Below are 54,878 nucleotides of genomic sequence, written 5' to 3'. Positions count from 1 at the left end.
AGCGTCATGCTGTTCATCGCCTGCGTGGTGATCACGGTGATCTACCGCCGCTTGCTGTTTTCGAGGGAGGTCGACTGATGGCCGAGATGAGCGTGGATCGCAAACGCCGCCGGCGCCCGGAAATCTCGATCTTCCAGTGGCTGACGCTGGCGCTGGTTGCCGCCTTCATCATCGTGCCGTTCTACACGACGATATTGGGCGGTTTCAAATCCATCGGCGAATTGCGCACCAATCCCTTCGGCCTGCCGGCCAGCTGGGACCCGGCCAATTTCACCGGCATCATCTTCGGCACGGCCCTGTTCCGCTCGCTGTGGAATTCCCTGTTCATCGCCTGCTCCACGGTGGCCCTGTCGGTACTGGTTTCGTCCATGGCGGCCTTTGCGCTGGCCCATATCCGCTTTTTCGGCAGCAAGTTCCTCATGAGCTTCTTCATGCTCGGCCTGCTGTTCCCGGCCTCGACCGCCATCCTGCCGCTGTTCATCAAGCTGCGCGACCTCGGCCTGCTCGACAAGCATCTGGGCATCATCATCGCCCAGGTGGCATTCAGCCTGGCCTTTTCGATCGTGCTGTTTCACAGCTTCTTCAAGCGCCTGCCGGGCGAGCTGATTGACGCGGCGCGCATGGACAATTGCGGCTACCTCAGGATTTACTGGTACATCACCCTGCCGCTGAGCCTGCCCATCATCGCCACGGTCGGCGTGTTCAATTTCGTCGGCAGCTGGAACAGTTTCCTGCTGCCGCTGATCGTGCTCAACACCGACACCAATTACACCTGGCCGCTCGGCATCATGCAGTTCCAGGGGCAATATGGCTCGGACTGGCCGAAAATCCTGGCCTATCTGACGCTGACCATCATCCCGGCGATTGGATTTTTCCTGCTGGCGCAGCGCTACATCATTTCGGGGCTGACGGGTGGAGCGGTGAAGGGCTGAGGAGCCTCTCCCAATCACCGGCCCCCCACACACAAGGGGGAGAGAGGCCGAATTGGGGTTGCTGAAAATCTAAGGCACGCCATCGGGGGCGAGCGCACAGCTTGGCCCTGCATCGCCCCAGACGATTTCCACCGTGGAATGGGTGATGCCATAGTCGGCGCTGAGCGCCGCCTTGACGCTTCGTGTTACCGCCCCGGCATTGGCGCCGGGCGCCAGGGCGATCTCCAGCGTCGCCACTGGCCGGCCCGAGGTGATCGACCATACATGGACGTGGCGAACGGCAGCGAGGCCGGGCACCTTGGCGACCAGTGCCTTGCTCAAATCCTCGATCACCACATTGCCCGGCGTGCCTTCCATCAGGATATGCAGCGAGCTGCGGAACAGCTTCCAGGCGCTGCGCAGCACCAGCAGGCTGACCACTACCGACAAGATGGGGTCGATCGGCATCCAGCCGGTCAGCCAGATGGTGATGGCGGCCACGATGGCGGCGACCGAGCCGAGCAGGTCGCCCAGCACATGCACCATGGCGCCGCGAATATTGACATGCTCCTTGTCGCCGCGCGACAGCACCAGGAACACCACGACATTGATGAGCAGCCCGAGCACCGCCACCATGAGCATCGGCCCGGCCAGCACCTCATGCGGCTGCATAAAGCGCTGGATCGCCTCGTAGACGATCCAGGCGACGAGGGCGAACAGGGTGACGGCATTGATGAGGCCAGCCACCACTTCAAGCCGCATATAGCCGAAGGTGCGCTTTCCGTCCGAGGCCCGCCGGCCGAAGCGGAAGGCGGCCCAGGCCAGCAGCAAAGCCACGGCATCGGTCAGCATGTGCCCGGCATCGGCGATCAGCGCCAGCGAGCCCGACAGCAGGCCCGCCACGACTTCGGCGACCATGAAGCCTGCAGTGAGCAGGAAGCCGATCAGCACCACACGTTCATTGCCGGCGCTCACCGCCGGCGCATGGCTGTGGCCTTCGTGGTCGTGGTCCGAATGATCGTGTCCGGCATGGTCATGACCGTGATGGTCATGCTCTGCCTGATCGGGATCGGCATGCTCATGACCGGCATGGCCATGCCCATGGGCCATCGGACCCTGTTCCTTGCTGCCGTCAGCCATCGTCTGCTCCTCAAATCCTTTCATATGAATACATGTTCATATGTTTGGATCAAGTCAATTGCGGCAGCGGGCCTGCGGTCAGGTGTCGCTGTCCTCGCCGTGGTCCTCCATCGCGTGTTCGATCATGTCGGCCAGCATGTGGGCGATATGCTCGTCCGCCGTGTCGTAGAACACCTGGCGGTTGCGCCGCGTCCCCCGCACCAGCCGCGCCGCCCGCAACAGGCGCAGATGATGGCTGACCAGCGAAGGCGAGGCGTTGACCGCCTTGGCAATGTCGCCCACGGCGATGGGCTCGGAGAGACATGCCAGCAATACGCGCAGCCGCGTCGGATCGCCCAACAGGCGATAGGTTTCGGCAATCACGGATATATGGGCGTCGCTGGGTGTGCTCAAGACGGTGACTCGATGGGCTTGCTGCATCAAGAGGTAAGGCGCTTCGGCGCATGGCGCCAGAGGGTGGCTCCATTCGGCCGCTCGTGCCAAGCTGGCGAAAAACCAGGAGTCGATCATGAGTTTCCGCGCACTGCTGACTGACCGCGACGCCGAGGGCAAAGTGTCCTCGTCGGTGCAGATGCTCGATGACAGCAGGCTGCCAGAGGGCAATGTGACGGTCGATATCGATTGGGCGGGGCTCAACTACAAGGATGGGCTGTGCCTCACCGGCGGCGGCGGGTTGGTGCGGACCTATCCGCATGTCGGCGGCATCGACTTTGCCGGCAGTGTGCGCGACAGCGACGATACCCGCCATAAGGCGGGCGACAAGGTGGTGCTGACCGGCTGGCGCGTCGGCGAAACGCATTGGGGCGGTTATGCCCAGCGGGCGCGGGTCAATGCCGACTGGCTGGTGCCGCTGCCGCAGGGACTGACGACGCGCGACGCCATGATCGTCGGCACGGCCGGGCTGACCGCCATGCTGGCCATCGACAGGCTGGAAGCGGCGGGGCTCAGGCCCGAGGCTGGCGAAGTGCTGGTGACCGGCGCGGCCGGCGGTGTCGGCACGATTGCCACATCCATGCTGGCAAAGCTCGGCTATCAGGTCGCGGCGCTGTCGGGACGCGCTCAGCATGCCGACGCGCTCAAGGCGCTGGGTGCGGCCAGCGTGGTCGACCGCGATGAATTTCTGGCCCAGCCCGACAAGCCACTGGAATCGGCGCGCTGGGCGGCGGTGATCGACAATGTTGGCGGCAAGGTTCTGAGCAAGGGTCTCAAGCAGGTGAAATATGGCGGTTCTGTTGCCAGTATCGGCAATGCGGGGGGCATTGCGCTTGAGACCAATGTATTGCCGTTCATCCTGCGGGGGATAAGTTTGTTCGGCATCGACAGTGTGATGCAGCCATTCGAGACACGGGTGGCGGCGTGGCGGCGGATTGCCGGGACGTTCGATCTCGGCGCCTATGCCGGGCTGGTGCGCGAGGTGGGGCTGGAGGAATTGCCCGGGGCGGCGCGGGAGATTATCGCGGGCGAGGTGAAGGGGCGGGTGCTGGTGAAGGTGGGGTAGGTCCGCTCTCCCTTCTCCCCTCGTGGGAGAAGGTGCCCGAAGGGCGGATGAGGGGGCGCTGCGCTATCCGCGAGCATTGAAGCATGGGATGACGCAGCGCCCCTCACCCGGCAATTTCTTCTGAACGAGGAAATTGCCACCCTCTCCCACACTCCTGGAGCTCCTTCGAGGCTCACCGATACCCCGCCGCCTGCAGCTCGAACAGTTCCGCATATCGCCCGCGCAAAGCCACCAGCTCCGCGTGTGAGCCCGATTCCAGGATCGTGCCATTTTCCAGCACGAGGATGCGGTCGGCCATGCGGACCGTTGAAAAACGGTGCGAGATGATCACCGCGGTCTTGCCTGAAGCCAGGCTCTTGAAGCGGGAAAACACTTCGGATTCCGCCTTGGCGTCGAGCGCGGCGGTGGGTTCGTCGAGGATGATGAGGTCGGCGTCGCGCATATAGGCGCGGGCGATGGCGACCTTCTGCCATTCGCCACCGGAGAGATCGCGGCCCTTCTTGAACAGGCGCCCGAGCTGCTGCTCATAGCCCTCGGGCAGCTTTTCGATCACCGCATCGGCCAGGCTCAGCTCGGCGGCATTCTTGATGCGCGCCATGTCGTCCTGGTCCGCGATGCGGCCCACCCCGATATTCTCGCGGGCCGTGAGGCTGTAGCGGATGAAATCCTGGAAGATCACGCCGATATGGGCGTGGATATCGGCAACGCTGAGATCCTTGAGGTCGATGCCGTCGATGGTGACGCGGCCCTCGTCGGGGTCGTAGAGACGGGTCAGCAGCTTGACGATGGTGGTCTTGCCCGCGCCATTCTCGCCCACCAGCGCCAGGGTTTCCCCGGCCTGCAAGGTGAAGCTCAGGTGGCGGATGGTCCAGCCTTCGGTATCGGGATAGCGGAAGCCGACATTTTCGAAGGTGATGCCATGGCGGATCGGCTGCGGGAAGGGCTTGGGGTTCACCGGTGACAATATCGTCGGTTCGATCTCAAAAAACGAAAAGAGGTCATCGAGATACATCGACTGCCCGGCAATGGCGGTGAAGCCGAGCAGGATCTTCTGGAACAGGCCATTGAGCCGCAGGAACGAGCCCGAGAGGAAGGCGAGGTCGCCGATGGTGAAGTCACCGGTCACCGTGCGCCAGACGATGAAGCCATAGGCGCCGTAATAGGTCAGCGTCGAAATGGAGGAAAACAGCGCGCCCCAGATGGCACGTTGGGTCGAGAGCCGACGGTTTTCGATATAGATGGTATGGGCGAGCTGGCGGAAGCGGGTGATGAGGAAATCGCCCAGACCGAAGAGCTTGAGTTCCTTGGCGGTTTCGGCGCTGGCCCCGATATAGCGGATATATTCGAGCTCGCGCCGCTCGGGCGTGCGCCAGCGGCTCATGAAATAGGCCAGCGTATTGAACCGCGTCTCCCCCCAAATTGCCGGAACGAAGGAGAGCGGCAACAGCAGGATCAGCCAGGGCGCATAGATGAAAAGGCCGGCGCCCAGGGTGACGACGGTCACCATGTCCTGCGCCTGGCCGAACATCTGGCTGAGCAGGGCGTTGCGGCCGGCGGCCTGACGACGGGCGCGTTCCAGCCGGTCCTGATATTCGGCCGATTCGAAATGCATGAGGTCGAGCCTTGCGGCATGCGCCATCAGCTCGACGCTGACCGTGTTGGAATGGAGCTCGGAGAGGACGGAATCCACCAGGCCTGTCGCGCGAGCCAGCAGGTCCGAGGCGACCACCAGTGCCAGTTCGAGCGCCAGCAGCACCGCGATGGTCGATAGCGTGCCATGGCTCCACCATTCGGCAAAGCCGGGGCCGGGCGCGGTTATGCCGGTGAGGCGCACCACCTCGTCGATGATCAGCTTGCCCACATAGAGCATGGCGACGGGTTGCAGCGAGGCCACGAGGCGCAGGCCGATGCTGGCCGCGGTCAGTGGCCGGCTGGTGCGCCAGATTTGCGCGACGAGCCGGCCGAGATGGCGGAGATTCTCGATGCGCTCGCGGAAAGTGGGAGCCTGGTCAGGCGTGGGCGGCGGTCGGCGCCCGGGAAGGTCGGTCATGCGGCAATGATAACCGGGCGGCGGGGGAGGGGGAATAGATTTTGGGGGCTTCTCCCTTCTCCCCTTGAGGGAGAAGGTGCCCCGAAGGGGCGGATGAGGGGTTCTGCGCTATCCAAGAGCGCCGAAGCATGGGATGGCGCAGAACCCCTCACCCTGGCCTCCCGCTGGACGCGTCAGGCCGTCCCTCTCCCTCAAGGGGAGAGGGGAAGAGCAGTCAATACCGATCGAACGGCTTGGGCTTGTTGCCCATGATGGTTTCGATCTTTTCGATCACGTCACCGGTCAGCTTGGCCTTCGACTTGAGCGCCGAGAGGTTGTCGGCGAGCTGGGCCCGCTTCGAGGCGCCGAGGATGACGGTCGATACATGCGGATTGTGGAGGCACCAGAGCAAGGCCAGGTGATGCACCGGCAGGTCGATCTGCCTGGCCAGCTTGGCCAATTCGGCGATCTTCTCGAGCTTGGCCTTGCCGGCTTCGCTGGTCCAGTCCTTCTTGAGCCATTCATAGCCCGGCAGGTTCATGCGGCTGTCGGCGGGGATGCCGTTATTGTATTTGCCGGTGAGGGCGCCCGAGGCCAGCGGCGACCAGATGGTGGTGCCGAGGCCCATCAGGTCATAGAGTGGCAGATAGTCGTGCTCGACCTTTTCGCGGGTGAAGAGGTTATATTGTGGCTGCTCCATCTGCGGGCCGATGAGATGGTTGGCGCGGGCAAAGGCCCAGGCTTCGGTGAGCTGCTGGGCAGTCCATTCCGAGGTGCCCCAATAGAGCACCTTGCCCTGGGTGATGAGATTGTGCATCGCCCACACGGTTTCCTCGATCGGAGTGTCGGTGTCGGGACGATGGCAGAAATAGAGGTCGAGGTAATCGACGCGCAGGCGCTTGAGCGCGGCATGGGCCGCCTCGGTCACATGCTTGCGGGAAAGACCCTTCTGCGTCGGCTTGGTGCCGCCCCAGAACACCTTGGAGGAGACCGCATAGCTGTCGCGGCTCCAGCCCAGCTTGCTGAGGGCAGCGCCCATCAGCGCTTCGGATTCGCCTGCTTCGTAGCCCTCGGCATTGTCGAAGAAATTGACGCCTTCGTCATAGGCCAGCCCCATCAGCGCCAGGGCCTCCTTCTCGTCCACCTGCTTGGAGAAGGTGACCCAGCTGCCGAGCGACAGCTCGCTGACCTTGAGGCCGGATTTGCCCAGGCGACGATATTCCATGACACAGTTCCTGATGGTTTCGCGGCTCCGGGCCGCCCTGATACATCGGCAATCGCCGATGGAGTGGGCGTTAATACTGCCGCAGGTGCTGTCTGTAAAGCGGCGGGCCGAACGTCATTGAACCATGACGCGGGCGACCGCGTTCGAACCCATGCACACAGCGAGGATGTGACCATGCTCAAGGACATCGACTCATCAGCCATCGTAGCGGTCAGGGATATGTCGCGCGCCAGGGACTTTTATCAGAACAAGCTCGGGCTCGAGCTGACCCAGGGCGACGACAACGTGCTCTCCTTCAAGACCGGCAAGACCACACTCAACGTCTATGTCTCCGACTTCGCCGGCACCAGCAAGGCCAATGCCGTTGTCTGGGGTGTCGGTGACCAGCTCGACGCCATTGTCGCCGATCTCACGGCCAAGGGGATAAGTTTCGAGCACTATCCGGATATGGGCCTGGACTATAAGGACGGCATCCACAGCACCAACGGCTTCAAGGCCGTATGGCTCAAGGACCCGGACGGCAATATCCTGCACCTGAACAATATTTAGTCAGGGCATTTTGCGCAGGAAGCGCGCCAGATTGTCGGTGATGTGATGCACATGGGGGCCGGAGGTGCGGCCCAGCTCCCAGGCTTCGACCTGTTCATGCACATAGTTGGCCGATGCCACCACCTGCACCGTCGCCATGCCCACTTCGTGCGGCACGACGAGGTTCTTTTCGAGGTCGTCGAACATCACCGCCCGGGTCGGGTCGATGCCGTGCAGGGCGAAAAAGCCGTCATAGGCCGAGCGGTGCGGCTTGGGCACGAAGGTCATGGCGCGGATATCGTGGACATGCTCGAAAATGTCGGCGCCGCCCAGCCTCGATAGCACAGAGCGGGCATGGCCGGTATCGCCATTGGTGAGGATGAACTTGCGGCCGGGCAAAGCACGGATGGCCGCGATCAGGTCCGGATGCGCGCTGACCGGCGAGTAGTCGATGGCGTGGACCGTGTTGAGGAAATGGTCCGGGTCGATCTCGTGCTTCAGCATCAGCCCGTTAAGCGTGGTGCCGAAATCCCGGTAGTAGCTCTTCTGCAGGGCGCGGGCAGCGGCGAAATCGAGCCTCGTCACCTCCATCACATATTGGGTGATGCGGCTGTCGATCTGCGCGAACAGGTTACATTCGCGCGGATAGAGAGTGTTATCGAGATCGAACACCCAATCGGTGATGTGGTTGAGGCTGCGGCGGGGAGGGGACGTCAGGTCGTTCATGGTCCGCCCAGTATAGAACGCAATATTGAAGATGGGGATAAAGAGTGCGGGAACGACGCCGGAGCGCCGTTCCCGGAGACGGCTATTCAGCCGGCGTATTGGCTTCGACGGCCAGGCCCAAAGCGGTAATGAGGCCGGCAGGATTGGCAGCGGCAGCCATCAGCACCAGCAGCGAGGTGGGCGAAGGCGGCGCCACCTTGACTTCGAGGCTCTGCGGATCGTCGAGGAAGTCCGAGACCGGCGGCACGACGAGATCGTTGAGTGCGGGAATGCCCGATTCGGCCAGCATCGCCGGCAGCATCGACTTGAGGCCCTCAACGAAGCTGGCGCGATCGGCGCCGGACTGGGCGGCGAAGAAGTCGAGCAGCTTGCCGGCCAGCGACGCATCGTCATAGCGGACCGAGGCGGAGACGATATTGACGCCCTGCATCAGCGCCATGCCCTGCATCATCTGCGCCTGTGCCTGCTCCTCGGTCTGCTCGCCGCCCATCGAGGCCTGCATGGCGTAGATCTGGTCGAGCACGGTGGGGGTGAAGCCGGTGAGGTCGAGATTGATATCGAGCGCGCCGACGTCGGCGAAATCAAACGAGAATTCGTTGACCACCACGTGGCCGTCGGCCATCGACCAGTCCATGTCCAGATAGACATCGCCCGAAATGGTGTTGAGGCCGAGCGCTTCGATGGTCGCCCCCGCTGCCGGGTCTTCCTCGGCAACCGAAGTGAGGTCGGCCGAAATGCCATTGATCGAGAAGGTCGAGGTCAGGTCGGTCAGCTCGATCGAGGCGAAAGCCGGATTGAAGGTGGATTCCGAAGTTATGGAATCAAAGGAGACGACTTCTTCGCCGTCACGGGTGATCGAGAGCGGGCCGGTGCTGAACGATTCGAACAGCTGTATCAGCCCGATCGCCGGCACCGGATTGCCTGCCGGCAGGTAGAAGCCCTCGACGAGGATATCGCTGAGGTTCAGGTGGCCGACCGGATCGGTGGCAAAATCGGTATCGATATCGGGAATGCTGACGGAATCGGCGGTGTAGCTGCCATCGGCATTCTCGACCACGCCCGAGAAGGTGACCTCGGTGTCGAAGACCATCGGCTCCAGCTTCGCATCGGGCGACGACACGATGGTCACGGTGCCGCCATCGACGGTGATGGTATCGCCATCGAGCGTGGCAGCGCCAAAGGCGAAATCATAGCCGAGGGGCTTGTAGACTTCGGCGATGCGATCGACGAAAGCCTGGGCGTCGAGCGCCATGGCCTGGCCCATCAGGGCGGCGGTGGCAACGCCGCTCAGCAGCAGCAGGCGGGCGGTCTTTGTGGTCCTCATGTCATCTCCGGCATTATGTTGTGGTTTGATTTGTCGGGTGGGCGCATTGAACAGAAGAACCGGCGCCGTCTCGGGGCAGATGGCTTCTTGTCCGTTGAATTGCAATAGATTCCGGCCAGATATTGGCCGGAGTCTTTTATTGTCGGTTTATTGCAGCATAACGCCGATGACACAGTTGCGACACTCCCGGTTCAGGGGCGGTCGTGATCGAGAAATTGCCGGTAGGCGGGGTTGTCGGTCTCGTCCCAATAGGGGAAGCCGATGGCGTCGATATGAGCGATGAAATCGCTCCGGGTTGCGGGCGGGATCTGCACGCCCACTAGCACGCGGCCATAATCGGCGCCGTGGTTGCGGTAGTGGAACAGCGAAATGTTCCAGACGTCGTTGAGCCCTTCGAGGAATTTCAGCAGGGCTCCCGGCCGCTCGGGAAACTGGAAGCGGTAGACGATCTCGTCGGCGAGATCGCTCACCCGCCCGCCGACCATGTGGCGGACATGCAGCTTGGCCACCTCATTGTCGGTGAGGTCGGTCACCTTGAGGTTGTGACCTTCGAGCAGGGTGATGATCTCGTGCTTTTCCGCATCGCCCCCCACCAGCTTGATGCCGACGAAAATCTTGGCGGTGCGGCCATGGGCGAAGCGATAGTTGAACTCGGTGATCGAGCGCTGCCCGAGCAGGCGGATGAAGGCGCGATAGCTGCCCGGCCGCTCGGGGATTTCGACGCTGAGCAAGGCCTCGGCCCGCTCGCCGATCTCGGCCCGTTCGGCCACGTAGCGCAGGCGGTCGAAATTGACATTGGCGCCCGAATTGATGGCGATCAGTGCCCCGGCGGGCGCTTCACCAAGCTCCACCTGCCGCCGCAGCCCGGCCAAAGCCAGCGCGCCCGCCGGCTCGGCAATGGCGCGCATGTCGTCGAAGATATCCTTGATGGCGGCGCAGATTTCGTCGGCAGTGACGGTGACGATATCGTCGAGCAGTTCGCGGCAGATGCGGAAGGTCTCATTGCCCACCTGGCGCACCGCCACGCCATCGGCGAACAGGCCCACCTGGTCGAGCGCCACCGGATGGCCGGCGGCTATGGCCGCCTTCATGCTGGCCGCCTCCTCGGGCTCGACGCCGATGACCCGGATTTCGGGGCGCAGGAACTTGACGAAGGCGGCAATGCCCGCCGCCAGCCCGCCGCCGCCGACCGGCACATAGATGGCGCCGATCTCGCCTGGATGCTGGCGCAACAGCTCCATGCCGACAGTGCCCTGGCCGGCGATGACATCGGGATCGTCGAACGGATGCACGACGACATAGCCATGCTTTTCGGCGAGCTCCGCGGCATGGGTGCGGGCGGCGTCGAAGCCGTCACCGAACAGCACCACCTCGCCGCCCAGCCGGCGGACAGCGTTGATCTTGATGACAGGCGTGGTGGTGGGCATGACGATGATGGCGCGGATGCCCAGCCGCGTCGCCGATAGGGCAACGCCCTGCGCGTGATTGCCGGCCGAGGCGCAGATGACGCCGCGGGCGCGTTCTTCGGCTGTGAGCTGGGCAATGCGGTTATGCGCGCCGCGAATCTTGAAGGAGAAGACCGGTTGCATGTCCTCGCGCTTGAGCAGCACCTCGGCGCCCAGCCGGGCCGAGAGCAGATTCATCTTTTCGAGCGGGGTTTCCTCGGCAACTTCATAGACCGACGAGGTGAGGATGCGGCGGACATAGTCCTGCATGGCGGGCACTCCAATTGGTGCCGTGGTTGGATGCCCGGCGCGATGTTTTGTCAATCGGGCATGGCAAGGCGCCGCCTGGGATGCGGTTTCATGGATGGGCGGCCCCCGAGACGGCTGACGCCCCTGAGTAAATTTAGTAGTGAGACGTTGACCGCCTCGGGGTGCCGGTTTTTGGAACTGTACGGGGGGTCGCGCACACGCTTCCGCCCGGACTCGGACCTGTGCGAGCAGCGAAGCCGCACCCGGCACCCTCCGCCACTGTTCGCCTGCAGGCCGCCCATGCGGAGGGATGGGAGGATGATACGGGAGGTTTTGGGGACGGGGATAAGATGGATAAGTTTGCGCTTGTGAGTAGCCCTGTTTAGCCCGATCTACCTTGGATCCCGGCTCAAGGCCGGGATGACATCGGGGTGGGGATGGCAAGGTGCCACGTTACCTACGCCGGTCGTCGGATGGAGCGGGCATGGACAAATTCCCCCGCGGATGGGTTGAACTCCCAGGATTGCTACCGATTTTGAATGAGCCAGGGCACACCGAGAGGATTCCAACATGAACGATTTCAACGCGCAGGTCATTGCCGACTTCAAGCAGCATGGCGGCAAGCCCGGGGGCCATTTCAAGAATTCGCCGGTCCTACTGCTCCATGCCATCGGCGCCAAATCGGGGCAGGAGCGGACGCAGCCCCTGATGTATCTGCATGAGGAAGCCGACGGCCCCTGGTACGTTTTCGCCTCCTATGGCGGGGCGCCGAAGAACCCGGCCTGGTTCCACAACCTGGTCGCCCATCCCGATGTCGAGATCGAGGTTGGCGATGGTACCACGATCGAGCGCATCCCGGTGCGGGCGCGGGTGGTCGAAGGGGACGAGCGCGACACCATCTATGCCGAGCAGGCCCGCCGCTTCCCCCAGTTTGCCGGCTACGAGGAAAAGACCACGCGCGACATCATTCCGGTGGTGGAATTGACCCGGCGCTGACAGCCGTGCGTTTGTCGCATTTACCTGCTTGTTGAAAGTTCTGTTTTTGTTCTAGTCTGCCCGGACTGAAGAATCCGGTTCGGGAAGACATTCGAAAATGCGGACGCTGCAATCCTCCGCCGGCCAGGCGCCGGAAGCCAAGCTCAAGACACTGGTGGTGTTGCTGGCCTTCGTCCGCGACGAAGAGGGCGAGCTGCAGCCCGCCTTCGAGGCGCGCGAGGTGCCCTCGGCCGACAAGGCCAGGATGGACGGCCGCCGCATGGCGGCACAGGGCAGCTATGCCGGAGTGATTGCCTGGTCGCGCACGGCAGACCTAGTCAATGGCGAATTCGGCGAGCCCGTCGTGCTGTTCGAGCATGGCGACGTGCCGCAGATGGAGTAATGCTTCCGGACCTGTCCCGCGGAAAACGCATGGCTGCTTTGTATCAATCAAATGATTGATTGATTTTCCGGACAGGCGTATAGCACCTCCCGCCGAGAGGATGCGATGAACCCCGATCAACCCAATAGCAAGCGTGAAAGCGGCGATGACCGCCGGGTCGCCATTGCCCTGGCGGCGCGGCAGATCATTGTCGAAAAGGGGCTCGAAGGCCTGCGCACGCGGGACATAGCGGCTCGCGTCGGCATCAATATCGCGACACTGCATTACCATGTGCCTTCCAAGGAAGCGCTGGTGGCGCTGGTGGCGGAATCCTTGCGCGACGACTTCAAGGCCCAGGCTTTGCGCCACTCGCGCGTGGGCAAAAGCGGGCTCGAACGGCTGCATCTCGAATTTGCGGATTTCCGCGAAACGGTGGCCGATATGCCCGATCTCATCATCATACTGACAGAACTTGTCGAAAGAGCACGGCGTGATGCGACAGTGGCGGAGATCATGCTGCCCATGCGTGATTTCTGGCGAAACCAGTTTGCCGAGATTTTCCGTCTCGGCATGTCCGACGGCTCATTCCGGTCCGACCTCGACCCCGAGGCGGCCGCCCTGATTTCGACCGGCGCCATGTCCGACTGCTGGCGCCAGTCCAACCCATCGCTGTCCATGCTCGAACGGGTGCAGACCGAGCTGGAGCGCAGCTTTATCCGCAAATCCTGACATTCAAGGGAAATACCATGTCCGCTCAACACCACAATCCAGGGGCCGACGCTCCACCCGATCCGCGCCGCTGGCTGGCGCTGTTCGTGCTGCTCATTGCCAATTTCATGAACCTGATCGACGTGACCATCGTCAACGTCGCGCTGCCCTCGATGCGCGACGGGCTCGGCGCTACCGACAGCCAGATCGAATGGGTGATCGCCGCCTATATCCTGGCTTTCGCGCTGGGCCTGCTGCCCTTCGGCCGCCTCGGCGATATCGTGGGCCGTACCACGCTCTTCCTCTGGGGCGTGGCCGGCTTCACCGCGGCTTCGGCCCTGTGCGGGCTGGCGCCCAATATCGAATTCCTCATTGCCGCCCGCGTGATCCAGGGCCTGGCCGGCGCCATGATGACGCCGCAGGTGCTGGCCATCGCCACCGTGACCTTCCCGCCGCATGAGCGCAGCCAAGCCTTTTCGCTGTTCGGTCTTTCGGCCGGTCTCGCCTCGGTCTGCGGCCCCATCCTGGGCGGCGTGCTGATCTCGGCCAATCTGTTCGGCCTCGACTGGCAGCCGATTTTCCTCGTCAATATCCCGATCGGTATTGCCGCGGTGGTCGCCGGCTGGTTCCTCATTCCGCGCCTGCCCGGCCATGCCACCCTCCGGAACGACTATGTCGGCATCGGCCTGTTCGGCCTGGGCATCATGGCTGTGGTGTTCCCGATCGTCGAGGGGCGCGCTTATGGCTGGCCGCTCTGGGCTTTCGCCATGATCGCCGCCGGGGTCATACTGCTGGTCGCCTTCGTACTGTGGACCCGCAACCGCGCCGCCACGGGCGCTTCGCAGCTGCTGAACTTCGACCTGATCACCAACAAGCAGTTCATGTTCGGCGCCTTCGTGGTCACCGTGTTTGCCTCGGGCATTCCGGGCATGTTCATGGTGATCTCGCTGCTGCTGCAGGGCGGCTTCGACTTCACCCCGCTCGAATCGGGCCTCACCAACACCCCCTTCTCGGTGGGTGTGCTGATCGCCTCGGGCATTGCCGCCCGCTTCGGCGCCAATTTCCTGCGCTTCCGTCTGGCGGCTGCGGGGGCCCTCTTGTCATTCGGCATTGCCTGGCTGCATTTCTACATTGCCGGGGTGACCGACAGCATCGATCACTGGGCCTTCCTCCCGCCGCTGCTGATTGCCGGCATCGGCCTGGGCCTGGGCTTCTCCTCGCTGTTCCAGCTCGTGCTGGCAAATGTGCCGCCGCGCGATGCCGGGGCCGGCTCGGGGGCGCTGCAGGCCTTCCAGCAGGTGGGTGGCGCGCTCGGCGTCGCCATTATCGGCCAGATATTCTTCAGCAATCTGGGCGATACCTTTGCCAGCGGTGGCACGCCGCATGCCGCCTTTGCCGGCGCATCGAGCCTGGCGCTCTGGTACGTGGTGGGCAGCTTTGCCCTGGTCCTGCTGCTGTCGCCCTTCTTCAAGGGGCCAGGGCGCGGGCACGGGCAGGGCGCTCCGGTCCAGCCGGTGCTGGTCGAAGCCTAGACATGCAAAGGCCGCCCTCCGGGGCGGCCTTTCGATTCCCTGGATGTCGGGGCTAGAACTTCCAGGCGAGACCGGCGCGGACCACCTGATTGCTCGGCTCGCTGGTGCCGCCGCCGGGCACGTTGTTGACGCCGTAATGCGTCCAGGTCGCGTTGAGACGGGCCATGAGGTTCTGGGTGACCATCATGTCGACGCCCAGGCCAAGCTGGAAACCCCCGGCGGTGAATGCCGTATCGACGCCGCGGCTGGGGGTGAAATCGAAGCGTCCCCACGAATAGCCAACCGTGCCATAGGCCAATACGTTAGGGGCAACCGGATAGCCCAGCGTGGCGCGTACCGCCGCGTCCCACTTGAGCGCGCCGTAGTTGGTGGCGCCGTTGAATTCGAATTGGGTCGCTACATTGTTGACTTCGGCGTCGAGGCCCAGCACCAGCCAGTCGTTGAGCTGGTAGCGGTAACCCGCGAACACGCCGGCGCTGCCGCCAATATCGCCGAGTAGCTGTTCGCCTACCAGAATGCCGGGGGCGATCTCATGGCTCTTCATGCCAATCAGGCTGCCCTGCGCACCGACATAGAAGCCATCCCAGGCCGAATAGCTCGGCTGGTACATGCCGCTGGTGACCACCGGCGCCACCATGGACTGGGCCTGCGCAGCCATCGTCGAACCGAGCACGGCAACAACGGCCACTGCCGCTAACTTCATTTCGCTACGCATCACAAAAAGCCCCCGCAACTGATGGCTAAAATTTGCCACGACTTGTCAGGACCGGGCTAGGGCAGATGCGCCACAGCCCGGTCAAATCGACCGAGCTGTGGCAAATGGTTAGCAAAGCGTCAATGCGGCTGGTTGGCCTACCGTACGATCAGCGTGCCGGCGCCGAATTCGGTGAACAGTTCCACCAGCACCACATGGGGCATCTTGCCGTTGAGGATCACCACGCCCTCGACGCCATTGTCGAGGGCTTCGAGGCACGTTTCGACCTTGGGAATCATGCCACCCGAAATGGTGCCGTCGGCAATCAGCTCCTTGGCCTCGCGCACGGACAGTTCGGGGATCAGCTTGCCGTCGCGATCGAGCACGCCCGGCACGTCGGTCAGGAACAGGAGGCGCTTGGCGCCGAGCGAGCCGGCAATGGCGCCGGCAAAGGTGTCGGCGTTGATATTGTAGGTATTGCCGTCGCGGCCCGGAGCGACCGGGGCGATGACCGGGATCATCTCGGAACGTGCCAGCAGGTCGAGTAGCGTACGATCGACTTCGATAGGCTCGCCGACAAAGCCGAGGTCGAGCACCTTTTCGATATTGGAGGTGGGGTCCTTCATGGTCTTCACGGCCTTCTTGGCGAAGACCATGTTGCCGTCCTTGCCGCACAACCCAATGGCCCACTCGCCTTCGGCATTGATCAGCGCCACGATTTCCTTGTTGATGGAGCCGGCCAGCACCATTTCGACCACTTCCATGGTCCGCGCATCGGTGACGCGCAGCCCGCCCTCGAACTTGGATTCGATTCCCAGATTCTTCAGCATGGAGGCGATCTGCGGCCCGCCGCCATGCACCACGATCGGATTGACCTTGGACTGCTTGAGCAGGGCTATGTCGCGCGCAAAGGCCTGGCCAAGCTTGAGGTCGCCCATGGCATGGCCGCCATATTTCACCACGACGGTCTTGCCCTCGTAGCGCTGCATATAGGGCAGTGCCTGCGCGAGAATCCCCGCATCGTGGCTGAAGCGGTCGGTCGATGAAGTCTGATCAGTCATGGACGGACCCATTCTATTGGCGAAGCGGCGCTAAAAGACCGCAACGGGTCTAGAGCATCAGTGCCCAAAGGAAAAGACGCTTATGCGGCATTTGCGCATTGATCCATTTTAAGCTCTGTTACGTTATCGGACAGGCTGGACGTCCGCACCGGGGAGGTGCGGCCCGGCTCGTTTCGGAGGCAGACCGGTTTCATGTCCACCACTACCCCGTCCCAGGATATTGCTGACCTCATCGCCCGGTGCGCCCTGCGGGATCGGGCTGCGTTCCGTGTGCTCTACGAACGCACCAGCGCGAAACTCTTCGGAGTGACCCTGCGTATCTTGAAGGACCGCTCGGAGGCCGAAGAGGCCATCCAGGAAGTCTATGTGAAGATCTGGCAGCGCGCCGATCGTTATGTGGCCGGCAATACCAGTCCCATCAGCTGGCTGGTGGCCGTTGCCCGCAACCATGCGCTCGACATGCTGCGGGCCCGTCGGCCCGTTGCCGACGATATTGACGTGGCGCTGGAGATTCCCGATGCCGGCCCGAACCCTGAACGCGCTGCAGCGGACAGCGAGGACAGGGGCCGGATCGAGCATTGCCTGGGCACGCTCGAACCCGATCGTGCCGACGCGGTGCGCGGCGCTTACCTCGACGGCTACAGCTACGAGGAACTGGCGACCCGCTTTGCCGTGCCCCTTAATACGATGCGGACCTGGCTGCGCCGGAGCCTCATCAAACTGAAAGACTGCCTGACGACATGAGCACGAGTGATGACATCGGCGGGGATCGCGAGGGGCGCAACGCCCTGGTGGCCGAGTATGTGCTCGGCCTGCTCTCGGCCAGCGAGCACGAGCGTATCGGCCGCCTGATCGAGGCTGACCAGTCCCTGCGCGCCGAGCGCGATTTCTGGGTTTCCCGTTTTGCCGCCCTCAATGCCGAATATGAGGAAACGCCAGTCCCCGCCCATCTCTATGCCGCCATCGAGGCCCGCGCCTTCGGCGACGCCGTTCGGTCGCGCGGCCGGGTATCCTTGTGGGAGAACCTGATGGTCTGGCGCGGCATCGCCGCCGGCGCTCTGGCCGTTGCCGTGGCCGCGGTCGGCTTCAACCTCATGCAGCCGCGCTTCGATGCCGACCGGATGGCGGTGCAGCTTGTGGCCGCATTGCAGGCCCAGGAGGGCAGCGGCGTTGAATTCCTGGCGGTCTATGACCAGACGCAAGGCCAGGTCCGCATCACCTCGCTCAAGGGCGCAGCGGTGCCCGAAAAGGATTTCGAGCTCTGGTACATCAATGGTGACCAGCCGGCCGTATCCATGGGCGTCATCCCGGTCAATCAGCGGTTGGAAATTCCGCTCGATGCGACGGCCAAGGCCAATATCGGCCCTGGCACCGTGCTGGCGGTGACGCTCGAACAGACCGGCGGTTCGCCCACCGGCGTCGCCCAGGGTCCGATCGTAGCCGTTGGCTCGGCTACCCCGATCTGATGCGGGCGCCCGATACGAGATCGGGCGCCGCAAAGTTTCACGTCAAAGCTGAAATATAGGCTGAAACTGCGCGAAACCCGACGCAGGAGCGCTTCGTAACTTCCTCTGTCCCAGCCGAACAATGGGAACGAAACACAGGAAGGAATGAAAACATGAATTTCCGCACTCTTACTCTCGCTGCCATGCTGTCCGTCTCCGCCCTCTCGGGCGCGGCTTTCGCCCAGGACAATCCGATGGTCGGTGGCGCCGCCATGTTTGCCGACAAGAACATTGTTGAAAACGCCGTGAACTCGGCCGATCACACGACGCTGGTTGCCGCCGTCAAGGCTGCGGGCCTCGTCGAGACCCTGTCGGGCGAGGGCCCGTTCACCGTGCTGGCGCCCGTCAATGCCGCCTTCGACGCCCTGCCCGAAGGCACGGTCGAAACGCTGCTGAAGCCGGAAAACAAGGAAATGCTGTCCACTATCCTGGCCTGCCATGTCATCCCGGCCAAGGCGCTGTCGACCGATATTGTCGGCATGGTCGAAGCCGATGGCGGCGAGCATGTGGTCGATACGGTCGGTGGCTGCAAGCTGACCCTCAAGGCTGCCGATGGCAAGGTCACCGTGACCGACGAAAACGGCACCACGGCCAATGTCACCATCCCCGACGTGATCCAGTCCAATGGCGTGATCCACGTCATCGACGCCGTGCTGACACCCAAGTCGGCTATGTAGGCTGGCCCTGTAACCAAAAGAGGCGCCAGTTCGAATGGTGCCCATAGAGAGGCCGCATGCGGCGGCCTCTCACCATAACTTGACGTGTCATTGCCTGGCCCGAGGCTTTACAATGACCGTCGGCTCAGCCCCGCGCCGCGCCCGCATCCCTCCTGCGGTTCCGGGCGCGGGGCGCCTGCTGAAAGGGAACAGAAATGGCCGTCATCGACCGTCGCAACCTGCTGCTGGGCGGCACCGCCATCGCCGCCCTTGCCGCCTTCACCTGGCTGCGCCCCACCGGCGCCACCGTGGCCGCCGAAGGCGACTTTCCCTATAAGCTGACCGAGGCCGAATGGCGCGCCAAGCTCTCGCCCGACGCCTATTACATCCTGCGCGAAGAAGGCACCGAACGCGCCTTCACCTCGCCTTTGCTCGATGAGCATCGCGAGGGTGTTTTCGCCTGCGCCGGCTGCGACCAGCCGCTGTTTGAATCGGCCACCAAGTTCGACAGCGGCACCGGCTGGCCGAGCTTTTACACCTTCATCCCGGGCGCCATCGGCACCAATGTCGACAGCACCTTCGGCATGACCCGCACCGAAGTCCATTGCAGCAATTGCGGCGGTCACCAGGGCCACGTCTTCGAAGACGGCCCCCCGCCCACCGGGTTGCGCTACTGTATCGACGGGCTGGCGCTGCAGTTCATTCCGGCATAGGGGCGCGCCCCGTTGGTCGAGGCACTGAAGCAGCGAACCACGAGGGCGTGGCGCCATGCCAGCCACGCAAGGGGGGATTCCCGCTTCGCGGGAATGACGCTGTGAGGTATACGGCGTAGAATTTCATTTTATCCCCCGTGCCCCCATGAAACTCACCATCATCCAGACCGGCGAAGTTCCCCTGTCGCTGCGCGACCGGTTCGGGCCCTATCGCAAGATGTTCGAGACCATGTTCGATGGCACCGGGCAGGGCTTCAGCTATGACATGGTGGCGGTTTCCGACGGCGCGCCGCTCCCCGATCCGGCCACGCTGGAGGGCATCGTCATCACCGGCTCGGCGGCCGGCGTCTATGACGATTATGCCTGGCTCGACCCGCTGCGCGCCTTCATTCGCGACGCCTATGGCAGGAACACGCCAATGCTCGGCGTCTGCTTTGGCCACCAGATCATGGCCGATGCGCTGGGGGGCGACGTGCGCAAGTCCGAAAAGGGCTGGGGTCTCGGGCGGCACAGCTATGCCGTCACGGCCCGCCCCGGCTTCATGCGCGCCGCGCCCGCTTCGCTGGCTGTGGCCTGCTCGCACCAGGACCAGGTGATTGTCGCGCCCGCCGAGGCCGAGGTGATCCTGGCATCCGATTTCACCCCCAATGCCGGGCTGGCCTATCGCAATGGCGCGGCGCTGAGTTTCCAGCCGCACCCGGAATTTCTCGATGACTACACGCTGGCTCTGGCTGAACTGCGGCGCGGCAAGGCGCCCGACAATGTGGTGGAAACCGCCATATCCTCCATTGCCACGCCGTCCGACAGCGCTGACGTTGCAGGCTATATCGGACAGTTCTTCAAGGGACGTTGACATGGCCGTCGCGGAAAAGCTGTCAGCGGTAGACGCCTATCTCGATGGCCTTGAACACCGCCGCAAGGCCGAGATCGAGACGCTGCGCCGGCTGATCCTCGCTGCCGTGCCCGATCTCGTCGAGACCATCAAATGGAATGCCCCGAGCTTCGGGCCGGGCGAGGATGACCGCATCACCATGCGCCTGCATCCGGGCGACCGGCTGCAACTGATCCTGCATCGTGGCGCCAAGGCCGGGGCCGATGATTTCTTCCGCTTCGAGGACCCGGACCGGCTGCTGTCCTGGGCAGCCCCCGATCGCGGCGTGGTGACGTTCCGGGATGAGCAGGATTTGGCGGCCAAGTCCGCCGCGCTGGGCGAGGTGCTGCGCCGCTGGGTGGCGTGTACGACACGGTAGTCGCATCCCACCGCGCGGGGGGTGGGGGGTGTCCTCAGCTCTCCAGCAGCATGGCGATTTCGGTGCGCAGTTCGCGCAGGCCCTCGCCCTTGAGGCTCGAGGTCAGGACCACATGCGGATGCGCGGCCGGACGCTTTGCTATGGCCGCCTTTGTCGCCGCGATCACTTTGGTCAGTTCACCCGCCGAAGGCTTGTCGGCCTTGGTCAGCACCACCTGGTAGCTCACGGCCGCCTTGTCGAGTTCGTTCATGACCGTGAGGTCATTGTCCTTTGGACCGTGACGCCCGTCCACCAGCACATAGACGCGGCGCAGCGTGGCGCGGCCGGTGAGATATTGGTGGATCAGCTTGGTCCATTGCCGCACCTTGTCCTCGGGCGCCTTGGCATAGCCATAGCCGGGCATGTCGACGATGCGCAGGTTTTCGCTCTGGCTCTCGAAGATGTTGAGCTCCTGCGTGCGGCCCGGCGTATTGGAGGTCCGCGCCAGGCTCGATGTGCCGCACAGCGCGTTGATCAGGCTCGACTTGCCCACATTGGAGCGCCCGGCAAAGGCGATCTCGACCTTGTCCATCGGCGGCAGGTCGGCGATGCGCACGCAGCCCTTGACGAACAGGAACGGCCGCGCGAACAGCAGGCGGCCGCGTTCGATCATGTCGGGCGCGTAATCGATGGTGCTCATGGTGCCATTCTCCTGTTCACGACGTCCGTCCGCAGCCTGACTCAAACCACAAAGTCATTCCCGCGGAAGCGGGAATCTCCCTTGCCGTCCGAAGGGGGATTCCCGCTTCCGCGGGAATGAGGTCGCGGAAAGTCCTGCCGATCAGGACTTGGTCGGTTCGCTCGCCTTGGGCTTGCGCTTGAAGGCATCGAGGATGTTGCCGAGCAGGTTCACCTCGGCGCCGTGGCGCTTCATGATGAAATACTGCTGGGTGACCGACAGCGTATTGTTCCACGCCCAGTAGATCACCAGGCCCGCCGGGAAGGTGCCCAGCATGAAGGTGAAGATCACCGGCATCCAGTTGAAGATCATCGCCTGGGTCGGATCCGGCGGCGGCGGATTGAGCTTCATCTGGACCCACATGGTGATGCCCATGATCACCGGCCAGATGCCCAGATGCAGGAAGCTGCCGATGAAGGGCAGCACGGTCGGATCCCACGGGATCAGGCCGAACAGGGTGAAGATATTGGTCGGATCGGGCGCCGCCAGATCCTGGATCCAGCCGAAGAACGGCGCATGGCGCATGTCGAGGCTGATGAAGATGACGGTATAGAGCGAGAAGAACACCGGAATCTGGATGAGGATCGGCCAGCACCCGCTGAGCGGATTGATCTTTTCCTTGCGGTAAAGCTCCATCATGGCCTGCTGCTGGCCGGGGCGGTCATCCTTGAAGCGTTCCTGGATCGCCTTCATTTCCGGCTGCACGCGGCGCATCGCCGCCATCGAGGCGAACGAGCGGCTGGCCAGCGGGAAGAAGATCGCCTTGACGATGACGGTCACGCATAGCACGGCGACGCCGAAATTGCCGATGATGCCGTAGAGGAAGCTCAGCAGGTAATACATCGGCTTGGTGATGAACGAGAACCAGCCCCAGTCGATCATCAACTCCAGCCGGTCGAAACCATAGTGCGTCTGGTAGGCGGAAATGACGGCTTCTTCCTTGGCGCCGGCAAACAGGTAGCTCTCATGGGTCGCGGTGGCGCCGGCGGCGACGGTGACCGGCGTCGTTTCCACGAAGCTGGTCTGGTAGTCGTCATAGCTGCCGGTATTCTTCCACGAGAACAGCGCGTTGATCGGGGCGTCGGCCTTGGGCAGCACGGCAGTCGCCCAGTATTTGTCCGAGAAGCCGAGCCAGCCGGTGGTGTTGTCGAAGCGCGCCTGCTGTTCCTTCTGCAGGTCGGTATATTTCTTCGAGATCAGGTTGTTGCTGCCCAGCACGCCATGCGGGCCTTCATGCTGGATGAAGAAATTGGCGACCTTGGGCGTGCCATGCCGCGCCACGCGCGCATAGGGGAACAGCGCCACATCGCTCGTGCCGGTATTCTCGATCGATTGGGTGATGGTGAAGAGATAATGCTCGTCCACCGAGAAGGTGCGGTGGAAGATCAGGCCCGCGCCATTGTCCCAGCGCAGGGTGACTGGCGTCGTGGCGGTGAGCGTGGTGGCCCCGCCCTCGACGCTCCAGACGCTCTTGCCGTCGGGCACGGCAATCGTTGCGCCGGCAGCGGGCACCCAGCCCTGTTCGGCGAAATAGGCATTGGGCGCACCGGCCGGGGTCAGCAGGGTGATGATCGGCGATGTCGGATCGACGGTCTCGCGATACTGCTTGAGTTCGAGATCGTCGAGGCGGGCGCCGGTCAGGTTGATCGAGCCGTGCAGGTCTTCGGTATCGATGACGACGCGGCTGGTCGCGGCAATGGCGGCGGCACGGTCGGCATAGACGGCGCTGCCATCGGCGGCCGGGGCCACGGTGCCATCGGCTGAAACGGTGGTGGTGGGCGTTGCCAGCGCTGCTTCGGCCTGGGCCTGTTCGGCGGCAACCTGTGCCTGCTGCTGGGCGCGTTCCATTTGCGGGCCGGCCACGAAGAACTGCCAGCCAAACAGCACGACCATGCTGAGCACGATGGCCAGGATGATGTTGCGATTATTTTCCATTATCTTGGTTTCCGTGGGCCGCGGCCGGAAGATTGGCGCTCGTCGGGCGATCTGGGCTTGTGTACGCGCGCGATCAGCGCGCCCAGATCGTCGACCAGCTTGGTGAAGGGTTCGCCGAGCGCTTCCCGTCGTCCGACCAGCACATAGTCATGGTGATCGATAAAGTCACGCGCGCATGCTGTCACAGCCGCGCGAAGGCGACGTTTTATGCGGTTGCGCTCGGGGGAGTTGCCGGTTTTCTTGGTAACGGTGAAGCCGATGCCGGGTTCGGCACTTTCGGCAGCGATCACCTGCAGCCCAAACGCGGAACGCCCGGCGCGATTGCCCCGGGCGGCCCGTTGAAACTGCGAACGCTTGATCAGCCGGCGCAAAGGCTTGGTCGGCTTGTCCACGGCCGTCATCCGGCCAGGCGGCCTTAGGCCGAGAGCTTCTTGCGGCCGGCGTTGCGGCGGCGATTCAGGATGATGCGACCGTCCTTGGTGGCCATGCGGGCACGGAAACCGTGACGGCGGGCACGCACGAGCTTGGAGGGCTGGTATGTACGCTTCATGACATCAAACCGCGGCAGGCGCGGTTCCTCTTATTGGGCTCTGCTCAAAGCAAGAATTTCGGACACACATCAAGCGCCAGGCGCCAACGGTGCGGGTTGGTGGGGTCTATAGGGAAAACACGGGCACAAGTCAACGCGATCGGCGCGACTTCCTTGCGGCTGTTGACCCGTTGTTTTCGCAGCCGTATCGCCCCATAAAGTTCTCCTTCACGCATTCTGGCCGCTGGCGGTAATGGCAGACACAATCAAACCCGATCTCTGCGTCATCGGCGGCGGCGCCCTCGCCGGCAATCTGGCCGTGCAGGCGAGCCAGGGAGGTCTCCATGTGGTGCTGGTCGATTCTACCGGCACCCGGGCCGTCGATCCGCCGCAGGGACAATTGCGCCACGCCGCCTTTCTGGCCAGCGCCGCCCGCGCCCAGGCCATTCGCACCGCCGGCCAGGTCGGTCTCGACAACGCCGAGCCCAAGCCCAATTTCCGCGCTATCGGCGAGCATGCCGCCGCACTGGCCGCGGCAGCCGCCCCACGCCTTGCCGCGGAGCGACTCGCCGCCTTGGGCATCACGGTGCTTGCTGGCGCGGCGAGCTTTGCCGATCAGCGCAGCCTGAAATGCGGCGACACCACCGTCCGCGCCCGCCAGTTCGTGCTGGCCACCGGCGCCACGCCGGTTATTCCGCCGCTGCCGGGGCTCGACGCGGTGCCCTATTTCACGCCCGACACCATTGCCGACAATATCCGCAAGCTCAGCCACCTCGCGGTCATCGGTGGCACGCCGGAAAGCTTCGAACTGGCACAGGCCTATCGCCGGCTCGGATCGATGGTGACCATCGTGCCCCAGGGTGGCCTGCTGCCCGGCTTCGAGCCCGAGCTGGTGGCGATCCTGCTGCAGGCGCTGCGCGAGGAGGGTGTCGTGGTGCGCGACGATGCCGAGGTCAGCGCCATCGTGCCGCGCAGCCAGGGCACCGGCGTCACGCTGCGCGTCGCCGGGGGCGAGGACAGTCTCGACGTCTCCCATGTGCTGGTCGCCATGGGCCGGGCACCCCTGCTGGATGGCGGGCTGCTCGACAAGCTCAAACTGCGGCGCGACCGCCTCCGGCCCGATCACCTGCTGGTCGGTCCCGACGGGCAGACCTCAAGCGGCCGCATCAGCGCCATTGGGGGCGCGGCGGGCGAATACCAGCCTCATGTGGCCACCCGCCAGGCCGGGCTGCTGGTAGAGCGCCTTCTGGGCCAGGGCAATGGCCGGCTCGATCCGCGTCAAATCGCCCGCTTCATCGCCACCCAGCCGGCCTTGGCGCAGGTGGGCCCTGTGGCCACCGGCAAGCCGCGCGCCGGCCATGGCGTGCTGCGCGCCAATCTGGCCGAGACCGATGCGGCGCGAGCCGGTGGGCAGATGCAGGGCGCCGTCCGGCTGGTCACCGCGCGCGGCGATGCCATTGTCGGCGCCGGGGCCATCGGGCCGGGTGCCGGCGAGATCGTCGCCATGCTGGCGCTTGCCATGGCCCGGGGCCTCACCCTGGGCGATCTGGGGCGCTTGGCCCTGCCGCAGCCCAGCCCGGCAGCGGCGCTGCTCGATCTGGCGGCGCGGCATCTGGCCCAGCAGCCCCGTCCGGGCTGGACCCGACTCCTGTCCGGGCTCGCGCGTTTCCCGCGCTGATCAGATCCCCCTGTCCGGGGGCTTCCGCGCAGGGCGGCTTTCCTTATAATGATTTGAAATGACAGCCGAACGCAGCGTCCTGCCCGGCCGGTTCTCCGGCCTCTCGATCAAGCTCATCGCCACCATCATCGCGGTGATACTTCTGGTTGAGGTCGTCGTGTATCTGCCCTCGCTTGCCAGTTTCCGCGCCAACTGGCTCGACGACCGCCTGCGCGTCGGCGTGGTGGCGGCGCGCGTGCTCGATGCCGTGCCCGATGTCATGGCCCTACCGCGCGAACTGACCGATCGCCTGCTGACCTCGGCCGGCGCCAATGCCATCGTCTATCGCCGCCAGGGGCAGAGCCAACTCATCGAACTGGCGAGCCCCGTGCGGCCGGACCTGGTGGTCACCGCCGACATGCGCCAGGCCGACCTGATGACGCTGATCCTGGGCGCCATCGACGTGCTCTTCGCCACGCCCGACCGCACCCTGCGTATCGTCGGCCAGGGCGATCTCGATGACAGCCTTGTCGAACTGCTGATGTCCGAGCGCCCGCTGCGCCAGGACATGCTGGCCTATTCCCGCCAGATCGGCATCGTCTCGCTGGCCATTGCCGCCGTGACCGCCGTGGCGCTCTACCTGCTCGCCAGCTACCTCTTCATCTATCCGGTGCGCCGGCTGACCCAGAACATGCTGGCCTTCCGCCAGGCGCCGGAAAATGCCAGCCTCATCATCACCCCGTCGCCCCGGCGCGACGAAATCGGCATCGTCGAGCGCGAGCTGGCCGCCATGGAATCCGATCTCTTCTCCATGCTGCGCCAGCGCCGGCACCTGGCCGATCTCGGCCTGGCTGTCGCCAAGATCAATCACGACCTGCGCAACACCCTGACTTCGGCGCAATTGCTCTCCGACCAGGTGGCAACGCTCGACGATCCCAAGGTGCAGCGGCTGGCGCCGCGCCTCGTTACCACGCTGGACAAGGCCATCGGCTTTGCCCAGTCTGTGCTCGACTATGGCCGCGAAACCGCCGCGCCCCCGGTCATGGCGCCGGTGGCCATGGCGGCGCTGGTCGACGATGCCGCATTCGAAGCGCGGCTTGTCGGCCACCCCACCATCACCCTTGCCAACCACACGCCCGAGACGCTGGTGCTCAATGTCGATGCCGCCCAGCTGGGCCGCGTGCTGCTCAACCTGCTCAAGAATGCCCGCGAGGCGCTCGAGGCGGCAAGCGTCGCCGCCCCCGCCGTGTCGGTCACGGTGGCTGAGGATGCCGATACGATCACCCTCTCGGTCAGCGATAATGGCCCCGGCCTGCCGCCGCGCGCCCGCGCCAATCTGTTCGTCGCCTTCGAGGGCTCGGCCCGCGCCGGCGGCACCGGCCTCGGACTCGCCATTGCCCGCGAAATCACCGAGGCCCATGGCGGCCGGCTGTTGCTGGCCGACCAGCCGCAGGGCACCCGCTTCGACCTCATCCTGCCAGCCGCCCTGCGCGTCCAGCCCTGACGCCTGCTCCTGGCGAAAATCTGTCGCCGGCGCGCTTGCCAAGCCCGGATCACCCATGTATGGGTTGCCCCGCTTCAGGCCGAAGAGCTTCTTGCCTCCGCCTGGAACCGCCGGTCAACCCGGCAGTGCGCGCCCTTAGCTCAGCTGGATAGAGCACCAGACTACGAATCTGGGGGTCAGGAGTTCGAATCTCTTAGGGCGCGCCATTTTTTTCAAAGACGACTTAGCTGGATTTCACCGTTTCAACTGACAAGTTGAAACGGTTTTGGACGGTTGGATAGCTCCGCGTGCATTGGAGGGGCGTGGCGAAAGGCCAGCTGGAGGAAGCTCCCTGGGCTTGGCTCGAACCAGCTGACCTCATCCTCGTTCCTGGTGGTCTAGGCGCCATACCAATGGGACCGGCGAGCGTCATTGCTCATAGTGCCTTTTCTTGTGATCGGCGAGGTCATGCCTTGATGTCTAGGTCTCGCCGGTAAGGTCCTGCCTGGATTTGTCCAGCTCCTCGGCATAGCGACGCAACAGGTGAGCTTCCGTCAGCAAGCCGACAACGGCGTGGTTGTCCGCGCTCTGGACGACGGCGAGCTCTTCGCTATGCGATTGCTCGAACCGGGTCGCGGCCTGCTCGGCAGACTGCCCGGGCACTAAAACGAAATCGGTAAACTTGAGCAGACTGTCGATTTGCAGCTCTGCGGCGTCTGGGCTGCCAACGCGCCGCGCATACGCGTCCGCAACCAGCACAATTCCTACATATCGCCCCGCTTGGTCGAGGGCGACCACCCGCTCCGTCGAACCCAGTGGATAAGCCTCTCGGAACGCCTCGATCGTCGTGCCCGCGCGCACTGTCTTCACGTCGGGCCGCATCATGGACCGAACGGTCAGGTTGCGGAGGCGGCCCACGTCATGGGCGCTGCGAATAGACTCGCCACGCAGATGCAGACGCCAGGTCGAAAACGAAAAGCCGAAGGTTTCGCGCACCAAAACGGACGCCGCTATTGAGGCGGCGAGGACAGCGGCGCTGATCGCCAGATCGCCGGTGACCTCAAGGACGAGAAACGTCATGGTCATGGGCCCGCCGACGACGCCCACCGCCATGGATGCCATGCCCACCAACATGGCCAGGTTGGGATCCAAACTGAAAGGCAGGCCTGCCGCCGCAATGGTTAGTGCGACGGCTCTTCCCAGGAGCGCTCCCAGAAATAACGAGGCGAAGAACAGACCGCCGCGAAAGCCTGAGCCGATGGAGATTGCCGAGGCCAGCAGCTTCAGAGCGAACAAAGAGACCATGGTCAGCAAGGCGGTATCGGACGCCATCTGCAGATCAAGCGCACCATGACCCGAGGACAGCGCCTGAGGCGTCAGCAAGGCGATGCCGCCAACCAGCAGTCCACCGATCACCGGACGCACCGCCGATGGTATGCGTGTCCAGGCAAATCCGCGTTCGACAAGCACGACCAGTCGCATCACCGCAATGGCGGCCCCACCACCGAGCAGGCCCAGCAAGACAAACGGGATAGCGTCCCATGCGCCAAGCTGCGGAATAACGCCCAGATGAATGGTCGTCTGCGCTGCGCCCAACGCCGCCGCCGTCAGGCTCGCCGCAAGCGCCGCAACCATAATCGGGCCAAGCAGTGCGATCGAATAGACACCGATGATCAACTCGAAGCCGTAGAAGGCACCGGTCAGCGGCGCCCCAAACGCCGCGGCGATGGCACCGGCCGCACCACAGCCAACCAGGGTGCGAATCTCGTTTCTGCGCAGGCCGGATAGCGTCGCAAGGCGTGACCCGATGCTGGCCGCCAGCTGGGTGTATCCCGCTTCCAGACCGACCGAGGCACCGAAGCCGCTCGAAATCATAGTCTGGCCGGCCACCAGCAGGCTTTCGCGTGTGGACATCCGTCCGCCGTGCAGGGCGTTGGCCTCGATGGGATCGACGGGCGGGCGGGTCCGAAATCGGCGGGACAGCACGACACTCAGCGCCATCAGCACGCCGCCGGCAGCCGGAACGAGCGCCAGCCAGGTTGTCGCCAAGGAGGTCTGCGCACTCAGCCTGCCGCCGTCCGATATGCCGAACAGTAGCATATGCAGGTGCTGGGTTGCCCAGCTCATGGCGGTCACCACTATCCCCGCGGCGATGCCGACAAGCGCGGCAAGCCCCAGAATGATGAGCCCGCGATAGCGACCTGCCATGCCGATGGATCGCAGCGTCGGGGCGGCGACTTTCCCTGTAGCGTCGGTCATGAAAGTGGATTTGGTAGAATTGGCATTTTTGCTCTTTAAGCGAATATCAGAGTCAACGGCATGACAGTTTCAGCCGCGGTCCACCTAGATCCAGCGACGAACCGACGCCAATGACAAGGTAACGCAGTGCCGCTCAGGGTACGGGTAGCCACAGCAGCGCCTCTGCCAAGATGCAGCACACCACGCCGGCCAAGATCCGCAGCGGCAGGGGGTCAATCCCTGACTGACCGTCACCTACGCTTCGGTCAGTCAGCACAATAAATTCCATAAAGCGTTGTCAGCACATGCTTCACCGCGTCGGAGGCGATGCTGTAGTGGACCTGCTGGCCGTCCCGCCGGGTTTTGACGAAGTCCCAGGCCCGCAGCTTGGAGAGGTGCTGCGATAGCGGCGACTGCCCCAGCGCCACCCGCTCGCCCAGTTCGGTAACATTCATCTCGCGCTCCAGCAGGTTGCACAGGATCAGCAACCGCTTGGGATTGGCCATGGCCGTAAGCAGGCGCGTGGCCTGCTCGGCATTGGCCTCCATTTTGTCGATTTCCATCTTGATCATATTAGAATCTTCTTATATAAGATCATGCGTAAAGTCAATATCAGCTGATTTCCCTCAAGCTTCAAGGACATCGTCATGAGAATCAATGTCGGAACACCCGACCGGATTGCCCGCGTCGTCATCGGAGCGGTGCTGGTTCTGCTGCCATTGTTGTCCGGCCTGCCCCTGTTCGCCAATCCCCTTTGGCTCTGGGCCTCCGTCGCCGTCGGCGCAGTGCTGATTGTCACCGCCGTCGTCCGCTTCTGCCCGCTCTACGCCATCCTTGGCCTCTCCACCCGGAAGGTTTCTTAGTTCATGACTGAATTCACCCCTCTCCTGTCGCTGCTTGGCGGCACGTTGATCGGGCTCTCCGCCGTTCTTCTGATGGCCTTCCATGGCCGCATTGCCGGCATGACTGGCATTCTGACCAGCCTTCTGCCACCCGTCTCCAGCGACTGGGCCTGGCGCGCCGCCTTTATCGCCGGCGCCATCCTCGCCCCGATGCTGATCCTGGGCCTGACCAGTCAGGCTATCGACTATTCCAGTCCCGTTCCCGCGCCGTGGATCGTCATCGGCGGCCTGATCGTCGGGGTCGGCGTCTATTTCGGCTCCGGCTGCACCTCCGGTCATGGTGTCTGCGGCATGGCCCGGCTGTCGCCCCGCTCGATCGTGGCCACCGCCATCTTTCTCGGGACTGCGATGATCACGGTCTTCGTCATTCGTCGCCTGCTCGGGGGTGTCTGATGCCGCGCACTCTTCTTGCCGCCAGCATCGGCCTCGTCTTCGGCACCGGCATCGCCTTGTCCGGTATGGCCAATCCGGCCAAGGTGCTCAACTTCTTCGATATCGCCGGCGCCTGGGACCCGTCCCTGGCTTTCGTGATGGGCGGGGCATTGATCGTCACGGCAATCGGCTACCGCTTCGTGCTGCGACGCGACAAGCCGGTCTGCGAAGCAAAGTTTCACCTGCCGACCAACCGCAAGCTTGACGTACAGCTAGTGAACGGCTCCGCCATCTTCGGCATCGGCTGGGGCATCTCCGGTTTCTGCCCCGGCGGCGCCATTCCGGCGCTGGGCCTCGGCGAGATCTCGGCATGGGCCTTCGTCGGCGCTATGCTGGTCGGTATTTTTGCCGCCCGCACGCTTCGCCTCGCGCTGGACCAGCGCGTCACCCAAACCGCCTAAGCTCACAAGGAGCCAAGCCATGCGCACCGTTCCGTTCGACACCGATCTCTCGGTCCACCCCGAGGTCACCGCCTTCTTCGACGCGCCGACCAATACCATCAGCTATGTGGTCAAGGACCCCAACTCGTCGTCCTGCGCCGTGATCGACAGCGTCATGGACATCGACTACGCCGCCGGTCGCATCACCTATGACGGCGCCGACGCCATCATCCGCCATATCGAGGAAAATAACCTCAAGCTCGAATGGCTGATCGAAACCCATGTCCACGCCGACCATTTGTCCGGCGCGCCCTATATCCAGGGCAAGCTCGGCGGCAAGCTGGGGATCGGGGAAAACATTACCATCGTGCAGGACACCTTTGGCAAGGTGTTCAACGAAGGCACCGAGTTCCGGCGCGACGGCAGCCAGTTCGACCGCCTGTTCGGGGATGGCGACAGCTACCAGATCGGCGGGCTCACCGTGCATGTGATGCATACGCCAGGCCACACCCCCGCCTGCATGACCCATGTTGCCGGCGATGCCGCCTTTGTCGGCGACACCCTGTTCATGCCCGACGGCGGCTCGGCCCGCGCCGATTTCCCGGGTGGCGACGCCCGCACGCTCTATCGCTCGATCCAGCGCGTGCTGTCGCTGCCGCGCCAGATGCGTCTCTTCATGTGCCACGACTATGGTCCGAACGGTCGCGACATCGCCTGGGAGACCACGGTGGGCGACGAGATCGACCACAACATCCATGTGGGGCAGGGCACGGACGAGGACAGCTTCGTCGCCATGCGCGAGGCCCGCGACGCCACGCTCGACATGCCCAAGCTCATCATCCCGGCGCTGCAGGTCAACATGCGCGCCGGCCAGCTGCCGCCCAAGGACAGCGACGGCAAGACCTACCTCAAAGTCCCCGTAAACGGCCTCTGAACATGTGGCCCTTCAACAACAAACCCAGGAAAGACCGACCCATGAATATCCGCCAGATCGCTCCCGACTTCTCCGCCACCGGCCAGATCCTGCCCGAGCAGGTGCAGGCCGTCGCCGATGCAGGCTTCAAGTCCATCGTCTGCGCCCGCCCAGACAATGAGGAAAGCGGCCAGCCAAGCTTTGAGGCGGTGGCCAAGGCGGCAGCCGCCGCCGGCATCGGCATCGTCCACATCCCGGTCTCCGGCCCTCTCGGCGAAGGCCAGATCATCCGCTTCCATGACGCCTGGGAAAAGCTCCCCAAACCCATGCTGGGCTATTGCCGCTCCGGCGCCCGCGCCGGCAGCCTCTACGCCACCCTGTCCAAGTAACGGCCGATGAACATCAAGTCCTACTTCCCCATTCTCGATTGGGGCCGGCGCTATAACCGGCAGACGCTGACCAGCGATCTCATCGCGGCGATCATCGTGACCATCATGCTGATCCCGCAATCGCTGGCCTATGCGCTGCTGGCCGGCCTGCCGCCGGAAGTGGGTCTTTATGCCTCCATTCTGCCGCTGATCGCCTATGCGATCTTCGGCACCTCATCGGCGCTCGCGGTGGGTCCCGTGGCCGTCGTCTCGCTGATGACCGCAGCCGCCGTGGGCCGCGTCGCGGCGCAAGGCTCGGTGGATTATGCCAGCGCTGCCATTCTGCTGGCCCTGCTGTCGGGCGTCATGCTGATGCTGATGGGCCTGTTCCGCCTCGGCTTCATCGCCAATTTCCTGTCGCATCCTGTAATATCGGGCTTCATTACCGCTTCGGGCATCATCATCGCCACCAGCCAGGTCGGTGGCCTGCTCGGCATCAAGACCGAAGGCCATGCCATGCCCGACCTGATCTCCTCGATCGTCGAGCATCTTGGCCAGGCCAACGTGTACACCGTTATGGTGGGTGCGATCGCCCTGTCGCTGCTGCTCTGGATACGGCTTGATCTCAAGAACTGGCTCGCCCGGTTCGGCCTGCCCACGGGTGTCGCCACCATCATCGTCCGGGCCGGTCCTGTGCTGGTCGTGTTCCTCACCATGGCCATGTCTGTGCTGTTCGACCTCGGCGCAAAGGGGGTCTCGCTCGTCGGCCAGGTGCCGCAGGGCCTGCCTATGCTGTCGCTGCCCAGTTTCACTACGGATACCATCCAGCAACTGGCCTTGCCGGCGCTGATCATCTCGATCGTCGGGTTTGTCGAATCCATCTCGGTGGCCCAGACCCTGGCCGCCAAGCGCCGCGAGCGCATTTCACCCAACCAGGAACTCATCGGCCTGGGTGCCACCAACATCGCGGCAGCCATTGGTGGCGGTTTCCCGGTCACCGGCGGCTTCGCACGCTCCGTCGTCAACTTCGACGCCGGCGCCGCGACACCTGCTGCCGGCGCCTTCACCGCCATCGGCATTGCCGGCGCCACGCTGCTGCTGACGCCGTTCCTCGCCATTCTCCCCAAAGCCACGCTAGCTGCGACCATCGTCATCGCGGTGCTGACCCTGGTAGATTTCTCCACCCTCAAGCGTGCCTGGGCGTATTCCAAAGCCGATTTCGCGGCTGTGGTGATTACCATGTTCGGTACGCTGCTGCTGGGTGTCGAAGTCGGCATTTCCCTAGGCGTCGGCGCATCGATCCTGGTCTTCCTTTACCGTTCCTCGCAGCCGCATGCCGCAGTTGTAGGCCTGGTCCCCGGCACAGAGCACTATCGCAACATCAAGCGCCACAAGGTCGATACCGTCCCCGGTGTGCTCTCGATCCGCATCGACGAAAGCCTCTACTTTGCCAATGCACGCTACCTCGAAGACCTTGTCATCAACCAGGTGGCGGCCAATCCGGGCCTGACCGACGTCGTTCTGATGTGCTCAGCAGTCAACGTCATCGACATGTCAGCGCTCGAAAGTCTCGAAGCCATCAATGAGCGCCTGAGCGATCTAAACATTCGCCTGCACCTGTCCGAGGTGAAGGGTCCCGTCGCGGATCGGCTCTCGGGCACGGAATTCCTGGCCCATCTGGGCGGTCAGGTCCACCTCAGCCAGCATCAGGCGATGCTCGCCATTGCCGAACGTCGCCTGGCCGCTCCCACCGATGACGGTTGGCCGCTGCTTAAAGTGATCTAGATCAAGAACTCACCACGGGCGGCCCGGTAAGGTGTGACATGGAGGAGCAAATGGCTCACGTCATCGTTCTGGGTGCCGGCCTCGGCGGCACCATCATGGCCTATGAGTTGCGCGATGCCTTGGGCCCTGGTCACCGCGTCTCGGTTGTCAACAAGGGGACCAGGTTCAGCTTCGTCCCGTCTAACCCATGGGTCGCCGTGGGATGGCGCGACCGCAAGGACGTAGAGGTCGACCTCACCGAAGTCTTTGCAAGGCGCCATATCGAATTCTTTCCCCAGGGCGCCGAGCGCGTCCACCCCGACCAAAAGCGGGTGACGCTCTCGGACGGTGCTGACCTCGCCTATGACTACCTCGTCATCGCGACCGGCCCCGAACTCGCTTTCGACGAAATCCCGGGCTTTGGTCCGGAAGCCGCAACGCAGTCGGTCTGCCATATCGATCACGCGCTGGACGCCAAGGACGCGTTCGATCGACTGGTCGCCAACCCGGGACCAGTCATCATCGGCGCCGTCCAGGGCGCATCCTGCTACGGCCCGGCCTATGAGTTTGCCTTCATCCTCGACAAGGCGCTGCGCGACGCTAAGGTGCGCGACCGCGTGCCCATGACCTTCGCAACGGCCGAGCCCTATATCGGCCACCTGGGCCTCGATGGTGTCGGCGACACGAAGGGCCTGCTCGAAAGCGAGATGCGGCAGCGGCACATCCGCTTCATCACCAATGCCCGGGTCGACAAGTTCGAGGACGGAAAGGCGTTCGTCAGCGAAATCGCCGACGATGGCGCCGTGCGGCAGGCTCACGAAATCCCCTTCGTCTACACCATGATGCTGCCCGCCTTCCGCGGCGTGCCGGCGGTCCGAGGTATTGAGGGGCTGACCAATCCTCGTGGCTTTATCCTGGCGGACCAGCATCAGCGCAACCCGACATTCAAGGAGGTGTTCTCCATCGGCGTCTGCGTTGCCATTCCGCCAGTGGGCAAAACTCCGGTACCGGTAGGGGTTCCCAAGACCGGCTTCATGATCGAATCCATGGTCACCGCCACCGCACAAAACATCGCCAGCCTGGTCGCCGGTAGGGAGCCCACAGCGATTCCCACCTGGAATGCGGTCTGCCTTGCCGACTTTGGTGATGGCGGCGTGGCCTTCGTGGCCCAGCCGCAGATCCCGCCCCGGAACGTCAACTGGTCAGGTTCGGGCAAATGGGTGCATGCCGCCAAGATCGGCTTCGAAAAATACTTCCTGCACAAGATCCGCTCTGGTACCGCCGAGCCCTTCTATGAAAAACTGGCGCTTCAGGTGCTGGGCATAGACAAGCTCCGGGCCATCAAGCAGGACAAGACCGGAGCATGACCCACATCGTCTGTTCTCACTGTGGCACGACTAACCGCAATCCGGACGGCCGCGACCTCGCGTCGGGCAAGTGCGGCAAATGCGGACGGCAGCTTTTCGAGGGTCAGCCGGTGGATGTATCCGGCGCTATCCTCGAAAAGCACATCGCCAAATCCGATATTCCCGTTCTGGTAGAGGTCTGGGCGCCTTGGTGCGGGCCATGCAAGGTCATGGGCCCGCAGTTCGAGGCGGCCGCCAAACAGGCCGAGCCTGGGCTTCGCTTCGTCAAGCTCAACTCCGACGACAACCAGGCCTTGTCAACGCGGCTCGGCATCCGCGGCATCCCAACGATGATCATGTTCAAGCATCGCAAGGAGGTTGCCAGGGTCTCCGGGGCCATGAGCAGCAGCGACATTCTCAAATGGGCCAGCGCCCAATAGCAGCCTGATACTCGGGCTTTCACCAATTACTGATTGGCTACGGTCTGCAAACCATCCTACCAGGGCTGACAATGAAACGACTGCTTGTCATCGTCGCTCTGCTCATGGCGTTTGCCAATGTGGTATCGCCTGTGATGGCGGCATCCATTGCCGATAACTTGTCTGCGCCAATCGTTGAGTCTTTGGACGATGGCACCTGTTTGACGCCGACTGCCGGGGTGCACCACAAGGTTGCGTTCAAGCCGTGCAGCCGCAAGGTGAACGGCAAGAGCATACAATGTCACGTTTCCCCGATGCTTTTCCCCGTCGCGGCCGGAATGTGTTTTGGGGACACCCCTCAAGGCTGGGACAGTCGAGACTATCAGTCTGCTCTGTTTGAGGTTTTTGCCGGTCAGTTCCGCCCGCCAAGATCTACGGTCGCCTGAACTCCGTCATCTCGCGAAACCTCACCGGCGGCCAATGACCGCCTGAAAGCATTCAAAATGATCGATACGACCCTTCTGAGGCGTCGCAGCTTTATGCTCGGCGCCACGAGCCTGGCTGGCCTGACTCTGGCCGGATGCGCTACAACCGCACCTGTTCCTAAACCGACGCCACAAGCTACGCCTGCAATTCCGCCCGAATATCTCGCAATGTATGGGCCCATTCCCAGCGAACGGTTCCCTATTCCCGCGGCCCAGATCGAGCTTATCGATCCAATCTACTGGCGGCAGGAAGTCACCAACACCACAGGCGAAGCGCCCGGGACGGTCGTTGTCGACACACCCAATCGGTTCCTATTCTGGACGCTCCAGGACGGTCGCGCCATGCGCTACGGCGTCGGTATCGGTCGGGAGGGCTTCGCCTGGGGCGGACGCGGTCATATTGCCTATGGAAAGGAATGGCCGACATGGACCCCCCCATCGGAAATGATCGACAGGCAGCCCGAACTTGAGCCGTATCGCCACGGTATGGAGCCTGGGCTGGAAAACCCTCTCGGACCTCGGGCCCTCTATATCCACCAAGGCAGCCAGGACACACTTTACCGGCTGCATGGGAACATGGATGCCCGCTCGATAGGGCAAGCCGTATCCAGTGGTTGCGTCCGCCTATTGTTTCAGGATGTCATCGATCTCTATGATCGAGTGACGTGGGGAGCGCCAATCGTCGTCATCCAATAGCAAACAGAGTGGCCCCGCATGGCAAAGTGCGGGGCCACATGGGCCTTGGTCGAACGTTGGCCGGACCACATCTATCCGGGTGCCTGAACCTCACTTCACCGGGCATGTGCCTCGACTGTAAGGTGGAACAGGTCGTGAATATGGGAGAGCCGGGCGTGCCAAACATATCGCTACACCCGCGGACTGGCAGGTAGGCAGCGAGGTGATCATTCCAACTTCGATCGACAACGCTGTTGCGAAAAAGCAGTTTCCGCAAGGATGGAATGAAATTCGCCCCTACCCAAGCCAGATCTCGATATGAGTATAGGCGCGGTTCAAGCTGGTGGTCTTGGTGTCGGAGGCCATTCGAGAGTCGCTTCGAAGCCTTCTGCACGACTCGTTGCAGGAGAGCGCAGGGTCATCGCCCCGCCTGTCTGCTCCATGATGGAGCGAACGATGGACAGACCAAGGCCTGTACCACTGGTTGAAGTGGAACCGCGCTGAAACGGCTGTCCAATCTTGCTCAGGATATCGCCTGGTACGACGGGACCGCCATTCGATACGCTCAGGATATTGGGCCGGTCGACTGATACGACGATCGGCTGGTCATCCACGCCGTGCAGGTCCGCGTTCTGGATCAGATTGGTCACGGCAATGGCAAATGCATCGATATTGATCGGTGCCTCGAGCGTTGCGGATTGCGACAGCACCAGCTGCAGTCGCATGCCGATCCTTGAGTTTGCCTGGAAATCGCGAACGACCAGGCGAAGTGCCGGCATCAGGTCTATGGCACTGTCGGAACGCGCAAAGCCGGCATCGAGCCGCGAAAGCTGCAGCAGCTTCTCGGCCAATTGCGCGAGGTTTTTCAATGCCAGCTCGATTTCCTGAAGCCTTTCGTAGCCCGGCGCCTGGCCTAGTTCCAGGGCAAGTTGCTGCGTCTGTGCCAAGGCACCGGCAATGGGCGTTCGCAGTTCATGAGCGCTGCTAGCCGCGAAGCTGCGCTCTGCATCCATTGCCGATTTGAGGCGCTCAATCAGGCTGGCCACCGCCTGCGCGATGGGGGCCAGCTCAACGGGGTGTCCCTCGATGCTCAGTGGGGCAAGGTTGCGGCCATCCCGACGCTCGATGTCTCGACGCAACCTTTCCACCGGGCGCATCGCCAACCGGATCGCCACCCAGATACCCAGAGCGATCAGGGGAATAAGCCCCAGCAACGGCCAGGCGAGCGCAGCGATGCTCTCGACCAGCGCCTTGTCTCGGTGGTCCGAGCTTTCCAGGATCACGATCCCATAGCCGGACCGCTCGTCGGTAATAGCGAACAGGCGTCTGCCGTCGACTTCGGAAAACCCGTTTTGCAGCGTCACCTCGGCCAGGTCAGGCGGCGCATTGTCACCGCGGACTATGGTGCGGCCGTTTCGATCCCGCACGAAGTATGTGAAGTAGTTCTCGTCGCCAGGCTCATCGAGGCCTGGCACCTGATGGGTTTCATCCTGCTCCAGTTCTTGCACATCGTGAATGGCGAGCGGCAGGAGGCGGTAGGCGCTCTGCTGCAGCGTCTCGTCAAACGCCTCATTGAGCTCGTGGCGCATGACGCTGGCAGAAATTGATGCAGCGCCGACCCAAAGCAGGCCGGTGCCGATGGCCAAGCCGAGCGACAATCGCAGAGCAATGGAAAAGCTGGCCATGCCTATGTTGCAACCTGGTATCCCAGGCCTCGCGCCGTACTGACAAAATCGCGCCCAAGCTTCTTGCGCAGCCGGCTCACATAGACTTCCACGGCATTGCTCTCCACCTCGGCGCCGAAGGCATAGAGGGAGTTTTCGATGTCGCCCTTCGTGACGATAGCGCCACGATGGCTGAGCAATCGTTGCAGTACCACCCATTCGCGGGCGGTCAGAACGACCGACTTGCCGTCCACCATCGCAACCTTGCGCGCAAGATCGAGCGTGATTGGTCCAATGGTGACGACGGGAAGCGGGTTGGCCGACGAACGGCGGGCGACGGCCGCGAGGCGGGCACTCATTTCGCTGAGGTCGAACGGCTTGACCAGATAGTCGTCGGCACCGGAATTGAGGCCCTCGATGCGGATCGCGACTTGGTCCTGTGCTGTCGTAATGATCACCGGCACCGGATTGCGGGCCGCGCGCAGCTCGCGCAGCAGATCGAGCCCCCGACCGTCGGGCAGGTTGAGGTCGAGCAGCACCAGTTCATAGGTCATGGTCGAAAGCGCCAGTCTCGCGTCGTCCAGCCGCTGCATCCAGTCCACGCCATGCCCGTTGGAGGCAATGTGGTCGCGGATGGCGGCGCCCAACACGTGGTCGTCCTCGATCAGCAATACCCGCATGTATGCCCCCTTCTGTCCGACGTCGTTTAGCAGCAGCGGCTGACGCGAAGCTGAAGGCAATAGTGGTCCGATTTCAGGCTGCTGTCAGCTTCCTCATGTCTATGGGCCTCGTCGATAACCCGATTGGGACCACGAATATGAAGAAGATAGCCGCTGCCCTCGTCCTGGCCTCCGCGCTGGCAGTACCAAGCCTCGCTTATGCCAAGGACCTGACCATCGAGGCCAAGATCGCCAGCTACCGTGGCCCCAATGCGTTCTTCGCGATCTATGTGACCAAGCCTGACGGCAGCTATGACTCCACGCTTTGGGTCGCCGGGCAGAACCAGCGTTATTACCGTCACCTGCGCAACTGGGTGCGCGGCATTGCCGCTGCCGGCGGCAATATCGATGGCATCTCGGGTGCCAGCGTGGGAGCCGGCCAGACACTGACCGTCCATGCCAGCGTCGCCGATGCCATGATCGACGCCGGCTACCAGATCCACGTCGACAGTGCCGTCGAGAACGGCGGCGAATATGCCAACGATATCGTCATGCCGCTGGCCCAGGCCAGCTCCGGCGTCGCGGCGACCGGCGCCGGCTATGTGCAAAGCCTCACCGTGACCTTCTAGCGTTCGGAGTTTGTGCCATGCTGCGTCGTATCCACTCCTTTCCCGGCTTGTTGGCGGGTCTGCTGGTGATGTTCATGGCCCTCAGTGGCGCCTTCCTGTCGCTGCAGCCGGCAATCGCCCAGTGGCAGGCGGGTACGGCGGCTGCGCAACTCGACGTCGCCGCCTTGTCCGACGCGGTTGCTCGCCAGTTCCCCACCGTGTCGAGGATCGTCAGGCAGGCTTCGGGCGCCGTCGTCGCCTATTCCGATGGTTCGGGGGGGCAGACCGCGACGCGCATCGATCCCTCGTCGGGCGCCGCCCTGGGGCCGTACGAAACCTCGCCGGTCTTTGCCTTCATGACCGAACTGCATCGCTCGCTTTTCCTTGGTCAAGGCGGACATGTCGTCGCCGGGCTTGCCGCACTTTCCATGCTGGTACTGTCGATCTCGGGTGGATTGCTGCTCGTCACGCGCCTGGGCGGCTGGCCCAAGGTCTTGGGCGTCGCCAAGGGTAGCTTCAAGCAGCGCCTGCATGTCGATATCGGCCGCATCGCGCTGCTCGCGCTGCTGCTCAGCGGTCTCACCGGCGCCTATATGTCGCTTGTCAGCATCGGCCTCGTCTCGACCGGGCAGGACGGCTTCATCCCATTTCCCACGACTGTCGATGGCGGCACCCCCGCACCGGTTTCGACCCTCGCCGCCTTGCAGGCGCTGCCACTGGCACAACTGCGCGAACTGGTCTTCCCGGCGCAGGGCGACCCGACCGATGTGTTCACCATCACCACCAATGCCGGCCAGGGTTTCGTCGATCAGGCGAGCGGCGCCATGCTGGGATTTGTCCCCAACAGCGTCGGCCAGACAGTCTATGAAGCCTTTTATACCCTCCATACCGGTCAGGGCATCGCGTGGCTCGGCCTGATGCTGGGGCTGGCAGCGCTTACCGTGCCGGTAATGAGCGTCAGCGGCGCGCTGATCTGGTGGTCGCGCCGCCGCAACCAGCCGCGGCTCAAGCACAATGTTGCGGGCGGCGCCGCCGACACCATCATCCTGGTCGGCAGCGAAGGCAATTCGACCTGGGGATTTGCCAAGGTTCTGCACGATGCGCTGACCCTGGCCGGGCACCGCGTCCATACCGCGCCGATGAACAGCCTTGCCCGCCACTATGGCAAAGCCCGTCGCATGTTCGTGCTGACCGCGACCTATGGTGATGGTGCAGCACCACAAAGCGCCAGCCGGTTCCTGTCGCGGTTGGAACGGTTCCAGCCAACACCAGATCTGGCCTTTGCCGTCCTGGGCTTTGGCGATCGCAGCTTCCCCCATTTCTGCCAGTTCGCCGACGATGTCGGCGCTGCGCTACTCGCTACGGGGATGGACCAGCTTCAGCCATGGGCCGCGATCGACCGGCAGTCGTCGCAGTCCTTTGCGCAATGGGGCGTCGAAACCGGCATGCGGCTGGGTGCGCCGCTGCATCTGGTTCACACGCCAAGCCTGCCGCGAACGACCAGGCTCGAGCTGGTGGATCGCGACGACTACGGCATCGAAGTCCAGGCACCGACCAGCGTCCTGCGCTTCGCCATGCCAGGGGCAAAGCGCGGCGGCCTGTCCACATGGCGCGGGTTTGGCAGGCGCCTGCCGCGTTTCGAGGTCGGCGATCTTGTCGGCATCCTGCCGCCGGGCAGCGCCATCCCGCGCTACTATTCGCTGGCCAGTGCCAGCCGGGACGGTGTGCTTGAGATCTGTGTGCGCAAGCAGACAGGCGGCCTGTGTTCGGAGTTCCTGCATGCCCTGACGCCGGGCGACAGCATCGAGGTCTTCGTCAGATCCAACCCCGATTTCCGCCCCGGACGCGGCTTCTCGCCCCTCATCATGATCGGCGCCGGCACCGGTATCGCGCCACTGGCCGGCTTCATCCGCCACAATCGGCACCATCGTCCGGTACACCTGTATTGGGGCGGACGGGATCCGCGATCGGACTTCCTCTACGCGGTGGATATGGCCGAGTGCCTGGACGATGCCCGGTTGGCGCGCTTTACGCCCGCCTTCTCCCGGACGGTCGGCGGTCGCTATGTGCAGCAGAGCCTGCGGGACGATGTCGGCGCGATCCGCGACCTCGTGGCCCAGGGCGCCCGCATCATGGTCTGCGGCGGCCAGGACATGGCCGGCGGCGTGCGCACCGCGCTCGACGATATCCTCGCGCCACTCGGACACAGCGCTCAAAGCCTCAAAAGCATGGGAAGGTATCTCGAAGATGTCTACTGAAGTCATGGATAGGTGGACCGCTTCGCCGGTCGTCAGCTGGGCGCCAGCTGACGTGCGCCACGCATTGAATGGGCTGACGATGGGGACGCGGTACTCCGCGGTCTTCGTAGCCCCGGCCGACATCGATCTCTCTCTCGTGCAGCGCGCACTGCAGTCCGCCGCCGATGCAGTCGATCAGCAGATGTCCAACTGGCGGCCTGCGTCCGATGTCTCGCGGTTCAACGCAGCCCCGGCCGTCACCTGGGTTGCCGTTCCCGCAGATCTGCTTGAAGTCGTCGAGACCGGTCTCAAGATCGGGCGCCGCTCCAATGGTGCCTTCGATATCGGCCTGGGCAAGATCGTCAACGCCTGGGGTTTTGGCCCCGAGCGTTCTGCTCCTGATGATGCGGCGATTGCAGCCCTTTCGCATGACCGGCCGGCTTCCGCGGGCGAAGTGCTCGAGCTCGATTGCCGCAACATCCGGATGAGGCGGCATGCGCCTATCGAGCTGGATCTGTGCGGCATCGCCAAGGGTTTTGGCGTTGATCAACTGGCCCGGTGCCTCGAAGCCTCCGGCATCAGAGACTACCTGGTTTCGATCGACGGGGAGCTCCGGGCCAGGGGGCGGCGGCTGGACGGCGCAGCATGGCAGGTGGCTATCGAGCGGCCCGACCGGACCGATCGGGCGCCCATATCGGCAATCTCGCTACAGGATGTCGCCATCGCCACGTCGGGCGACTATCGCCACGCGCTCGATCACCATGGGAGACGCGTCTCGCACACCATGGACCCGCGCACCGGGCAGCCGTTGGACAATTCTCTGGCCGCCGTAAGTGTGCTGGCGGCCAACGCCATGCTGGCCGACGCCTGGGCGACGGCGTTGCTCGTTGCCGGTGAAAACGAGGGGCCCGCACTGGCCCAAGCCAATGGCCTCGATGCCCTGTTTATCCTGCGTCACGGCGATGAGCTGCTCGAACTGCCGATCGGCAGGTTCGAATAGCCTTCAGCTTGGGGTCAGGTTCGGTCTTTAGGACAGAAAGACGTGTTAGGCTGATCGATTGCGGACGTTTTTGTCGCGTGAGCCACGGTGAGGTTTTTGAATGAACGAGCGACACGCCCCCGGCTATTCCACCCTGCAGATTACGCTGCACTGGGTGATTGCAGCACTCGTGGCATTCCAATTGCTGTTCGGCGAAGGCATGACCAATGTCCGAGAAGCAGCCGAGGAAGGCGCCACATCCTCCGGCGTCGATTTCGCAGCGAGCATCGGTCACTACTGGTTCGGCATCGCCATCCTGGCGCTTGTCCTGGTCAGACTGGGCGTGCGGCTCACGCAAGGCGTCCCGCCGCATCCGGTTGCGGCCCCGACCTGGATGGGCTGGGCCGCCAAACTTGTACACTGGGCCTTTTATCTGATGCTGGTGGCCATGCCGGTGCTCGGCCTGCTCACCGTCTACGTCTCGGATGAATTCGGCGACATCCACAAGCTGGGCAAGCCCGTGTTCCTGGCCTTGATTGCCGTGCATGTGCTTGCCGCGCTCTACCACCAGTTCATCAAGAAGGACGGAGCGTTGCGGCGGATTCTCGTGCCCGCGCGTTAGGCCCCCGAAATCCCGATGGGGGCGCCTGCGTCGATTTTGCCTAATCCATGGCCGTGGTATTGATGTCGACGGCGATGCTGGTGGAGAGGCGCGACAGGTCTTCGGAAATGGCTGCGACGGCCGTCTTGAGGATGGGGACGTAGCGGGAGCAGGCTTCCTGTTCGGAATCGAAGGCCGATTTGAAATAGGTGAGGCCCAGGCTCGCCAGCACGCGGCCGTTCTCGCTGATGATCGGCACCGCGATCGTGTTGGAGTTCCGCGGCTCGACCAGTGAGGAGCGCGTGGCGTAGCCGGCATTCCGCACCTGCTCGACGATGCGGCTGAGCTCGCGTGGATGATGGCTGAGGGCATTTTCCGGGTCGTCCGACCGCTTGAGAATATCGATGATGAGGTCGAATTCCTCCGTTTCGAGGAACGCCATATAGGCCAGCCCCAGTCCACGCGTGAGCATGCAGAGGCGCCGGTTCACGGTGCTGTGGAAGGGGGACATCGGGCTGTCGGGAACGGTGCTGAAACGCACCACCATGCCGTCGTGATCCGGCAGGGCGATGGCGATCGGCCATTTGTGCTGGCGGGTGATCGCCACGGCCCAGGCGCGGCCGGCCTCCACCACCAGGGGACCCTTGTGAAAACCCGAGCTGAGCGAGGTCACCAGGGCCGTGACCTGGTAGCCGCCCTGCCGGACGTCATTCTCCACATAGCCCGCCTGCTCCAGCGTCTTGAGGATCCGCACCAGGGTCGGTTTGGGCAGCTTTGTCTTGGCGTGGAGATGGGCAATTGTGTTGAACGGCTGCAGGTTCAGCTCTTCCAGAACGTTCATTGCCCGTTCGATCGCCCGGATGCCCATGGAAAGTCCTTCTCTATCGCGTTGTCTGCGTTCCGAGCAGCGAAACAAGCCGGACTATAGGTTGTTGGATTCGGGAGTCAATCTTAGGCCAAGGCCAAACAGGATGGAGAAGCCACATGCCTTCGGCGGAAGAGTTGAACGAGAACCGGGAACAGGTCAGGGCGCTGATCGCCGGCATAGATGACGCGACAGCCAATCGGCTGCTCAAGGGCGCGCTGGACCTGCATGTCCATTCCGGTCCTTCCACCATGCCGCGGCAACTGGATCATATGGAAGCGGCCGAAGAAGCGGCAGCGGCAGGGATGCGCGGCGTGCTGTTCAAGGACCATCACTATTCGGTGGCGCCGTTCATTCCGATGATGGACCGCCTGCTCGGCAAGCCCGACTTCCACATGTATAGCGGCCTTGTGCTCAACAATTCGACCGGTGGGCTCAATCCCTTCGTCGTTGATGCCCAGCTGAAGATGGGCGCCAAGCTGATCTGGATGCCCACCGCCCAGGCGGCCAATCACATCAGGACCGCGCATGGCAAGGTGCGCCTGGCCTCCAATGTCAAGCTGCGGAGCTCCCCGGGCCTGTCACCGCTCGATGGCTATGGCAATGTCCTCGACGAGGTGAAGCAGATCCTCGACCTGATTGCCGAATTCGACGCTATCCTGTCGTCCGGGCATCTTCATGTCTGGGAAATCTGCAGGCTCTTCGACGAGGCACGCAGCAGGGGCGTCAAGCGCCTGCTGGTCAACCACCCCATGTATGGCCTGCATTTCAGCTACGACGATATCAGGGACCTGGCCCAACAGGGCGCACTGATCGAGCAATCGGCCGGGCTCTATATCGACTCCCGCTTCAACTATTATTCCCCCCAGGAGCTCAAGGAGCATATCGAGGCGGCCGGCGTCGCCCATTCCTCGATCGGGTCCGATCTGGGGCAGGTGAATAGTCCAACCCCGGTCGAGGGCATGCGCCAGGCGATCAAGCTCTGCCTCGCTCTGGGCTTCAGCGAGGCCGATGTCCATACCATGGTGGCCACGAACCCGGCACGGCTGGTCGGGCTGGCGGACTGACGCATCCCATGCAGGCTGTCGAGATCGAAAGGCCCGGCGGCCCCGAAGTGCTGCGGCTGGTCGAGCGGCCATGCCCGGTGCCCGGCGCGGGCGAAGTGCTCATCCGCGTCGTGGCCGCAGGGGTGAACCGGCCCGATGTGCAGCAGCGGCGCGGCCTCTATCCGCCGCCGGCCGGGGCCAGCGATATTCCGGGGCTGGATGTTGCCGGCATCGTGCAGGAAGCCGGGCCCGGCGTTGACGCGGCAATGGTCGGCATGCCTGTCTGCGCCCTCGTCAATGGCGGTGGCTATGCCCAATATTGCGTGGTGCCGGCCGTACAGTGCATGCCTGTCCCAGGCGGCCTGAGCTTTATCGAAGCGGCATCGCTGCCCGAAGTTTTCATGACCGCCTGGAACAACCTGGTCTGGCTGGCGCGGCTCCAGCATGGCGAGACTCTGCTGGTTCACGGCGGCACCAGCGGCGTGGGTCTGGCCGGCATCCAGATTGCCAGCCAGCTTTGCGGCGTGAAGGTCTTCGCCACTGCCGGAACGGAAGAAAAGCGAACCGTCTGCCTGGCGACGGGCGCCACGGCGGCCTTCGACTACAAGGGCGCCTGGGATGATGACATCCGGCAACTGACCGTGGGGCAGGGCGTCGATGTCATCCTCGATGGCCAGGCGGGGCCAGCCACGCAACGGCAACTCGACCTGTTGGATTTCGACGGTCGGCTGGTGCTCATCGCCAGTCATCAGGGCGCGCTGGGAGAGATCGATCTGCGCCAGATCGTGCGCCGGCGGCTGACGCTGACCGGATCGACCCTGCGGCCACGCCCGCCCGCCTACAAGGGCAGGCTGGCGCGTGAACTGGTGGATCGCGCCTGGCCGTTGCTCGCGGATGGCCGCATGACCACCCGCATTCATCAGGCGCTGCCGCTGGCCGAAGTGCGGCAGGCCCATGGAATTCTCGACGAGAACCGGCAGATCGGCAAGGTGGTCCTGATCGTCGATCCGGCACTCGGCGCGGTCGTTCCTTCCGGGACGACGATCGCCTAGCGCTCCGGCATCGGATAGTCGTCGGCGTTGAGCACCCAGCCCGGCTTGGCCGAAAAATCCATGCGCGGCGGCGAGAAGATATCGACCAGTTGGTTCACGTCCGGTCCCTCGGCCGTCGTCGTGTGGATCGAGGGGGGCGGTATGACGCAGATCGAGGGAGAGGCACAAAACAGATGCTCGTCCTCGCGCCACACATTCATATTGGTCGTCCATGGCCAGCGCAGATGATGGGTGAAGGCGCCGCTCAGCGCCAGCGAGCATTGCTCGAAATCGTCATGGTGGTGCGGCGAAACCTTGTCACGGGCGCGCGGGCCGACGCGCGGGGTGAGATAGTTGATCATGAAGGTGGTGCAGCGATAAATCCTGCCGAACCGGTCTGGATCATCAGGCACGTCCAGTGTGTACCACTTTAGGGTCAATCCGCCCGGCGGCTCCGGCCAGGGCTCGAATGGCGGCACATTGGGATGGGTGCCCGCAAAGGCTTCGGCATTGGCGGCGGCGGCGGCCAGATCCCTCGATTTTGGGGTGAACAGGCGGACGATCGTGCCTGTCGTCAACAGCCTGATCGTGCTGTCGCCCGGTGGGATGAAGGCGACGGAATAGCCCGGCACGGTGGTCGTGCCATCGGCTGTGGTGATTTCGACGCTGGTTTCCCGATCCGGAATGATGAGAGCATATTCGTCGGGCTGGGCGACCCGCGCGAAGCTGCCGCCCGCCTCCCCCCTGCTATAGGCGACGATGAAGTTCTGGCCACGGCTGATCCAGGTGTCGCCATTGCTGTCGCTGGCCTGTGGCTCGGTCTCGTAGAACAGGGCAAGCTGGGAGCCGAAAAAGCTATCATGGACCCGGGCGGTGGATTTGGGCTCCTTGGCCAGGGTGGATCGTGGATCGCTCTGCACGTACATGTCTGCCTCCTTGTCGTTGAATTGCGGGCCGGAACCGCCCTGCTTGTTCAGGCCGGGATGGGACCCTGCCGCTTCAGGTTCAGGATTTCGCGCGCCTGGCCGGGCGTCGCGATCGTTCCACCAAGATCCCGGATGATGCGGACGGCCTTCTCGACGAGCGGCGCATTGCCTTCCGCCAGGACATCCTTTTCGAGATAGATATTGTCCTCGAGCCCGACGCGGACATGGCCGCCCAGCAGCCAGGACTGCGCCAGCATCGGAAATTCCCAGCGGCCGATGCCGATGCCACCCCAATGGGAGCCCGGCGGCAGCAGCGACTTCATGAAGCTCAGCGTTTCGGGCGTGGCGATCGCGCCATAGCGGATTCCAAGCACGATCTGGAACAGGGCGGGCGTATCGAGCTTTCCCTGTTCGATGAAGTGATTGGCGAGTTGGATGTCGCCGGTGTCGAACACTTCGAGCTCCGGGCGCACTCCCGATGTCCGTATCATATCGGCCATCACGGCCACACTGTCGGGCGTATTGATGACGACCGACGAGCCCGAGAACATGGTGTTGAGGTCGAGGCTGCACAGCTCCGGCCGCAATGCCGCTATATGCGCGACGCGCGGTTCGGGCCGGATCAGCGTGGTTCCCGGCGCGGCAACGCTCGGATCGTCCGGGCTGGGAACGAAGCGCTGGCCGGGCCCGGTGGTGAGGTTGATGATGACGTCCTCGTCCGCCGCGCGCAGGCGCTCGACCACTTCCCGGTAATGCTGCATCTCCATGCTAGGCCGTCCATCGGGATGCCGGACATGGATATGCACGATCGCCGCGCCCGCCCGCACGGCCTCAAGGCACGCATTGGCGATCTGCTCGGGCGATACCGGCAGATAGGGCGTCTGCGCGAGCGTGGTGATATTGCCGGTCACGGCGCAACTGATGATGGTGGGGTCGGCCAAGCTTTCGCTCCTGAAACATATGTCCCTTGGGCTCGCATTCGGGGGTGCGCGGAGCAACAGGATTGCCGGACCGTTTCGCCGACAGAAACGGACCTGGCGTTTCGCGGTAAGAAATGGCGTGGGTTCGAGCAGGGCAATGGCGCGGTACCTCACTACAAGGACCGAAACGAGGAAACCGACATGACCGAACCGCGCCCAGCCTTTACGTCGTTCCGTGACCGCCTGCTCAAGCGCCAGCGCCTGTTCGGGACATTTCTCAAGCTGCCGACCACCCAGGTCATCGAGATGCTGGGACCGATCGGCTATGACTTCGTGATCATCGACCAGGAGCATGCGCCGCTCGACCGCGCCATGACCGACCTCATGATCCTGGCGGCTCGTGCATCCAACATCGCGCCGCTGGTGCGCGTCGCCGAATTCACCCCTGCCAATATCCTCTCGGCCCTGGATTGCGGCGCCATGGGCATAATGGTGCCGCATGTGACGTCGGTGGAGCGGGCAGAAGCCATCGTGCGTGCCAGCCGCTATGCAGGCGGCAGCCGTGGCTTTGCCGGGCTGACGCGCGCCAGCACCTGGGGCAGCGTCGGGCCGACGGGCCACATGGAACAGCAGGATGCCCGGGTTGCGGTGGTGGCCATGATCGAGGACCAGCATGCCATCGACAAGGCCGGCGATATTGCCCGGGTCGAGGGCATCGACGCGCTGTTCGTCGGTCGGGGCGACCTGGCCGCGTCATTCGGTGGCGATCCGCAAGCCGGTGCCAAAGTGGCGGAGATCAGCGGGCGGGTCGCTGCGGCGGCGCGCGATGCCGGCGTTCCCCTGATGATGCTGCCGACCAGCAAGGCCGACTTCGGTTTCGTCTCCGATCTTGGGGCAACCGCCATGGTATTGGCGAGCGACCACGGTTTTATTCGGTCGGCTGCAGGTGCTGCGCTGAAGGATTACACCAGCTAGGATTTGCGCATCGCTGCCGCAGGGAGAATTAGCCATGCCGCTCATCGAGATTCCAAACCTTACCCTGCCCAGGACGGCACTGGTGACCGGCGGCAGCGGCGGCATCGGCCGGGCAACGGCGGCGCGCCTTGCCGCCATGGGCTCGGCCGTGGTGGTCGGCTACAACAGCCGTTCCGCACTGGCCGATGAGGTTGTCGCCGGCCTTGCAGGATCGGGGCACTGCGCATTGCGCATCGCCGTGGAAGATCCGGATTCCATTGCGGCGGCGGCGGCGGCGGTCGAAGATCGCTATGGCCACCTCGACGCCCTGGTCAATAGTGGCGGCTCGACAACGCCTGTTCCTGCCAATGATCTGGACGCTTTGACCGACGCCATTTTCGAGCAGACCGTGCGGGTGAACCTGCAGGGCCCCTTCGCGGTGATGCGCGCCTTCCGCCCCCTGCTGGAGCGCGGCAACAGCGCCGCCATCGTCAACATTTCATCCATTGCCGCCCGGACGGGGCTGGGCAGCAGCCTGGCCTATCTGTCGGCCAAGGCGGGCGTCGATGCCTTGACCATCGCACTGGCGAAAGCGCTGGCACCGCGTATTCGCGTCTTCTCGGTCTCTCCCGCGGGTGTCGATACGAATTTCGTTCCCGGGCGCACACGCGAACAACTCAAGGCCGTCGCCGACAAACTGCCTCTCGCCCATATCACCACGCCCGACGATGTCGCGCGCGCGGTCATCGCCTGCATTGTCAACCTGACCAGTTCGACCGGCATTGTCGTGCCGGTCGACGAAGGCAGGCACCTCTAGACCTCCGACTTCGCCTGACGGAACGCTCTGCAGGAAAGTTGTCGGGAGGCAGGCATGATCCACTACGGTAGCGAACGAACCAGCCGCGCGGCAGCGCGCCGACAATGAGCGGAAACCGATGGACAAGCTGAAATTCTATATCGATGGCGGCTGGGTGGACCCGGCCGTGCCATCGACCCTGGGTGTCGTCAATCCTGCGACCGAGGAAACCTTCGCCCGCATCAGCCTGGGCTCGACCCAGGATGTGGACCGGGCCGTAGCGGCCGCGCGTGCCGCCTTCATCACCTATTCCGAAACGAGTGTCGAACAGCGTCTCGCCTGGCTGGCGAGGATCATCGAAGGGTTCCGGGCCCGCTTGCCCGAACTGGCCCACACCATGACGCTCGAAATGGGTGCACCCATCACCTTTGCGACCGAACGACAGGCCACGGTCGCACTCTTCCATTTCGAAGAGGCCGCGCGCGTCCTGGCCGACTTCCCGTTCGAAGAGCGTATGGGCGCCGGCATTGTGCGGCACGAGCCGATCGGCGTCTGTGGGCTGATCACCCCCTGGAACTGGCCGCTCAACCAGGTCGCCTCCAAGGTGGCCCCGGCAATTGCGACCGGCTGCACCGTGGTCGTCAAGCCCAGTGAGCTCGCCCCGCTCAGCGCCATGCTGCTGGCCGAGGTCATCGACGATGCCGGGCTGCCCCCGGGCGTCTTCAACCTAGTGAATGGCGATGGGCCGACGGTGGGCGAGGCCATCGCCGCCCACAAGGATATCGACATGGTCTCGTTCACCGGCTCGACCGCTGCCGGCATCAGGGTCGCCAAGCTGGCTGCCGATACGGTCAAGCGGGTGGCGCAGGAACTGGGCGGCAAGTCGGCCAATATCATCCTCAGCGATGCCGATATCCGATCGTCGGTCATTGCCGGGGTCCATGCCTGCAACACCAATGCCGGCCAGAACTGCCAGTCGCCGACCCGCATGCTCGTGCATCGCTCGCAGCGGGAGGCGGCCTTCGAGGCCGCGCAGGCGGCCATTGCGAGCATCCGGCTGGGCGACCCGCTCGATCCGGCTTCGACCATGGGGCCGCTGGTCAGCCAGGCACAGTTCGACAAGGTACAAGGCCTCATCCAGGCCGGCATCGACGAAGGCGCGACGCTGGTCGCGGGCGGACCGGGTCGCCCGGTAGAACTGAACCGGGGCTATTATGTGCGTCCGACCGTCTTCGGTGATGTCACGCCACAGATGCGGATTGCGCGGGAAGAAATCTTTGGCCCGGTGCTGTCCATCATCGGCTACGAAACCGAGGACGAGGCCATCGAGATCGCCAACGATACCCCGTTCGGCCTGGCCGGGTTTGTGCAATCAAAAGACCCGGAGCGGGCGCGCAAGCTGGCCAGGCGGATCAGGGCGGGGCGCGTCTATCTCAATGGCGCGGCCTTCGACAGGAGTCTGCCCTTCGGGGGCTACAAGCAGTCGGGCAATGGGCGGGAATTCGGCGTGTTTGGCTTCCGGGAATATCTCGAGGTCAAGGCCGTGCTCGGCTGACAGCATATCGATACTTCGAGAATGAAGATTTAGGGGGAGCAGATGAAGATAAGTCAGGATACCGCCTTGGGGGGCCTGTTTGCCGTGATCGGCGGCATCGCCCTGCTGATGGCGGTGCAATATCCTTTTGGCAGCGCCGGCCGGATGGGGCCGGGATTTTTCCCGGTGATCATCGCGACGCTGCTGGGATTGACCGGCATTGCCATATTGGTGCGTGCGCGGCTTGCAGCGTCGGAAGAAATCACCTCCGCGAGGTGGCTGCCTTTGCTCATCGTGCCCGGTGCGGTCGCGCTGTTCGGCCTGCTGGTGGAGAAGCTGGGCCTGCCGCTTGCAGTCATGCTGCTGACGGTCGGTGCGGCCACGGCAAGCGTGGGTTTCCAGTTGAGCTGGAAGGCGACGGCCGGCGCGGCGGCCTTCTCGGCGGTTTGCGCCCTCGTTTTCGTCAAATTGCTGGGTCTGCCGATCCCGATTGCCGGATCGTGGCTACCGGCATTGGGCGTCTAGGACATCGGAGAAGTTCGACATGGATATCTTCAGCGGGCTGATGCTCGGTTTTGCAACGGCCACCACCTTCTCCAACTTCATCTATTGCTTCTTTGGCGTCCTGCTCGGAACGGCGGTGGGCGTGTTGCCCGGGGTCGGCGCCATCGCGACCATCTCGATGCTACTGCCCTTCACCTTCGGCCTGCCGGTCGATACCGCGCTGATCATGCTGGCGGGTATCTTCTACGGGACCCAGTACGGCGGCTCGACCACGGCCATCCTGATGAACCTGCCGGGTGAGGCATCGTCGGTGGTCACGACCCTCGACGGGCACGAAATGGCCAAGCAGGGCCGCGCCGGAAGGGCCCTTGCCGCCGCTGCAATCGGCAGCTTCTTCGCCGGTACGGTGGGCACGCTGTTCATCGTCATCGCGGCCCCGCTATTGGCGAGTTTCGCGCTCACCTTCGGCCCGACCGAATATTTCTCATTGATCGTGCTCGGCCTCGTCACCTCGATGGTGCTGACCAGCGGCTCGCTGCTGACCGCCTTCGGCATGGCGCTGTTCGGCATGCTGCTCGGCATGATCGGCACCGATGTCAATTCGGGCGCCGCGCGCTATACATTCGGCTCGCCCAACCTGCTCGACGGGTTGAACTTCGTCGTCGTCGCCACCGGCATCTTCGGCCTTGGCGACGTGCTGGCCAATCTCGAAACCGAGCGCACCCGGTCGGCGGGCGTAGCGGCGGTCAAGGGGCTGTTCCCTTCCCGCGAAGACTGGAAGCGGATGTCCGGCCCGATCGTGCGTGGTACCGGGCTCGGCGTTTTGCTCGGTGTTCTGCCGGGCGCCGGCCTGCTGCTGGCGTCATTCTCCTCCTATGCGCTCGAAAAGAAACTCTCCCGTCACCCCGAGGAATTCGGCAAGGGAGCGATCGAGGGCGTTGCCGGACCTGAAGCGGCGAACAATGCCGCGGCGCAAACGTCGTTCATCCCCATGCTGACGCTTGGCCTGCCGGGCACGGCGACGATGGCATTGATGATCGGTGCGCTGATCATTCAGGGCGTGCAGCCCGGCCCCGATATCCTGACGCAGCAACCGGCTCTGTTCTGGGGCCTGGTCGTCTCGATGTGGATCGGCAATCTCATGCTGCTGATCCTCAACCTGCCTCTGGTCGGGATGTGGGCCAAGCTGATCTCGGTGCCCTATCGCTTCCTGTTCCCGATGATCTGCGTCTTCACCACGATCGGGGTCTATTCCATCAACAACAGCGTCTTCGATGTCTACATGATGGCCCTGTTCGGCCTGCTGGGATATTTCTTCCGCAAGGTGGGGGCCGAGCCCGCGCCGCTTATCCTGGCTTTGATCCTGGGCCCCATGGCGGAAGAATACCTGCGCCGGACGCTGATGTTGTCGCATGGCGATGCCAGCGTCTTCTTCACCAGCCCGCTCAGCCTCGGCACGCTGATCGTCGCCGCCGTGCTGCTCCTGTCGATCGTCTCGCCCCGCTTCCGGCGGGTGCGCGAGGAGGGTTTGCAGGAAGCTGACTGACACCATGCCCAACCAGGGGATACCCATGAATCAGGACAATGAGACGCGCCTGCAGAGCCTGCTCGACCGGGAAGAGCTTTTCGATCTGGTGCGGCGCGAGCGTTTTGCCCGCGACCAGCGCCGGTTCGACGTGATGAGCGCATGCTTCCACCGCGACGCCTATATCCGCACCAGCTGGTATGACGGGCAGGGCGGGGAAGCCTATGTGGCGGCCACGCGCAAATGGATGAGCGGCACCGGCAACAGCAAGCACTGGGTCTTCCCGGCCTTTGCCCGGGTGGAGGGCGACCGGGCGACCGTGGAGAGTCCGGCCATGATCTTCAATCGCGCGCAGATCGAGGGTGTGGAGGTCGATTTCCACGTCTTCTGCCGGTTCTTTTCCCGCGCCGTGCGGGAGGCCGAGGGCTGGAAGCTGCTGACTTTCGAAGTGCTTTTCGAGCGCGACGTGATGAAACCGGTCAACCCGTCCCAAGCCATGCCGCTGGACTGGTCGCTGCTGGCGGCGATGCGCCCGTCCTATAAGTTCCTGACCTATATCCAGCACACGCGCGGCGTGAAGGTCAGCCAGCAGCTGCTGGGGGACGACCAGCCCGCCCAACTCGACGCCTTTCACGCCGAGCAGGACCGTTGGCTCACCGGTATCGGCTAGCCGGCGTTCCAAGAGGCGGAATGCAGCCAGTCCTCGCTTTCGTGCCGCCAGGTGTGGCCTTACTCATGTCGATATCGAAGGGCGTTAGAGACAACCAATTCGATCACGTAGAGGGAGGAGACGACAATGAAGAGACGGGAATTCATGGTGCTCGGCGGCACTGCCGCGGTACTGGCATCGACGGGGCTGGCGCGGGGCGACGACTGGCCCAGCAAGACCGGGGTGGTGATCTCGGCCTATCCGGCCGGCGGCACCAGCGATATCATCGCGCGACTGGTTGCCGATGAACTGACGGCGCAATATGGCCAGCAATTCGTCGTCGAGAACCATCCGGGTGCATCTGGGGCCATTGCAGGCAGCCGGCTCGCGCGCTCCGCGCCCGATGGCTATACGATCATGGTCACCGGCAGTGCGCCCCTAGCGGCCAACAAGGTGGTGCAGACCAATCTGGCCTACGATCCGGAAGTGGATTTCGCCCCGATCACCATCGTCTGTGAAAGCCCTGCATTGCTGAGTGGCAGCATGTCGGCCCCGGCGACGACGGTTCAGGACCTCATCGCCTAT

The 54,878-nt window shown here is 63.6% G+C and carries 59 protein-coding genes and 1 tRNA gene (2 of these 60 running past the window's edge); 40 read left to right on the top strand and 20 right to left on the bottom strand.

What is annotated here, in order from left to right:
- Together ASD04_RS11660 and ASD04_RS11655 are read left to right on the top strand one after the other, a co-directional pair.
- On the top strand, window positions 1–78 hold the 3' portion of the coding sequence (locus ASD04_RS11660) for a sugar ABC transporter permease (protein WP_056256894.1). The gene continues 849 nt to the left of window position 1, outside the view; the window shows 78 of its 927 coding nt (coding positions 850–927); its start codon lies off the left edge, out of view; its stop codon occupies window positions 76–78.
- Between the two features lie 8 nt (window positions 79–86).
- Window positions 87–932 (top strand): carbohydrate ABC transporter permease, encoded by an 846-nt coding sequence (locus tag ASD04_RS11655; protein ID WP_156461241.1) that lies wholly within the window; start codon window positions 87–89, stop codon window positions 930–932.
- 69 nt (window positions 933–1,001) lie between these two features.
- Here ASD04_RS11655 and ASD04_RS11650 read toward each other — a convergent pair whose 3' ends face one another.
- Both ASD04_RS11650 and ASD04_RS11645 read right to left on the bottom strand, forming a co-directional pair.
- The gene (locus ASD04_RS11650) at window positions 1,002–2,051 is read right to left on the bottom strand and encodes a cation diffusion facilitator family transporter (protein WP_244488307.1); all 1,050 of its coding nucleotides are present in this window, start codon (window positions 2,049–2,051) and stop codon (window positions 1,002–1,004) included.
- Between the two features lie 78 nt (window positions 2,052–2,129).
- Window positions 2,130–2,444, bottom strand: a complete 315-nt coding sequence (locus ASD04_RS11645; protein WP_348271018.1) for a metalloregulator ArsR/SmtB family transcription factor — start codon at window positions 2,442–2,444, stop codon at window positions 2,130–2,132.
- Window positions 2,445–2,559: 115 nt separating this feature from the next.
- On the opposite strand from ASD04_RS11645, the gene ASD04_RS11640 reads away from it, so the two are divergent.
- A complete protein-coding gene (locus ASD04_RS11640; RefSeq protein ID WP_056256888.1) occupies window positions 2,560–3,549 on the top strand; it encodes an acryloyl-CoA reductase in 990 nt (329 codons plus the stop codon).
- Between the two features lie 172 nt (window positions 3,550–3,721).
- On the opposite strand, the gene ASD04_RS11635 is transcribed toward ASD04_RS11640, so the two are convergent.
- A complete protein-coding gene (locus tag ASD04_RS11635) occupies window positions 3,722–5,599 on the bottom strand; it encodes an ABC transporter ATP-binding protein (RefSeq protein ID WP_056256885.1) in 1,878 nt (625 codons plus the stop codon).
- Between the two features lie 214 nt (window positions 5,600–5,813).
- Complete coding sequence (locus ASD04_RS11630) at window positions 5,814–6,803, bottom strand: aldo/keto reductase (protein ID WP_056256883.1); 990 nt, start codon at window positions 6,801–6,803, stop codon at window positions 5,814–5,816.
- Between the two features lie 174 nt (window positions 6,804–6,977).
- On the opposite strand from ASD04_RS11630, the gene ASD04_RS11625 reads away from it, so the two are divergent.
- Window positions 6,978–7,352, top strand: coding sequence for a VOC family protein (locus tag ASD04_RS11625; protein ID WP_056256880.1), 375 nt, complete (start codon window positions 6,978–6,980; stop codon window positions 7,350–7,352).
- Here the strand turns inward: ASD04_RS11625 and ASD04_RS11620 are convergent, their stop codons facing one another.
- The 3 genes from ASD04_RS11620 to ilvA form a co-directional block, all read right to left on the bottom strand.
- Window positions 7,353–8,057, bottom strand: coding sequence for a pyrimidine 5'-nucleotidase (locus tag ASD04_RS11620; RefSeq protein ID WP_156461223.1), 705 nt, complete (start codon window positions 8,055–8,057; stop codon window positions 7,353–7,355).
- Between the two features lie 82 nt (window positions 8,058–8,139).
- Entirely contained in the window at window positions 8,140–9,381 is a 1,242-nt protein-coding gene (locus ASD04_RS11615) for a hypothetical protein (protein ID WP_056256877.1), read from the bottom strand.
- Between the two features lie 191 nt (window positions 9,382–9,572).
- A complete protein-coding gene (ilvA, locus tag ASD04_RS11610) occupies window positions 9,573–11,096 on the bottom strand; it encodes a threonine ammonia-lyase, biosynthetic (RefSeq protein WP_056256873.1) in 1,524 nt (507 codons plus the stop codon).
- A 549-nt stretch (window positions 11,097–11,645) separates the two neighbouring features.
- Here ilvA and ASD04_RS11605 point away from each other — a divergent pair.
- The 4 genes from ASD04_RS11605 to ASD04_RS11590 all read left to right on the top strand — a co-directional run bounded on the left by ASD04_RS11605 (window position 11,646) and on the right by ASD04_RS11590 (window position 14,672).
- A complete protein-coding gene (locus ASD04_RS11605; protein ID WP_056256871.1) occupies window positions 11,646–12,071 on the top strand; it encodes a nitroreductase/quinone reductase family protein in 426 nt (141 codons plus the stop codon).
- A 97-nt stretch (window positions 12,072–12,168) separates the two neighbouring features.
- Window positions 12,169–12,453 carry a hypothetical protein gene (locus tag ASD04_RS11600; RefSeq protein WP_056256870.1) on the top strand — a complete coding sequence of 95 codons (285 nt, stop codon included), beginning with the start codon at window positions 12,169–12,171 and terminating at the stop codon, window positions 12,451–12,453.
- Window positions 12,454–12,558: 105 nt separating this feature from the next.
- Window positions 12,559–13,161, top strand: coding sequence for a TetR/AcrR family transcriptional regulator (locus ASD04_RS11595; RefSeq protein WP_056256867.1), 603 nt, complete (start codon window positions 12,559–12,561; stop codon window positions 13,159–13,161).
- Between the two features lie 17 nt (window positions 13,162–13,178).
- A complete protein-coding gene (locus ASD04_RS11590) occupies window positions 13,179–14,672 on the top strand; it encodes a DHA2 family efflux MFS transporter permease subunit (protein ID WP_056256864.1) in 1,494 nt (497 codons plus the stop codon).
- A gap of 52 nt (window positions 14,673–14,724) precedes the next feature.
- Here the strand turns inward: ASD04_RS11590 and ASD04_RS11585 are convergent, their stop codons facing one another.
- Both ASD04_RS11585 and argB read right to left on the bottom strand, forming a co-directional pair.
- Window positions 14,725–15,375 (bottom strand): porin family protein, encoded by a 651-nt coding sequence (locus ASD04_RS11585; RefSeq protein WP_162245126.1) that lies wholly within the window; start codon window positions 15,373–15,375, stop codon window positions 14,725–14,727.
- Between the two features lie 149 nt (window positions 15,376–15,524).
- Entirely contained in the window at window positions 15,525–16,427 is a 903-nt protein-coding gene (gene argB / locus ASD04_RS11580) for an acetylglutamate kinase (RefSeq protein WP_056257571.1), read from the bottom strand.
- 192 nt (window positions 16,428–16,619) lie between these two features.
- On the opposite strand from argB, the gene ASD04_RS11575 reads away from it, so the two are divergent.
- The 6 genes from ASD04_RS11575 to ASD04_RS11550 all read left to right on the top strand — a co-directional run bounded on the left by ASD04_RS11575 (window position 16,620) and on the right by ASD04_RS11550 (window position 20,551).
- Window positions 16,620–17,171, top strand: coding sequence for a sigma-70 family RNA polymerase sigma factor (locus tag ASD04_RS11575; RefSeq protein WP_056256859.1), 552 nt, complete (start codon window positions 16,620–16,622; stop codon window positions 17,169–17,171).
- Window positions 17,168–17,893, top strand: coding sequence for an anti-sigma factor (locus ASD04_RS11570; protein ID WP_056256857.1), 726 nt, complete (start codon window positions 17,168–17,170; stop codon window positions 17,891–17,893). The genes ASD04_RS11575 and ASD04_RS11570 overlap by 4 nt, the downstream gene beginning before the upstream one ends.
- A 152-nt stretch (window positions 17,894–18,045) precedes the next feature.
- Entirely contained in the window at window positions 18,046–18,609 is a 564-nt protein-coding gene (locus ASD04_RS11565; RefSeq protein WP_056256852.1) for a fasciclin domain-containing protein, read from the top strand.
- 194 nt (window positions 18,610–18,803) lie between these two features.
- Window positions 18,804–19,301, top strand: coding sequence for a peptide-methionine (R)-S-oxide reductase MsrB (msrB, locus tag ASD04_RS11560; protein ID WP_056256851.1), 498 nt, complete (start codon window positions 18,804–18,806; stop codon window positions 19,299–19,301).
- 145 nt (window positions 19,302–19,446) lie between these two features.
- Window positions 19,447–20,154, top strand: coding sequence for a gamma-glutamyl-gamma-aminobutyrate hydrolase family protein (locus ASD04_RS11555; protein WP_056256849.1), 708 nt, complete (start codon window positions 19,447–19,449; stop codon window positions 20,152–20,154).
- A 1-nt stretch (window position 20,155) separates the two neighbouring features.
- Complete coding sequence (locus tag ASD04_RS11550; protein ID WP_056256847.1) at window positions 20,156–20,551, top strand: DUF1801 domain-containing protein; 396 nt, start codon at window positions 20,156–20,158, stop codon at window positions 20,549–20,551.
- A 34-nt stretch (window positions 20,552–20,585) separates the two neighbouring features.
- On the opposite strand, the gene yihA is transcribed toward ASD04_RS11550, so the two are convergent.
- From yihA to rpmH, 4 genes are all read right to left on the bottom strand, one after another.
- Window positions 20,586–21,230 carry a ribosome biogenesis GTP-binding protein YihA/YsxC gene (gene yihA / locus ASD04_RS11545; RefSeq protein ID WP_056256845.1) on the bottom strand — a complete coding sequence of 215 codons (645 nt, stop codon included), beginning with the start codon at window positions 21,228–21,230 and terminating at the stop codon, window positions 20,586–20,588.
- 141 nt (window positions 21,231–21,371) lie between these two features.
- Entirely contained in the window at window positions 21,372–23,204 is a 1,833-nt protein-coding gene (gene yidC / locus ASD04_RS11540; RefSeq protein ID WP_056256842.1) for a membrane protein insertase YidC, read from the bottom strand.
- A complete protein-coding gene (rnpA, locus tag ASD04_RS11535) occupies window positions 23,204–23,596 on the bottom strand; it encodes a ribonuclease P protein component (protein WP_244488306.1) in 393 nt (130 codons plus the stop codon). Before rnpA ends, yidC begins: the two co-directional genes overlap by 1 nt.
- Window positions 23,597–23,619: 23 nt before the next feature.
- Window positions 23,620–23,754, bottom strand: a complete 135-nt coding sequence (gene rpmH / locus ASD04_RS11530; RefSeq protein WP_056228810.1) for a 50S ribosomal protein L34 — start codon at window positions 23,752–23,754, stop codon at window positions 23,620–23,622.
- Window positions 23,755–23,986: 232 nt separating this feature from the next.
- Here rpmH and ASD04_RS11525 point away from each other — a divergent pair, with 232 nt between their 5' ends.
- The 3 genes from ASD04_RS11525 (at window position 23,987) to ASD04_RS11515 (ending at window position 27,100) form a co-directional block, all read left to right on the top strand.
- The gene (locus ASD04_RS11525; RefSeq protein ID WP_056256838.1) at window positions 23,987–25,411 is read left to right on the top strand and encodes an FAD-dependent oxidoreductase; all 1,425 of its coding nucleotides are present in this window, start codon (window positions 23,987–23,989) and stop codon (window positions 25,409–25,411) included.
- A gap of 58 nt (window positions 25,412–25,469) precedes the next feature.
- Window positions 25,470–26,894 carry a HAMP domain-containing sensor histidine kinase gene (locus ASD04_RS11520; protein ID WP_056256834.1) on the top strand — a complete coding sequence of 475 codons (1,425 nt, stop codon included), beginning with the start codon at window positions 25,470–25,472 and terminating at the stop codon, window positions 26,892–26,894.
- 129 nt (window positions 26,895–27,023) lie between these two features.
- Window positions 27,024–27,100: transfer RNA gene (locus ASD04_RS11515), tRNA-Arg, on the top strand.
- 253 nt (window positions 27,101–27,353) lie between these two features.
- On the opposite strand, the gene ASD04_RS11510 is transcribed toward ASD04_RS11515, so the two are convergent.
- Together ASD04_RS11510 and ASD04_RS11505 are read right to left on the bottom strand one after the other, a co-directional pair.
- Window positions 27,354–29,132 carry a chloride channel protein gene (locus ASD04_RS11510; protein WP_056256832.1) on the bottom strand — a complete coding sequence of 593 codons (1,779 nt, stop codon included), beginning with the start codon at window positions 29,130–29,132 and terminating at the stop codon, window positions 27,354–27,356.
- Window positions 29,133–29,377: 245 nt separating this feature from the next.
- The gene (locus ASD04_RS11505) at window positions 29,378–29,683 is read right to left on the bottom strand and encodes a metalloregulator ArsR/SmtB family transcription factor (protein WP_056256831.1); all 306 of its coding nucleotides are present in this window, start codon (window positions 29,681–29,683) and stop codon (window positions 29,378–29,380) included.
- A 75-nt stretch (window positions 29,684–29,758) separates the two neighbouring features.
- Between ASD04_RS11505 and ASD04_RS19710 the strand changes: the two genes are divergently transcribed.
- The 10 genes from ASD04_RS19710 (at window position 29,759) to ASD04_RS11455 (ending at window position 36,816) form a co-directional block, all read left to right on the top strand.
- Entirely contained in the window at window positions 29,759–29,974 is a 216-nt protein-coding gene (locus tag ASD04_RS19710; RefSeq protein ID WP_056256829.1) for a DUF2892 domain-containing protein, read from the top strand.
- A gap of 3 nt (window positions 29,975–29,977) precedes the next feature.
- Window positions 29,978–30,406: a YeeE/YedE thiosulfate transporter family protein gene (locus ASD04_RS11495; RefSeq protein ID WP_056256826.1), complete on the top strand. Its 429-nt coding sequence runs from the start codon at window positions 29,978–29,980 to the stop codon at window positions 30,404–30,406.
- Entirely contained in the window at window positions 30,406–30,846 is a 441-nt protein-coding gene (locus ASD04_RS11490) for a YeeE/YedE family protein (protein WP_056256823.1), read from the top strand. Before ASD04_RS11495 ends, ASD04_RS11490 begins: the two co-directional genes overlap by 1 nt.
- A gap of 19 nt (window positions 30,847–30,865) precedes the next feature.
- Window positions 30,866–31,759, top strand: a complete 894-nt coding sequence (locus tag ASD04_RS11485) for an MBL fold metallo-hydrolase (protein WP_056256819.1) — start codon at window positions 30,866–30,868, stop codon at window positions 31,757–31,759.
- A gap of 41 nt (window positions 31,760–31,800) precedes the next feature.
- Window positions 31,801–32,127, top strand: a complete 327-nt coding sequence (locus ASD04_RS11480; RefSeq protein ID WP_056256816.1) for a sulfur transferase domain-containing protein — start codon at window positions 31,801–31,803, stop codon at window positions 32,125–32,127.
- Window positions 32,128–32,133: 6 nt separating this feature from the next.
- Window positions 32,134–33,891, top strand: a complete 1,758-nt coding sequence (gene sulP, locus ASD04_RS11475) for a sulfate permease (RefSeq protein WP_056256815.1) — start codon at window positions 32,134–32,136, stop codon at window positions 33,889–33,891.
- A gap of 50 nt (window positions 33,892–33,941) precedes the next feature.
- A complete protein-coding gene (locus ASD04_RS11470; RefSeq protein ID WP_056256813.1) occupies window positions 33,942–35,237 on the top strand; it encodes an FAD-dependent oxidoreductase in 1,296 nt (431 codons plus the stop codon).
- Window positions 35,234–35,656, top strand: a complete 423-nt coding sequence (gene trxC, locus ASD04_RS11465) for a thioredoxin TrxC (protein ID WP_056256810.1) — start codon at window positions 35,234–35,236, stop codon at window positions 35,654–35,656. Before ASD04_RS11470 ends, trxC begins: the two co-directional genes overlap by 4 nt.
- Before the next feature lie 71 nt (window positions 35,657–35,727).
- The gene (locus tag ASD04_RS11460) at window positions 35,728–36,081 is read left to right on the top strand and encodes a hypothetical protein (protein WP_056256808.1); all 354 of its coding nucleotides are present in this window, start codon (window positions 35,728–35,730) and stop codon (window positions 36,079–36,081) included.
- Between the two features lie 57 nt (window positions 36,082–36,138).
- Window positions 36,139–36,816, top strand: a complete 678-nt coding sequence (locus tag ASD04_RS11455) for a L,D-transpeptidase (protein WP_056256805.1) — start codon at window positions 36,139–36,141, stop codon at window positions 36,814–36,816.
- 314 nt (window positions 36,817–37,130) lie between these two features.
- On the opposite strand, the gene ASD04_RS11450 is transcribed toward ASD04_RS11455, so the two are convergent.
- A complete protein-coding gene (locus ASD04_RS11450; protein ID WP_056256802.1) occupies window positions 37,131–38,480 on the bottom strand; it encodes an ATP-binding protein in 1,350 nt (449 codons plus the stop codon).
- Window positions 38,481–38,482: 2 nt separating this feature from the next.
- Window positions 38,483–39,139, bottom strand: a complete 657-nt coding sequence (locus ASD04_RS11445; RefSeq protein WP_056256799.1) for a response regulator transcription factor — start codon at window positions 39,137–39,139, stop codon at window positions 38,483–38,485.
- Window positions 39,140–39,276: 137 nt separating this feature from the next.
- Between ASD04_RS11445 and ASD04_RS11440 the strand changes: the two genes are divergently transcribed.
- From ASD04_RS11440 to ASD04_RS11425, 4 genes are all read left to right on the top strand, one after another.
- Window positions 39,277–39,747, top strand: coding sequence for a DUF2271 domain-containing protein (locus ASD04_RS11440; RefSeq protein ID WP_056256796.1), 471 nt, complete (start codon window positions 39,277–39,279; stop codon window positions 39,745–39,747).
- 17 nt (window positions 39,748–39,764) lie between these two features.
- Entirely contained in the window at window positions 39,765–41,984 is a 2,220-nt protein-coding gene (locus ASD04_RS11435) for a PepSY domain-containing protein (protein WP_056256793.1), read from the top strand.
- 4 nt (window positions 41,985–41,988) lie between these two features.
- Window positions 41,989–42,963: an FAD:protein FMN transferase gene (locus ASD04_RS11430; protein WP_056256791.1), complete on the top strand. Its 975-nt coding sequence runs from the start codon at window positions 41,989–41,991 to the stop codon at window positions 42,961–42,963.
- A 100-nt stretch (window positions 42,964–43,063) separates the two neighbouring features.
- Window positions 43,064–43,564, top strand: coding sequence for a cytochrome b (locus ASD04_RS11425; protein ID WP_056256789.1), 501 nt, complete (start codon window positions 43,064–43,066; stop codon window positions 43,562–43,564).
- 40 nt (window positions 43,565–43,604) lie between these two features.
- On the opposite strand, the gene ASD04_RS11420 is transcribed toward ASD04_RS11425, so the two are convergent.
- Window positions 43,605–44,411 carry a DNA-binding transcriptional regulator gene (locus ASD04_RS11420; RefSeq protein ID WP_056256786.1) on the bottom strand — a complete coding sequence of 269 codons (807 nt, stop codon included), beginning with the start codon at window positions 44,409–44,411 and terminating at the stop codon, window positions 43,605–43,607.
- A gap of 116 nt (window positions 44,412–44,527) precedes the next feature.
- Between ASD04_RS11420 and ASD04_RS11415 the strand changes: the two genes are divergently transcribed.
- Both ASD04_RS11415 and ASD04_RS11410 read left to right on the top strand, forming a co-directional pair.
- The gene (locus ASD04_RS11415; RefSeq protein ID WP_056256783.1) at window positions 44,528–45,475 is read left to right on the top strand and encodes a DUF6282 family protein; all 948 of its coding nucleotides are present in this window, start codon (window positions 44,528–44,530) and stop codon (window positions 45,473–45,475) included.
- Window positions 45,476–45,483: 8 nt separating this feature from the next.
- Complete coding sequence (locus ASD04_RS11410) at window positions 45,484–46,506, top strand: NAD(P)H-quinone oxidoreductase (protein WP_056256770.1); 1,023 nt, start codon at window positions 45,484–45,486, stop codon at window positions 46,504–46,506.
- Here the strand turns inward: ASD04_RS11410 and ASD04_RS11405 are convergent.
- Together ASD04_RS11405 and ASD04_RS11400 are read right to left on the bottom strand one after the other, a co-directional pair.
- Window positions 46,503–47,411 carry a hypothetical protein gene (locus ASD04_RS11405; protein ID WP_056256767.1) on the bottom strand — a complete coding sequence of 303 codons (909 nt, stop codon included), beginning with the start codon at window positions 47,409–47,411 and terminating at the stop codon, window positions 46,503–46,505. The two genes, ASD04_RS11410 and ASD04_RS11405, sit on opposite strands and share 4 nt — an antisense overlap.
- A 47-nt stretch (window positions 47,412–47,458) precedes the next feature.
- Window positions 47,459–48,352: a 3-keto-5-aminohexanoate cleavage protein gene (locus ASD04_RS11400; RefSeq protein WP_056256765.1), complete on the bottom strand. Its 894-nt coding sequence runs from the start codon at window positions 48,350–48,352 to the stop codon at window positions 47,459–47,461.
- A 180-nt stretch (window positions 48,353–48,532) separates the two neighbouring features.
- Here ASD04_RS11400 and ASD04_RS11395 point away from each other — a divergent pair, with 180 nt between their 5' ends.
- The 7 genes from ASD04_RS11395 to ASD04_RS11365 form a co-directional block, all read left to right on the top strand.
- Window positions 48,533–49,306: an aldolase/citrate lyase family protein gene (locus ASD04_RS11395; RefSeq protein ID WP_056256762.1), complete on the top strand. Its 774-nt coding sequence runs from the start codon at window positions 48,533–48,535 to the stop codon at window positions 49,304–49,306.
- Between the two features lie 34 nt (window positions 49,307–49,340).
- Entirely contained in the window at window positions 49,341–50,102 is a 762-nt protein-coding gene (locus ASD04_RS11390; protein WP_056256759.1) for an SDR family oxidoreductase, read from the top strand.
- Between the two features lie 118 nt (window positions 50,103–50,220).
- Window positions 50,221–51,636 carry an aldehyde dehydrogenase family protein gene (locus tag ASD04_RS11385; protein ID WP_056256757.1) on the top strand — a complete coding sequence of 472 codons (1,416 nt, stop codon included), beginning with the start codon at window positions 50,221–50,223 and terminating at the stop codon, window positions 51,634–51,636.
- Between the two features lie 42 nt (window positions 51,637–51,678).
- The gene (locus tag ASD04_RS11380; protein WP_056256754.1) at window positions 51,679–52,140 is read left to right on the top strand and encodes a tripartite tricarboxylate transporter TctB family protein; all 462 of its coding nucleotides are present in this window, start codon (window positions 51,679–51,681) and stop codon (window positions 52,138–52,140) included.
- A 19-nt stretch (window positions 52,141–52,159) separates the two neighbouring features.
- Window positions 52,160–53,665, top strand: a complete 1,506-nt coding sequence (locus ASD04_RS11375; RefSeq protein ID WP_056256753.1) for a tripartite tricarboxylate transporter permease — start codon at window positions 52,160–52,162, stop codon at window positions 53,663–53,665.
- A 25-nt stretch (window positions 53,666–53,690) separates the two neighbouring features.
- Window positions 53,691–54,314, top strand: coding sequence for a nuclear transport factor 2 family protein (locus ASD04_RS11370; RefSeq protein ID WP_056256751.1), 624 nt, complete (start codon window positions 53,691–53,693; stop codon window positions 54,312–54,314).
- Window positions 54,315–54,440: 126 nt separating this feature from the next.
- A protein-coding gene (locus ASD04_RS11365; RefSeq protein WP_056256745.1) for a tripartite tricarboxylate transporter substrate binding protein crosses the window boundary here: on the top strand, window positions 54,441–54,878 show its start. It continues 537 nt past the right edge of the window; the window shows 438 of its 975 coding nt (coding positions 1–438); the start codon lies at window positions 54,441–54,443; its stop codon lies beyond the right edge, outside the window.

This window comes from Devosia sp. Root436 (assembly GCF_001426345.1).
Classification (GTDB): Bacteria; Pseudomonadota; Alphaproteobacteria; order Rhizobiales; family Devosiaceae; genus Devosia.
The sequence above is the reverse complement of the archived record's forward strand: the minus strand, read 5'-3'. Positions and strand labels throughout refer to the sequence as shown.

Excerpts from the sequence above, each read along its gene's own strand:
- ASD04_RS11640 (WP_056256888.1), top strand. The coding sequence starts at position 2,560 with ATGAGTTTCCGCGCACTGCTGACTGACCGCGACGCCGAGGGCAAAGTG.
- ASD04_RS11470 (WP_056256813.1), top strand. The coding sequence starts at position 33,942 with ATGGCTCACGTCATCGTTCTGGGTGCCGGCCTCGGCGGCACCATCATG.
- ASD04_RS11410 (WP_056256770.1), top strand. The coding sequence starts at position 45,484 with ATGCAGGCTGTCGAGATCGAAAGGCCCGGCGGCCCCGAAGTGCTGCGG.
- ASD04_RS11510 (WP_056256832.1), bottom strand. The coding sequence starts at position 29,132 with ATGACCGACGCTACAGGGAAAGTCGCCGCCCCGACGCTGCGATCCATC.
- sulP (WP_056256815.1), top strand. The coding sequence starts at position 32,134 with ATGAACATCAAGTCCTACTTCCCCATTCTCGATTGGGGCCGGCGCTAT.
- ASD04_RS11455 (WP_056256805.1), top strand. The coding sequence starts at position 36,139 with ATGATCGATACGACCCTTCTGAGGCGTCGCAGCTTTATGCTCGGCGCC.
- ASD04_RS11620 (WP_156461223.1), bottom strand. The coding sequence starts at position 8,057 with ATGAACGACCTGACGTCCCCTCCCCGCCGCAGCCTCAACCACATCACC.
- ASD04_RS19710 (WP_056256829.1), top strand. The coding sequence starts at position 29,759 with ATGAGAATCAATGTCGGAACACCCGACCGGATTGCCCGCGTCGTCATC.
- ASD04_RS11495 (WP_056256826.1), top strand. The coding sequence starts at position 29,978 with ATGACTGAATTCACCCCTCTCCTGTCGCTGCTTGGCGGCACGTTGATC.
- ASD04_RS11575 (WP_056256859.1), top strand. The coding sequence starts at position 16,620 with ATGTCCACCACTACCCCGTCCCAGGATATTGCTGACCTCATCGCCCGG.
- yidC (WP_056256842.1), bottom strand. The coding sequence starts at position 23,204 with ATGGAAAATAATCGCAACATCATCCTGGCCATCGTGCTCAGCATGGTC.
- ASD04_RS11430 (WP_056256791.1), top strand. The coding sequence starts at position 41,989 with ATGGATAGGTGGACCGCTTCGCCGGTCGTCAGCTGGGCGCCAGCTGAC.
- ASD04_RS11460 (WP_056256808.1), top strand. The coding sequence starts at position 35,728 with ATGAAACGACTGCTTGTCATCGTCGCTCTGCTCATGGCGTTTGCCAAT.
- ASD04_RS11635 (WP_056256885.1), bottom strand. The coding sequence starts at position 5,599 with ATGACCGACCTTCCCGGGCGCCGACCGCCGCCCACGCCTGACCAGGCT.
- ASD04_RS11520 (WP_056256834.1), top strand. The coding sequence starts at position 25,470 with ATGACAGCCGAACGCAGCGTCCTGCCCGGCCGGTTCTCCGGCCTCTCG.
- ASD04_RS11600 (WP_056256870.1), top strand. The coding sequence starts at position 12,169 with ATGCGGACGCTGCAATCCTCCGCCGGCCAGGCGCCGGAAGCCAAGCTC.
- ASD04_RS11380 (WP_056256754.1), top strand. The coding sequence starts at position 51,679 with ATGAAGATAAGTCAGGATACCGCCTTGGGGGGCCTGTTTGCCGTGATC.
- ASD04_RS11390 (WP_056256759.1), top strand. The coding sequence starts at position 49,341 with ATGCCGCTCATCGAGATTCCAAACCTTACCCTGCCCAGGACGGCACTG.
- msrB (WP_056256851.1), top strand. The coding sequence starts at position 18,804 with ATGGCCGTCATCGACCGTCGCAACCTGCTGCTGGGCGGCACCGCCATC.
- ASD04_RS11415 (WP_056256783.1), top strand. The coding sequence starts at position 44,528 with ATGCCTTCGGCGGAAGAGTTGAACGAGAACCGGGAACAGGTCAGGGCG.
- ASD04_RS11395 (WP_056256762.1), top strand. The coding sequence starts at position 48,533 with ATGACCGAACCGCGCCCAGCCTTTACGTCGTTCCGTGACCGCCTGCTC.
- ASD04_RS11650 (WP_244488307.1), bottom strand. The coding sequence starts at position 2,051 with ATGGCTGACGGCAGCAAGGAACAGGGTCCGATGGCCCATGGGCATGGC.
- ASD04_RS11625 (WP_056256880.1), top strand. The coding sequence starts at position 6,978 with ATGCTCAAGGACATCGACTCATCAGCCATCGTAGCGGTCAGGGATATG.
- ASD04_RS11370 (WP_056256751.1), top strand. The coding sequence starts at position 53,691 with ATGAATCAGGACAATGAGACGCGCCTGCAGAGCCTGCTCGACCGGGAA.
- ASD04_RS11570 (WP_056256857.1), top strand. The coding sequence starts at position 17,168 with ATGAGCACGAGTGATGACATCGGCGGGGATCGCGAGGGGCGCAACGCC.
- rpmH (WP_056228810.1), bottom strand. The coding sequence starts at position 23,754 with ATGAAGCGTACATACCAGCCCTCCAAGCTCGTGCGTGCCCGCCGTCAC.
- ASD04_RS11420 (WP_056256786.1), bottom strand. The coding sequence starts at position 44,411 with ATGGGCATCCGGGCGATCGAACGGGCAATGAACGTTCTGGAAGAGCTG.
- trxC (WP_056256810.1), top strand. The coding sequence starts at position 35,234 with ATGACCCACATCGTCTGTTCTCACTGTGGCACGACTAACCGCAATCCG.
- ASD04_RS11655 (WP_156461241.1), top strand. The coding sequence starts at position 87 with ATGAGCGTGGATCGCAAACGCCGCCGGCGCCCGGAAATCTCGATCTTC.
- ASD04_RS11550 (WP_056256847.1), top strand. The coding sequence starts at position 20,156 with ATGGCCGTCGCGGAAAAGCTGTCAGCGGTAGACGCCTATCTCGATGGC.
- ASD04_RS11595 (WP_056256867.1), top strand. The coding sequence starts at position 12,559 with ATGAACCCCGATCAACCCAATAGCAAGCGTGAAAGCGGCGATGACCGC.
- ASD04_RS11375 (WP_056256753.1), top strand. The coding sequence starts at position 52,160 with ATGGATATCTTCAGCGGGCTGATGCTCGGTTTTGCAACGGCCACCACC.
- ASD04_RS11590 (WP_056256864.1), top strand. The coding sequence starts at position 13,179 with ATGTCCGCTCAACACCACAATCCAGGGGCCGACGCTCCACCCGATCCG.
- ASD04_RS11485 (WP_056256819.1), top strand. The coding sequence starts at position 30,866 with ATGCGCACCGTTCCGTTCGACACCGATCTCTCGGTCCACCCCGAGGTC.
- yihA (WP_056256845.1), bottom strand. The coding sequence starts at position 21,230 with ATGAGCACCATCGATTACGCGCCCGACATGATCGAACGCGGCCGCCTG.
- ASD04_RS11605 (WP_056256871.1), top strand. The coding sequence starts at position 11,646 with ATGAACGATTTCAACGCGCAGGTCATTGCCGACTTCAAGCAGCATGGC.
- ASD04_RS11615 (WP_056256877.1), bottom strand. The coding sequence starts at position 9,381 with ATGAGGACCACAAAGACCGCCCGCCTGCTGCTGCTGAGCGGCGTTGCC.
- ASD04_RS11505 (WP_056256831.1), bottom strand. The coding sequence starts at position 29,683 with ATGATCAAGATGGAAATCGACAAAATGGAGGCCAATGCCGAGCAGGCC.
- ilvA (WP_056256873.1), bottom strand. The coding sequence starts at position 11,096 with ATGCAGGACTATGTCCGCCGCATCCTCACCTCGTCGGTCTATGAAGTT.
- ASD04_RS11480 (WP_056256816.1), top strand. The coding sequence starts at position 31,801 with ATGAATATCCGCCAGATCGCTCCCGACTTCTCCGCCACCGGCCAGATC.
- ASD04_RS11435 (WP_056256793.1), top strand. The coding sequence starts at position 39,765 with ATGCTGCGTCGTATCCACTCCTTTCCCGGCTTGTTGGCGGGTCTGCTG.
- ASD04_RS11490 (WP_056256823.1), top strand. The coding sequence starts at position 30,406 with ATGCCGCGCACTCTTCTTGCCGCCAGCATCGGCCTCGTCTTCGGCACC.
- ASD04_RS11555 (WP_056256849.1), top strand. The coding sequence starts at position 19,447 with ATGAAACTCACCATCATCCAGACCGGCGAAGTTCCCCTGTCGCTGCGC.
- argB (WP_056257571.1), bottom strand. The coding sequence starts at position 16,427 with ATGACTGATCAGACTTCATCGACCGACCGCTTCAGCCACGATGCGGGG.
- ASD04_RS11565 (WP_056256852.1), top strand. The coding sequence starts at position 18,046 with ATGAATTTCCGCACTCTTACTCTCGCTGCCATGCTGTCCGTCTCCGCC.
- ASD04_RS11440 (WP_056256796.1), top strand. The coding sequence starts at position 39,277 with ATGAAGAAGATAGCCGCTGCCCTCGTCCTGGCCTCCGCGCTGGCAGTA.
- ASD04_RS11585 (WP_162245126.1), bottom strand. The coding sequence starts at position 15,375 with ATGAAGTTAGCGGCAGTGGCCGTTGTTGCCGTGCTCGGTTCGACGATG.
- ASD04_RS11445 (WP_056256799.1), bottom strand. The coding sequence starts at position 39,139 with ATGCGGGTATTGCTGATCGAGGACGACCACGTGTTGGGCGCCGCCATC.
- ASD04_RS11385 (WP_056256757.1), top strand. The coding sequence starts at position 50,221 with ATGGACAAGCTGAAATTCTATATCGATGGCGGCTGGGTGGACCCGGCC.
- ASD04_RS11425 (WP_056256789.1), top strand. The coding sequence starts at position 43,064 with ATGAACGAGCGACACGCCCCCGGCTATTCCACCCTGCAGATTACGCTG.
- ASD04_RS11450 (WP_056256802.1), bottom strand. The coding sequence starts at position 38,480 with ATGGCCAGCTTTTCCATTGCTCTGCGATTGTCGCTCGGCTTGGCCATC.
- ASD04_RS11525 (WP_056256838.1), top strand. The coding sequence starts at position 23,987 with ATGGCAGACACAATCAAACCCGATCTCTGCGTCATCGGCGGCGGCGCC.
- ASD04_RS11630 (WP_056256883.1), bottom strand. The coding sequence starts at position 6,803 with ATGGAATATCGTCGCCTGGGCAAATCCGGCCTCAAGGTCAGCGAGCTG.
- ASD04_RS11405 (WP_056256767.1), bottom strand. The coding sequence starts at position 47,411 with ATGTACGTGCAGAGCGATCCACGATCCACCCTGGCCAAGGAGCCCAAA.